This window comes from Actinomadura geliboluensis (assembly GCF_043197915.1).
GTDB classification, from domain to species: domain Bacteria; phylum Actinomycetota; class Actinomycetes; order Streptosporangiales; family Streptosporangiaceae; genus Spirillospora; species Spirillospora geliboluensis.
Genome location: NZ_JBICUA010000001.1, coordinates 399,741 through 457,411 on the forward strand (window position 1 = coordinate 399,741; position 57,671 = coordinate 457,411).

Here is a 57,671-nt window from a genome sequence, read left to right on the forward strand (position 1 = left end):
GTGATGGGCCCCGACTGCGGGACCGCGGTGGTCGGCGGCGCGGGGCTCGGGTTCGCGAACGCGGTCCGGCCGGGGCCGGTGGGCGTCGTCGCGGCGTCCGGGACGGGCGCGCAGCAGCTGATGTGCCTGCTGGACGCGGCGGGCACCGGCGTGAGCCACGTCCTCGGCGTCGGCGGCCGCGACCTGTCGCCCGAGGTGAGCGGCCGGTCGGCGCTGTCGGCGCTCGCGGCGCTGGACGCCGACCCGGGCACCGAGCTGATCGTGCTGGTGTCCAAGCCGCCCGCACCGCAGGTCCTCGACCTGATCCGGGAGGCGGCGCGGCGGCTGGACACCCCGGTGGTGTTCGCGCTGCCGGTGCCCGGCGAGGACGACCTGACCCGGGCCGCGGAGAAGGTGCTGACGGCCCTCGGCCGCGCCGTCCCGGAGTGGCCGCGCTGGACCGCGGCGCGGCGCCCCGCCGTGCCGCCCGGCCCGGCGGGCGCGCGGGCGCTGCGCGGGCTGTTCGCGGGCGGCACCCTGCGGGACGAGGCCGCGATGATCGCCGCGGCGGCGCTCGGCCGCGACCTGGAGGCGCGCGGCCACCGGTTCACCGACTTCGGCGACGACGCCTACACGCGGGGCCGCGCGCACCCGATGATCGACCCGGCGCTGCGGCTGGAGGCGCTGCGGGCCGAGGCCGCCGACCCGGCGTGCGGCGTCCTGCTGCTGGACGTGGTGCTCGGGTACGGCGCCGAGGCCGACCCGGCCGCCGCGCTCGCCCCGGCCGTCGCCGCCGCCGTCCGCGACCGGCCCGACCTCGCGGTCGTGGTGTCGCTGTGCGGGACGCCGGCCGACCCGCAGGGCCGCGACCGGCAGGCCGCGGCGCTGTGCGAGGCGGGCGCGGACGTGTTCGCCTCCAACGCGGCGGCCACCCGGCACGCCCTGCGCACCGTGGAAGGGGTTCCGGCATGACCGAGCAGCGGCTGGGCGGGCTGCTGACCCGCGAGCCGCGCGTCGTCACCGCCGGCGTGCGGGTGCTGGCGGACGCGCTCGCCGAGCAGGCCGTCCCGGTGCGGGCGGTCGACTGGCGGCCGCCGCCCGCCGGGACGGAGGCGGCGCTCGCCGCGGTGCTCGCCGACCCGGGCCACGCCGGCGCCAACGCCCGCGCCGTGCGGCGCATGGTGACGGCCCGCCCCCACCTGGTGGACGTGCGCCCGGCGCGGGAGGTCCTCGGCCTGGAGCCGGGCACGTTCCTGCACGCGGGCCCGCCGCTGGAGTGGGAGCGCGCGTCCGGCCCGATGCGGGGCGCGCTCATCGGCGCGATGCTCCTCGAAGGGCTCGCCGAGACGCCGCTCGGCGCGCGGCACGCGCTGGAGCGCGGCGCGGCCGTCCTCGAACCGTGCCACCACCACGCGACCGTCGGTCCGATGGCGGGCGTCGTCAGCCCGTCGATGTGGATGTTCGTGGTGGAGGACGCCGAGCACGGCGGCACCGCCTACTGCTCCCTCAACGAGGGGCTCGGGAAGGTGCTGCGGTACGGCGCGTACGGGCCGGAGGTGATCGAGCGGCTGACGTGGATGGGCGAGGTGCTCGGCCCGGCGCTGCGGGCGGCCGTCCGGCGGCACGGCCCCCTCGACCTGGTGTCGGTCATCGCGCAGGCGCTGCAGATGGGCGACGAGCTGCACAACCGCAACCGCGCGGCGACGTCGCTGCTGCTGCGGGAGCTGGCGCCCGACCTCATCGCCGCCGAGGAGGTGCCCCGCGACCGGGCCGCCGAGGCGCTGCGGTTCGCGGCGGGCAACGACCACTTCTTCCTGAACGCGGGGATGGCGGCGGCGAAGGCGTGCGCGGACGCGGCGCGCGGCGTCCCCGGGTCGAGCCTGGTCACGGCGATGGCCCGCAACGGCACCGACTTCGGCATCCAGGTGTCGGGCACCGGCGACCGCTGGTTCACCGGCCCGGCGGGCGTCCCGGACGGCCTGTACCTCGGCGACTACGGCCCGGACGACGCCAACCCCGACATCGGCGACTCGGCGATCACCGAGACGGCCGGGACGGGCGGGTTCGCGCTGGCCGCCGCGCCCGCGATCGTCCGGTTCGTCGGCGGCGAGGTCCCGGACGCGGTCGCCGCCACCCAGCGGATGTACGAGATCACGGCGGCCGAGCACCCGGCGCTGCAGATCCCGCTGCTGTCGTTCCGCGGCACCCCCGTCGGCATCGACGCCGCGCGCGTCGTCCGCACCGGGATCCTGCCCGTCATCGACACCGGGATCGCGGGCCGGGAGGCCGGCACCGGCCAGGTCGGAGCGGGGCTCGTCGAACCGCCGCCGAACGTGTTCGCGGACGCCCTGCACGCCCTCGCGGAGATCGCGTAGCGGCGGCCCCAGGGGGTAGCGTCCCGGTCATGAGCGAGTCGATCACCGGAGAGCAGTACGCCCTGAGCGCCGGGCCGTACCAGGCCGTCGTCACCGAGTCGGGCGCCAGCCTGCGGGAGCTGACCCACGAGGGGCGCCCGCTGGTGCTGTCGCACGGCGCCGACGAGCCCGCCCCGGCCGCGTTCGGGCACCTGCTGGTCCCGTGGCCGAACCGGATCGACCGCGGCCGCTACGCCTACGGCGGCGCCGAGCACCAGCTGGACGTGTCCGAGCCCGAACGCGACTGCGCGATCCACGGCCTGGTCCGGTGGGCGTCCTGGCGGGCCGCCGAGCACGAGCCGCACCGGGTGCGGCTGACCCACCGCCTGCTCGCGACGGGCGGCTACCCGTTCCGCCTCGACCTGGAGGCCGAGTACACCCTGGACGCCGCGACCGGGCTGCACGTGCGGATGTCCGCCCGCAACCCCGGGACGAGGACCGCGCCGTACGGGCACGGCGCGCACCCCTACCTGACGGTCGGCGAGCCGATCGACGCCTGCACCGTCCACCTGCTCGCCGACCGGTACGTGCCGGTGGACGACCGGATGATCCCGTCGGGGCCGTCCGAGGACGTCACCGGCACCCGGTACGACCTGCGGACCGGGCCGCTGCTGAGCGACCGGCGGATCGACAACGCGTTCGCCGACCTGAACCGCGACGGCGACGGCCGCGTCTGGGTGGTGCTGTCGGGCGGCGGCCGGACGGTCCGGCTGTGGGCCGACGAGGCGCACCCGTGGATGGAGATCTACACCGCCGACAACGCGCCGACGCCGCGCGGCGGCCTCGGCGTCGAGCCGATGACGTGCCCGCCGAACGCGTTCGCGTCCGGCGAGGGCCTCGTGCACCTGGAGCCGGGCGCGGAGTTCCACGGCACGTGGGGCATCATCGCGGGCGACTGATCGCGGCGGGACCGATCGCGGCGGGACCGATCCGCCGCGAGCGGTTCCCCGGCGGGCGGCCGTTGGGGGATCATGGCGGGGTGAACCTCAGTGTGTCCTCGTTCGACGACCTGTCCGCGCGCATCGCCGCCGCCCGCGACGCGCACGGCGAGCGCTTCCCCGGCGGCGCGGAGGGCCGGCAGCCGGTGCACACCGTGTACGTGCCGGCCGACCGGTTCTCCCGCTCGACGCCCGCCGACTTCGGCGCGGAGGCGCTGCGGCTGCTGAACACGCACACGCCCGGCGCCGGGTCGTTCGGCGCCGCGTTCGGCCTCGACCCGGAGCTGGCCGGTCCGGTGCGGGAGCGGGTCGCGGCCAAGCTCGCCGCCGAGCCGGTCGAGGACGTCCGGATCGACTTCGAGGACGGCTACGGCGTGCGCCCGGACGCCGAGGAGGACGCGCACGTCGACCAGGTCGTGGAGGCCGTCGCCGCCGCGTACCAGGTGAAGGGCCTCCCCCACTACTGGGGCCTGCGGGTGAAGTCGTTCGCCGACGGCGGCCATGAGCGGGCGATGCGGACGCTGGACGGGTTCCTCACGGCGCTGCGCGACCGGCTCGGCCGGCTGCCCGGCGGGTTCACGATCACCTTCCCGAAGGTGCTGAGCGTGGAGCAGGTCCGGCTGTTCACCGAGTTCCTCGACCGGCTGGAGGGCGCGCTCGGGCTGCCGCAGGGCATCCTGCGGTTCGAGCTCCAGGTCGAGACGCCGCAGTCGCTCATCGACCACGCGGAGGGGCGGGTCGGGCTCGGCGCGCTCGTCGAGGCGGCGCAGGGCCGCGTCACCGCCGCCCACTTCGGCGTGTTCGACTACACCGCCGCGCTGGGGCTGCCGCCGCACGAGCAGCGGCTCGACCATCCGGCCTGCGACTTCGCCCGCCACCTGATGCAGGTGTCGCTCGCCGGCACCGGGGTGCGGCTGTCGGACGGCTCCACCAACGTCGTCCCGCGCAACGACGGGCCGGACGAGGTCAACGCGGCGTGGGCGGCGCACGCGGCGCACGTCAGGCACTCGCTGGCGCACGGCTTCTACCAGGGCTGGGACCTGCACCCCGCGCACCTGCCGAGCCGGTACGCGGCCGTGTACGCGTTCCACCTGACCGGCGCCGACGAGGTCATCGGGCGGGTCCGGGCGTGGCACGAGCAGGCGGCGGCCGGCGCGAGCGGCTTCCTGGACGAGCCCGCCACGATCAAGGCGCTCACGGCCCGGCTGCGCCGCGCGGTCGACTGCGGCGCGCTGGACGAGAGCGTCCTCCCGGCGTCCTAGGGGCGCCTCCAGAGCGGGCCGACGGCGTTCATGAGGGCGCGGAGCTGCTCCTCCTCGTAGGCGAAGTGGGCGTCGAGTTCGGCGGTCATCCGGTCGAGCTCCGCGCGGACGCGGCCGGGGTCGCGGGAGCCGGGGTCGTCCAGCATGGCCTGGAGCCGCAGCCGGTTCGCAGTGACGGCGACGTGCTCGCGGCGCAGCCTGCCGATCACCGGGGCGAGGCCGGGGAACTCGGCCTCCAGGCGGGGGAAGGCGCGCCCCTCCTCGTTGTCGTGGTGCTCGCCGAGGACGCCGCAGACGGAGACGCAGTGCTCGCGGAGCTGCCGCCCCAGGTCGGGGACGTCGCGGGAGCCCGCGTAGAAGGCGTCCACGTCGGCGCGCAGGTCCGCCAGGCGGGCGCGCAGGTCGTCGTGGATCCTGATCAGCTCGTCGCCGATGGCGGCGCCCCGTCCTTCCAGGTGGCCGCGGTGGACGGCGACGACCGGGATGACGCGGCTCGTCTGCCGCTGGTACTCGGCGTAGGCGGGGACGCGCTCCCCCTGCAGCGCGTACAGCCGGTCGCGTTCCTCGCCTTCGACGGGAAGCGCGACGCCTTCGAAGGTCTCGGTGCCGACCTCGACGGTGACGCGGGGGTCGGCGCGGACGTTGTGGTACCAGGCCGGGTCGTGCGGCTGCCCCGCGTTGGAGGCGAACACGAGGAGCCGGTCGCCGTCCGCCATGTAGCCGAGCGGCGTGGTGCGGGGTTCGCCGGTCTTCCTGCCGGTGCTGGTGAGCAGGAGCAGGTCGGCACCCTCGAAGGGGCCGCCGACCCGCCCGCCGTTGCCCCGGAACTCCTCGATGACCTGCCGGTTCCAGTCGCTCATGGACGCGGCCTCCTATCCTGGACGCGATCAGCGCCTCATTTGCTTTGATAGCAAAGCTATTTTGGAAGCAGAGCCAATGTCAACCGAAGAGAGCGCCGGGCCGGACGTCGACGACGGCATCCGGACGATGCTGCTGCTGATGCCGCGGCTGGTCTCCGCGGCCAAGAAGATCAAGGTGCCGGCCGAGCTGGCCTCCTTCGACCTCGCGCCCCGGCACCTGTCGCTGCTCGCCTACCTGCTGTTCGACGGCCCGCTGACGGTGAACGCCCTCGCCGCGCGGCTGGAGGTGGCGCCCGCGACCGTGAGCCTGATGGTCGGCGACCTCAGCCGGCAGGGCATCCTGCTGCGCCGCGAGGACCCCGCCGACCGGCGCCGCACCATCGTCAGCGTCGCCGACGAGCACCTGCCCGCGATCAACGGGTGGCTCGGCCGGGGCGCCGGCGCCTGGCGCGCCGCCCTGGAGCCGCTCACGCCCGCGCAGCGCCGGCTGTTCATCGACACGCTGCTCGCCTACGAGCGCGCGGTCACCGAGGCTCGCGGCGGTTGAAGGCCGCCAGGTCCTCCGGCGTGTCGATGTCGTCGGGCGCGGCGACGTCGTCGCACGGCACCGGGGTGACCAGCTCCGGATGGGCGCGCAGGTAGCCGCGCGCGCCCCGGTCGCCGACCGCCGCCTCCGCGACGCCCGCGAAGTGCTCCGCGCTCAGCAGCGCCGGGTTGCGCGGCGCTCCCCCGTAGGTGGCGACCGCGATCCCGGCGCCCGCCTCGTACGCGGCGACCAGCCGCCGGACCGCGGCCGGGGTGACGAGCGGCTGGTCGACGAGCGCGACCACCACCGCCGGACAGCCGGGCGGCAGCGCGGCCAGGCCGGTGCGCAGCGACGAGCCCATGCCGTCGCGCCAGCCGGGGTTGGGGACGACCACGGCGCCGATCACCTCGATCTGCGCCGCGCCCGCCACCACCAGGACCGGGGTGCAGCCCCCGTCCCGCAGCGTGCGGACGCCGCGGTCGACGAGGCGCTCGCCGTCCAGCTCCAGGGTCGCCTTGGGGCGCCCGAGCCGGCTGCCCTCCCCCGCCGCGAGCAGCAGGCCCGCCGGGGACTCCGCGCGGTGCAACGTCATCCCGCGAGGGTAGTGCCGTCAGGGCGCGTCGGCGTGGATGCGGCCGCTGGTGTCGGTGAGCGGCCGCCCCGAGCCGCCCCAGCGGAGCTGGACCAGCTCCGCCGCGATCGACACCGCCGTCTCCTCCGGCGTCCGCGCGCCGAGGTCGAGGCCGATCGGCGAGCGCAGCCGCCCCAACTCGGCCTCGGTCAGCCCCGCCTCCCGCAGCCGGGCGAGCCGGTCGTCGTGGGTGCGGCGCGAGCCCATCGCGCCGATATAGCCGGCGTCCGTGCGCAGCGCCACCTCCAGGAGCGGCACGTCGAACTTGGGGTCGTGGGTCAGCACGCAGATCGCGGTGCGCTCGTCGATGGTGCCGCGCTCCTCCTCCAGGAACTTGTGCGGCCACTTCACCACGACCTCGTCGGCCTCGGGGAACCGCTTCGGCGTCGCGAACACCGGCCGCGCGTCGCAGACCGTCACCCGGTAGCCGAGGAACGCGCCGACCCGCGCGACGGCCGCCGCGAAGTCGATCGCGCCGAACACCAGCAGCCGCGGCGGCGGCGCGAACGAGTGGACGAAGACCGACAGGTCGTCCAGCCGCCGCTCCCCCTCCGGCCCGTAGTGCCGCTGCCCGGTGAGGCCCTGCGCGAGCATCCCGCGCGCGTCGTCGTCCACCGCCGCGTCCAGGCGCGCGGCGTGCGGCTCGCCCGGCGCGAGCGACCCGGAGGCGCGGTCGGCCCACACGACGCGGCGGGCGCCGATCCGGCCGGGGCCGGCGACGACGGTGGCGACCGCGACCGGCTCGTGCCGCTCGATCGCCGCCGCGACCTCGGCGAACTCGGGGAACGTGGCGGGGCCGACCGGCTCCACCAGCACGTCCAGGATGCCGCCGCAGGTCAGCCCGACGGCGAACGCGTCGTCGTCGCTCACCCCGTACCGCTGCACGACCGGCACGCCCGTCTCCAGCACCGACTGCGCCAGCTCGTAGACGGCGCCCTCCACGCAGCCGCCGGACACGCTGCCCGCCACCTCCCCGCCCGGCGACACCGCCATCGCGGCGCCCGGCGGGCGCGGCGCGCTGCGGAAGGTGTGCACGACGGTCGCGAGACCGAACGTCTCGCCGGACGCGTACCAGCCGGCGATGTCGCCGAGCACGTCACGCATGAGCGCTCCCCTTTCCCGCGGTGCCCGCGACGATGCGGGCCAGTTCCTCCAGCGCCGCCAGGCTGTGCCCGGAGGTGAAGTCGTCGACGTGCGGCAGCGCCGCCGCCATCCCCGCCGTCAGCGGCTCGTACCCGGGCCGCGCCTTGTGCGGGTTCGCCCACACGACCCGGTGCGCGAGCCGGCTCAGCCGCGCCATCTGGTCGCCGAGCAGCGCCGCGTCGCCGCGCTCCCAGCCGTCGGAGGCGATCACCACGACCGCGCCGCGGGCCAGGCCGCGCTGCCCGAACCGGTCGAGGAACTCCTTCAGCTCCTCGCCGAGCCGGGTGCCGCCGCTCCAGTCCGGGATGGCGGCGGACGCCGCCGCCATCGCCGCGTCCGCGTCGCGGTGCCGCAGCTCGCGGGTGAGGCGGGTGAGCCGCGTCCCGGCGCTGAACACCTCCACGCTCCGGCCGCCGGACCGCGCGGCGGCGTGCGCGAACCGCAGCAGCGCGTCCGCGTACGGGCTCATCGACCCGCTGACGTCCACGATCAGCACGACGCGGCGCGGCCGGGTGCGGTGCGTCCGGTGCCGCAGCAGGGACGTCTCGCCGCCGCGCCGCAGCGTCTCGCGGACCGTCCGGGCCGGGTCGAGCCGCCCCGAGGACGCGGGCGTGAACCGGCGCGACCTGCGCCGCTGGCCCCCCGCGTCCAGCAGCGCGATGAGCCGGGCGACCTCGGCGCGCTCGGCGGCGCTCAGCCGCGCCACGTCCCGGTCGCGGAGCACCTCCGCCTCGCTGGCCGTGGCCGTCGTCAGGTCGCCGTCCTCCTCCGCGCCGCCCCGCGCGCCCGCGTCCGGCACCGCCATCCGGCGGACGACCACGGGCGGCGGCGTCCTTCGGCCCGGCCGCGCCGTCGCGCCGGAGAAGTACGCGGCGAAGCACCGGTCGTAGCGGCGGAGGTCGTCGGGGTCGGCGCACAGCGTCAGCCGGCCCGCCCAGTACACGTCGTTCGGGTTCAGGACGTCGAGGTGGTCGAGCGCCGCCAGCATCGCCTGGACGCGCTCGGGGTCGGCGGCGCCGCCCGCCGCGCGCAGCGTCCGGGCGAACCCGACCAGGGTCTCGGTGACGTCCCGCCGCACGGCTCAGCCCCCGTTGAGCAGGGCCTCGAGCCCGCCGCCGAGGAGGCGCTGCTGGTCCTCGCGGTACTTGAGCACGGCGCCGAGCGTGACCGCCGCCGACGCCGGGTCGAGCTCGCGGACGCCGAGCGCCACCAGGGCCTCGGTCCAGTCGAGGGTCTCGGCGACGCCGGGCGGCTTCAGCAGCCCGGCCTCGCGCATCCGCTGCGCGGCGCGGGCGACCTGCCCGGCGAGCCGCTCGGCCGCGTCCGGCAGCCGCCGCCTGATGATCGCGACCTCGCGGTCGAACGACGGGTGCTCCAGCCAGTGGTACAGGCAGCGCCGCTTGAGCGCGTCGTGCACCTCGCGGGTGCGGTTGGAGGTGACCACGACGACCGGCGGGCGCTCGGCGCGGATCGTGCCGAGCTCCGGGACGGTGATCGTGAAGTCGCTGAGGACCTCCAGCAGGAACGCCTCGAACTCGTCGTCGGCGCGGTCGAGCTCGTCCACCAGCAGGACGCTCGGCGCGGTCTCCAGCGCCCGCAGCAGCGGCCTGGCCAGCAGGAACCGCCGGTCGTACAGCTCGCCCTCCAGCCGCGACACGTCGCTCACGCCCGCCGCCTCGGCGGCGCGCAGGTGCAGCAGCTGGCGCGGGAAGTCCCAGTCGTAGAGGGCCTGGGAGGCGTCCAGGCCCTCGTAGCACTGCAGCCGGATCAGCGGCGCGCCGAGGCCCCGCGCGAGCGTCTTGGCCAGCTCGGTCTTGCCGACGCCGGCCTCGCCCTCCAGGAACAGCGGCCGGCCCATCCGCAGCGCGAGGAAGCACGCCGTGGCGAGCCCCTCGTCGCACAGGTAGGCGTGCCGGTCGAGCAGGCCCGCGAGTTCCGCGGGCGATCCGACCCGGTCCATGGTCATCGACGCCGTCTCCCCCACGGCATCGAGGCTACTCGGCGGGAGACGCAAGTCACATGGCCCGCGCTCTTGCGTTTTCGCGGCCGTCTCCACCGCCGGACAATTCATATGAAATAGGTAGGGAAAGTTGACTTTGCGGGCGCCGCCCGCGAGCATCGGACCATGCGATCCGGTAACCGGAAGGAACCCGACCTCACCGACGAGGGGGCCTACGAGCACGTCCGCGCGCTGTCCCGGCGGGGCATGCTGCGCCTGTCGGCCGGCGCCGGCGCCGCGCTCGCCGTCCCCGCCGCCGTGGCGCCGCCCGCCGCCGCCGACGGCGCCACGGGAATCGTGAAACCGCTGCCCCCCGAGCTGTTCATCCCTCACGGCACCAACGCCGAGATGCGGTGGGACGCCATGCGCGGCCAGGGCCTGCTCACCCCCGCCGACCGGTTCTTCGTCCGCAACCACGTCGCGACGCCGCTCATCGACGCGCGCACCTGGCGGCTCAAGCTCTGGGGAACCGGGCTGCACGGCTCCCCCGCCGAGGACCGCCCCCGCGAGTTCTCCTACGGCGACCTGCTCCGGCTGCCCGCCGAGACCATCACGGCCTTCATCGAATGCACCGGCAACGCGCGCGGGTTCTACGCCTCCCAGCAGGGCCAGCAGGTCTCCGGGACGCCCTGGAAGCTCGGCGCGGTCGGCGTCGCGCGCTGGCGCGGAGTCCGGCTCTCGACCGTGCTGAGGCTCGCAGGTCTTACCCGTGAGGCCGTGGACATCCTGCCGCGCGGGTTGGACGCTGACTATGTGGACAAGGGCGAGAACCTCGGCCGCGTGCGGCGTCCCCTCCCCGTCGCCAAGGCGATGAAGGACGTCCTGCTCGCCTACGAGATGAACGGCGCCCCGCTGCCGCCCGACCACGGGTACCCCGTCCGGCTGGTCGTGCCGTCCTGGACGGGGATCGCGTCCATCAAGTGGCTCGGCGACGTCCAGGTGGCCGCCGAACCCCTGTTCTCCCCGTGGAACACCCGCTTCTACCGGCTCTTCGGGCCCGGCTACCCGGCGGAGGGGTCGCCGCCGCTGACCCGCATGAACGTCAAGTCGGCCTTCGAGCTGCCCTGGGAGGCGCCGCTTCCGTCCGGGCCGCAGGTCCTGCGCGGCCGGTCCTGGTCCGGCACCGGCCGGATCCGGCGCACCGAGGTCAGCGTGGACGGCGGCGCGACCTGGCGCCGCGCCCGCCTCCTCGACCGCCCCGACCCGCGCGGCTGGACGCGCTGGGAGTTCCCCTGGAGGCCGCACGCCTCCGGACGCCACGAACTGCTGGCCCGCGCCACCGACGAGACCGGCACGTCCCAGCCCTTCAACGCCCCCTACAACACCCTCGGCTACCTGTTCGGCGCCGTCGTACGGCACCCGGTCACCGTCTCCTGAACGACCCCCCCTGCAAGCCCCCGACCCCTGCAAGCCCCGACGCAGCCCGCACGAAAGGACGACCATGGCACTGTGGAAGCCGGATCCGACCTTCTACGCCTCCCCCCGCGACGCGGCCTCGGCCCCCGCCGAGAAGCTCGCCTACGTGGTCGCCTTCGACCGTGCCGCCGCGAAGCCCGACGCGGTCGCGGTGCTGGACGTCGACCCCGGCTCCTCGTCCTACGGGTCCGTGGTCGGCTGGACGGAACTGCCCTACCTCGGCGACGAGCTGCACCACTTCGGGTGGAACGCGTGCAGCAGCGCGCTGTGCCCCGGGTCGCCGCACCCGCACGTGGAGCGCCGGTACCTCATCGTGCCGGGGCTGCGGTCGTCGCGGGTGTACGTGATCGACACCAAGGACGACCCCACCGCCCCCAAGATCGTCAAGGTGCTGGAGGCGGACGAGCTGGCCAAGCGCGCCGGGTACTCGCGGCCCCACACCGTCCACTGCGGGCCCGAGGGCCTCTACCTGACGGCGCTCGGCGGCGCCAACGGCGAGGACGGGCCCGGCGGCATCGCGCTGCTCGACCACACCTCGTTCGACGTCCTCGGCCGCTGGGAGGTCGACCGGGGCCCGCAGTACCTCGCCTACGACGCGTGGTGGCACATCGCGCACGACGTCCTCGTCACGTCCGAGTGGGGCACCCCGTCCATGGTGGAGGACGGCGTCGTCGGCGAACTGCTGCTCGGCCGCAAGTACGGGCACGCGCTGAACTTCTTCGACCTGCGCAAGCGCAAGCACGTCCAGACCGTGGACCTCGGCGACGAGCACCAGATGGTGCTGGAGCTGCGCCCCGCGCACGACCCGACCAAGCTGTACGGCTTCGCGGGCGTGGTCGTCAACGTCGAGGACCTGTCGGCGTCCGTCTGGGTCTGGCACCGCGACGGCGACGCCTGGACCGCCACCAAGGTCATCACCATCCCCGCCGAACCCGCCGACCCCGCCGACCTCCCACCGGTCATCCAGCCGTTCGGCGCGGTGCCGCCGCTCGTCACCGACATCGACCTGTCCGTGGACGACCAGTGGCTGTACGTCTCCTGCTGGGGCACCGGCGAACTGAAGCGCTACAACGTCAGCGACCCGTTCAACCCCGTCGAGGCCGGCTCCGTCCGCATCGGCGGCATCGTCAACAGGACACCGCACCCGTCCGCACCGGACCGCCCCCTCGCCGGGGGCCCGCAGATGGTCGAGATCAGCCGCGACGGCCGGCGCGTCTACGTCACCAACTCGCTCTACGGCTCGTGGGACGACCAGTTCTACCCCGACGGCGTCGGCGCGTGGATGGCGAAACTCGACTCCACCCCGGACGGCTTCGCCTTCGACGAGCGCTTCTTCCCCAACGGCGACGCCTTCCGCGGCCGCCGCCCCCACCAGACCCGCCTCCAGGGCGGCGACGCCTCCTCAGACTCCTACTGCTACCCGTGAGCGACGGGTCGCTCGCCGCGCTCGTGGTGCTCGGGGCGTTCCACGGGCTCAATCCGGCGATGGGGTGGCTGTTCGCGGTGGCCCGCGGGCTCCAGGAGCGCAGCAGGGCGCTCGTCCTGCAGTCGCTCCCGGCGATCGCCGCGGGGCACGCCGCGTCCGTCGGCGCCGTCGCGGTCCTCATCGCGCTGACCCGGTCGGTCGTCGCGACGCAGGCGGTCGCGATCGGCGGCGGCGCGCTGCTGGTCGGCTTCGGGTTGTGGCGGCTGCTGTCGCGGCGCCACTTCCGCTGGGTCGGGATGCGGATCTCGCTGTGGCAGCTCGCCGGGTGGTCGTTCCTGATGTCGTCGGTGCACGGCGCGGGGCTGATGCTGCTGCCCGTGCTCACCGCGTCCGGGACGGCCCCGGCGGGCCACGACCACGGGCTGGCGTCGTCGTCCGGCAGCGCCCTGTCCACGGGGATCTTCGTGACGGCCGTGCACACGCTGTCGATGTTCGCCGTGGCGGGCGTCATCGCGGTGCTAGTCTACGAGATCGTCGGCCTGGCGGTGCTGCGGCGCGCCTGGTTCAACCTCGACCGCGTCTGGGCCGTCGCCCTCATCGGCGCCGGAACCGTCACCCTGTTCACCGCCCTGTGAGACCCCGGACACCGAACGCGGGGGCGCCGCCCGTGGTCACCGTGTGCGCTTGCCGACGGCGGTGAGGTCGATCTCGATGTCGAACGGCACGGTCAGCTTGAGCCGGTCGTGATGGATTCCGGTGAGGAGGTACGACCTTGTGGCGCGATCGAGTTCGTACACGTAGACGACAGTCCGTTCCTCCTCCAGCTCCACCCGCCAGAAATGCTTGATCCCGGCGGCCGCGTACCGGCGCGGCTTCGTGTCCCGGTCGAACTCCTCCGAACTCGGCGAGACGGCTTCCACCGCGAGCACGACCTCTTCCGCCTCGAAACAGGTGCGCAGGGGATCGACGGCTTCCGCCCTGACGACTGACACGTCGGGCTCGGGCACCTGGCGCTTCGCCAGCTTGACCGACATCTCCCGCACGGCCCGCAACTCCGACGGCGCCTGGTCGTCCAACTCGATGGACAGCAGGCTGAGGACCCAGGAGTGCCACATCCGCTGCGGGCTCACGAAGACCAGGCTCCCGTCGATCAGCTCGGTGTGCCGGGGCAGACCGCGCATGCGCAGGAAGTCGTCAGCGGTGAAACCGTCCGGCGGGGGGAACACCCAGTCTGGCAGCGGTGCGGCGTCCATGTGACCACTTTCTGCGATCGCTTCGACACTCTGAGCGCTCATGCGCTTACCCTTGCACACGAGCGTTGCCCTGGTCCTGGCAACAGCCTAGAACAAGGCCTGGATCGGGGACGGTCAGGCGGGGTCGGGGGCTTCGCCCCTGGCGCGCAGGAGAGACTGGAGTTCGGCGAGCTGGCGGGCGGCGAGGGCCTTCTCGGCGCCGTTGATGCCCATGGCGCCGATGGAGGTGCCGTCCGCCAGGTCGAGGGTGGGCCACGGGTCGCCGACGTTCATCGTGACGTCGAGGATCTGCGGCCACTCCAGGCGGCGGGTGTTGAAGGCGTTGACGACCGTCACACCGGACTCGTCGGCGGCGACGCGGCAGCGGGCCAGCATGTGCAGGATCCACGCGACGGCCGCGCCGAACGCGACCATCAGGACGCGGTCGAACAGCTTGTACTGCTCCGGCACCACCACGGCGAGCACGATCAGGCCGAGCACGATCACGCCCGCCGTGATGTAGGCGACGATCCGGGTGGTGCGGGGACGCCACACGGTCGGCAGTGCCGGAGTCTCAGTCAACGATCTTCGCGATGGGGATCTCGAGGATGTCGTGCGCGCCCGCCGCCTTCAGCGCCGGGATCAGCGTGTTGACGCCGCGCTTGGCGACCACCGACTCCACGGCGTTCGACTCGCCGCCGGCGAGGGAGGTCACCGTGGGCGACGACATCGCGGGCATGATGTCGAGGACGTTCCGCAGGTCGGCCTGCGCGACGTTCAGCTTCAGCAGCACCTTGCCGCGCGCGCGGATCACGCCCTGCAGCAGGAGGGCGATGTCCTCCATCGCGGCGCGCTTCTCGGCGTCCTCGTAGGCCTCGCGGTTGGCGACCAGCTCGGTGTAGCTGGTCAGCAGCGTGTCGAGGATGCGCAGGCCGTTCTTGCGCAGCGACGAGCCGGTCTCGGTGAGGTCGACGATCGCGTCCACGATGTCGGGCACCTTCGCCTCGGTCGCGCCGTAGGACGGGACGACCGTGGCCTTCACGCCGTGCTCCTCGAGGAACCGCTTGGTCATCGCCGGGAACTCGGTGGAGATCCGGACGCCCTCCGGCAGGTCGGCCACCGACTGCCAGGGCGCGCCGTCCGGCACCGCCATGATGACGCGGACCGGGTTGGCGGTCGCCTTGGAGTACTTCAGCTCGCCGAGGCTGACGACGTCGGCGTCGGTCTCGGTGATCCAGTCGCGGCCGGTGATGCCGAGGTCGAACAGCCCCTGCTCCAGGTAGGTCGGGATCTCCTGCGGGCGCAGGACCCGGACCCGGTCGATGCGGGGGTCGTCGATGGAGGCGCGGTAGTCGCGGTCCGACGTGCGCTGGACGGTGAGGTCGGCGGCGTCGAACAGCTGCATGGTCGCCTTCTCCAGCGACCCCTTGGGCAGGACGAGTGACAGCACGGAATTGCCTTTCGGATGAGGATGCGTACGGGATGCCGGGTCGATCAGGAGCCCAGATGCTCCAGGCCGTGCCCGGCGTGACCGTGATGCCGCAGACCTCGCAGGGTCAGTGCCGTGTCGAGTGCGGCCACAGTCGCCTCCCATCCCTTGTCCTCGGAGCTGCCCGGCAGCCCGCTGCGTTCCAGTGCCTGCTCAATGGTGTCACATGTGAGGACCCCGTTGCCCACCGGAGTCGACTCGTCGAGCGCGACGCGGGTCACACCCGCGGTCACCGAGTCGCAGACGTAGTCGAAATGGGCGGTGGCGCCCCGGATGACCGCGCCGAGGCAGACGACCGCGTCGAAGTCGCGGGCCATCTGCTGGGCGACCACGGCCAGTTCGAGCGCGCCGGCGACGCGCGCGACGACGGGCTGGTCGATCCCGCACTCCTTGGCCGCCGCGAGCGCGCGCTCCAGCAGCCGGTCGGTGATCTGCCCGTGCCAGCGGGTGCAGACGACGCCGAGCGTGAGCCCGGCGGCGTCGACGGTCCTGTCCTCGGGGCGTCCCGCTCCGCTCATCAGATTCCCTCGATCTGGTGTCCGAGACGGTCCCGCTTGACCGTCAGGTAACGCCGGTTGTGCTCGGTCACGACGACGGGCATGGCCTCGCGTCCGCGCACGTCCACGCCGAAGCCGTCCAGGCCCTTGAGCTTGTCGGGGTTGTTGGTCAGCACCCGGATGGAGCGTACGCCCAGGTCACGCAGCATATGCGCCGCGTTGGAGTACTCGCGCGCGTCGGCCGGGAGGCCCAGCTCGAGGTTCGCGTCCACGGTGTCGGAGCCGTTGTCCTGCAGCGCGTACGCCTGGAGCTTGGCGAGCAGGCCGATGCCGCGCCCCTCGTGCCCGCGCAGGTAGAGGACGATGCCGCGCCCCTCCTGCGCGATGCGCTCCATGGCGGCGTCCAGCTGGGTTCCGCAGTCGCAGCGCTCGGAGTGCAGGACGTCGCCGGTGAGGCATTCCGAATGGGCCCGGATCAGGACGTCCTCGCCGTCGCCGACCTCGCCGAGCACGAGCGCGATGTGCTCGCCGCCGTCGATGGCGCTGGAGAACCCGACGGCGCGCCACGTCCCGAACCGGTTGGGCAGGCGGGTCTCGACGACGCGGGTGACCATCGCCTCGGTGCGGCGGCGGTATTCGGCGAGTTGTTCGATGGAGACGAGCTTGAGCCCGTGCTCCTTTGCGAAGACCTGGAGTTCGGGAAGGCGCGCCATGGTGCCGTCCTCGTTCACCACTTCGGCGAGGACGCCGGCGGGGGCGAGCCCGGCGAGCCGGGCGAGGTCGACGGCGGCCTCGGTGTGGCCGCGCCGCCGCAGGACGCCGCCCTCCCGGTAGCGCAGCGGGAAGATGTGGCCGGGGCGGACGAGGTCGCCCGGCTCGGACGCCGAGTCGCACAGCGTGCGGATCGTCTTCGCCCGGTCGGCGGCGGAGATGCCGGTGGTGACGCCGAGGCGCGCGTCCACGCTGACGGTGTAGGCGGTGCGCATCCGCTCGGTGTTCTGCGCCGTCATCAGCGGGATCTGCAGCCGGTCGAGGTCGGCGCCCTCCATCGGGACGCAGATGACGCCGCTGGTGTAGCGGATCGTGAACGTGAGCAGCTCGGGCGTCGCCTTGGCCGCCGCGAAGATGATGTCGCCCTCGTTCTCGCGGTCCTCGTCGTCGACGACCACGACGGGGCGTCCCGCCGCGATGTCGGCGACCGCCGCCTCGATGGAGTCGAAAATTCCCGTGTCGTTGCCGCTGCTCATGCGGTCACCGCCTTCTGCCTGGGGGTTTGCGTGCTCCGGGACTCCCGGAGCCAGTTCCTGAACCCGACCATCACCATCACGAAGAAGATCCCGTAGACCGCGCCGGAGACGTACAGCCCGGACTTGAGCGCCAGCGGCACCCCGACCAGGTCGACGAGCACCCACACGATCCAGAAGTCGACCAGCGCGCGGCTCTGCGCGAACGTCGCGACGGCGCTGCCGACGAAGATGTAGGCGTTGGCCCACGGCGACCAGGCGACCTGCAGCCAGTCGAGGTGGACGAACAGCTGGGCGACCACGGCCGTGCCGACGACCAGGACGCCGAGCAGGACGGCGCGCTCCCTCGCGGTCGCCCGCCGGACGACGATGACGTCGGTCTCCCGCCGCCCGCGCGTCCACATGACCCACCCGTAAAGGGCGAGGCCGCAGAACAGCACCTGCTTGAGGGCGTTGCCGGGGACGCTCGCGTGCAGGGACGCGGCGAGCAGCAGCAGTGCGCCGACGAGCTGCACCGGCCACGTCCACAGGGTCTTGCGCATGGCGAGCCAGACGACGGCGAGCGAGAGCACGTTCCCGACGAGGTCGGTCCAGAGGATGTGCTCGCCGAAGACCTCGAAGCCCGCGTCGAGCCAGTTCACGACCGGTCGCCCATCATGCGTTCGACGTACTTGGCGACGACGTCCACCTCGAGGTTCACGGGGTCGCCGGGCTTCTTGTGGCCGAGCGTGGTGAGGGCGAGGGTCGTCGGGATGAGGGCGACGCTGAACCGGTCGGCGCCGGCCTCCACGACGGTGAGGCTGATGCCGTCGACGGTGATGGAGCCCTTGTTCACGAGGTAGCGGCTCAGGTCGGCGGGCAGGGAGACCGTCACGACGTCCCAGCGCTCCCCGGGCTCGCGGGAGATGATCGCGCCGACGCCGTCGACGTGGCCCTGCACGAGGTGGCCGCCGAGCCGGTCGGACAGCCGGACGGGACGTTCCAGGTTGACCTTGGAGCCCGGTTCCAGCGCGCCGAGGCTGGACTTGTCGAGGGTCTCCTTGATGGCGTCGGCGGTGAAGACCCCGTCCCGGACGTCCACCACGGTGAGACAGACGCCGTTGACGGCGATCGACGCGCCGTGGACGGCGTCCTCGGTGACGAGCGGGCCGCGGATCGCGAGGGTGACCGAGTCCCCCTGGGGGTCGATCGCGACGATCTCGCCGAGCTCCTCGACGATGCCGGTGAACATCTCCCGGGCCTCCTAGTTCAGGGCTCCGGGGACGCTCATACATCGTCGTACGCCCCTGGGACAGGGACGTACCGCGCGCTGCCTCCCATCCGGACTTTCACCGTCGGTCCCGGAATTCCACCGGGTCAACCGGCCGATGGCTTCGGCCGGGTCGCGGACTGTCACCGCCGGTTCGGAATTTCACCGACCCCGGAGCACGCGTTCATGCTTTGCCAACCAGTGTGCCATGCATTCCATTCCGCGTCCCCTGTGACCATCGCCACTGACCGTCCTGGATTGAACGTTCAACGATCTTGGAGTCGGGGTACACCCTGCGCCACAAGTGACGCATGACGGACTTTTCCCCCAGGAGGCAGTCATGGACGTCGTCGCCCTCATCGCCCGCATCGCCTTCACGGCGATCTTCATCGGCGCCGCCGCCGGCCACTTCACCGCGACCGACGCGATGGCCGGCTACGCGGCCGCGAAGAAGCTGCCGATGGCCAAGCTCGCCGTGCAGGTCTCCGGCGCCTACATCCTCGTGGCGTCGGTCCTGCTCGTCCTCGGCATCTGGCCGGACCTCGCCGCCATCGTCCTCGTCCCATTCCTGCTCATCACGGCCTTCGTCTTCCACGACTTCTGGACGCAGGAGTCCCCCGAGGCGCGTCAACTGGAGCAGCAGCAGTTCCTAAAGGACCTCTCCCTGGCCGGCGGCGCCCTCGCCCTGTTCGTCCTGTACGCCTCGGACAACCACCCCGGCCTGAACCTGGTAGGCCCCCTCTTCACCTGACCCCGCAGGCCGCGCCGCCGAGCGGCCCCGGCGGCGCGGCTCCGGTACCTCGTCCACGTCCAGCGCACGGCCCGACGATGCCGCAGCCACGGCCCGCCTCACGGAATCGGGGAACTGCGGATCGTCCAAGCGCCCCTCTGGAGAAGCCGGGGACGAAAAGGCCGCTCGCCGGTCGGCCGCCCGCCGAGGATCATCGGTTCGCCGCGCAGGTAGCGCCGGTACTGGCCGATCAGGTCGGCGTCCGGAAGCAGGGCCACCGACTCATCCGGCCACTCCCCTTATCGAGGACCAGCACAGTCTCCCCGCCGGGCACCGGAACCTGCGGCGGCTCGGGCAGCACCGCCGACACGCCCCTGGCGACATAGACAACGCCGAGGTCGCTGAGCAAGACGAGCCGACGCGCGCCGCCCGTGGACGGGCGGTTGAAGTGCGCGTCCGCACACGCCCACGCAGCACCGCGGTCAAGCAGAGCGCCCTGGCGGGCCCCGTGCGAGACGAGCGCAGCAGCGACGCGGCGCATGGTCGGGCAGGGCGCCGCCGTCTCGCACGCCGGACACGTCGCCGCCCCCGTGGGACGATGCGCGTCCAGGACGTCGGCAAGCACGGCCACCGCACCGGCCAAAATCCGGCTCGCTTCGGCAGCCGAGTCGCCCCGCGCGAGGACGGAGAGGGCCGCGTCCCGTGCTTCCCGGACGAGCGACTCTTCGGGACGAGCCGTCATCGGACACCGTCTCCGGCAACGACACCGCGCTCGTGGTGGCAGACGACCTCGTCGGCGACATCGTGCAGATCCGCGAACGGCCTGCACGCGTAGGCGTTCCGCGTTCCCGGCCGGACGCGCCACCGGAAAACGCCCGGCGGTTCGGACCAGACCGCCAGGCCCCGCACCGCGACCACCGAACGGTCGGACCCATGGTGGCAGCGCGTACCGTGCAGCCCCCTGGCGATCAGCAGCCGGCGCAGCACCACGGCCGCCTCCCACGGGAGCGGGGGCACCGGGGGCGCGCACGTCCGGGCTGCCGGGACGCAGAACCAGGTCGCCTTGCCCGGTACCGGCAGCGGCCCCAGCCTGGACCGCGTCCGGTGCCAGCCCCACGCCGACGAGAGCGCGTCGACGACCGCCATTCCCCGGCCGTTCTCCGCCCACGCGCCGTCCGTCCTCCCGGGACGCGTCCACTCGGGCTTCGGGTCGAACACCTTGAACACGAGCTGGCTCTCCGGCGTGACCCGGTGGTAGGCCCACAGTTCGAGGACGCGCCGCCCCGGCGCCGCCTCCGCGCGGCCCAACGCGCCGCCGATGCCGTGCCTGAGGCCGTTCGTCACCAGCTCGGACGCCGCGAGCGTGACGTCCTCGACGAGTTCGCCCGGCACCTTCGCCGCCGTCAGCGCCACCCGAAGGTGCGCGCGGGCTACACCGGCGCAGGTCTCGTCGGCGGGCAGCGGCCACGCCGAACACCCGCCGAGCACCAGATCGGGGAGATGGCCGTGAACCATGGGGGTCTCCTCTACGCGAGGGGTCTATGTCCGAAGCAGCAAGATCGTTTCCGTAATCGGCTGCGAACGCTGCGTTACGGGCTAGATACTGCTCTCAAGAACTCGAAGCATCAAGGGATTCAAGTTAGATTCTCGAAAATCCATGATTCGATCTTGTGGAGATCTGGACAAATGCCTTCGATACAGGCAAGCGGCTACAGCCCGACGATCAAGAAGCGCGCTTTGAGCCGCAAACTCGTCGAGTTGCGCGAGCAGTGCGGGATGACCACCAGCGAGGTCTGCAAGCGCCTCCGCTGGAGCCCGTCCAAGCTCAACTACATCGAGAAGGCGAAGTGGGTCGACCCCAACAGCGACTCGGTCGCCGATCTCTGCGAGCTGTACGGTGTGGGCCCCTCGGACACCGAAGCCCTGATCAAGCTCACCCGGGAGGCCCGCCAGCGCGGCTGGTGGCGCAAGTACAACGACGTGTTCCGCGACGACTACGTGGGTCTGGAAGCGGGCGCCTCCGAGATCTTCACGTTCCAGACCACGCTCATACCCGGCCTCTTGCAAACACCCGGGTATATCGAGGCGGTGACACGCCTGGCAGGCATACAGGACGATGCTGAGATCAGACGCCATGTCGCCGCCCGGACACAGCGTCAGGAGATCATTTCGCGGAAGTCGGCCCCATGCCGCTTCCACGCGCTGATCGACGAGAATGCGTTGGTCCGGATCAAGGACACAGCAGTCCGATCAGAACAGATCCGTCACCTCATCAACGCCTCGACCAGGCCCAATGTCGACATCCAACTTCTCCTCCTAGTTGATGGCCTCTATCCAGGGACAAGCGAACCCTTCTCGTACTTGAAGTTCCCAGAGCCCTCAGAACGCGACATCGTGTTCCTCGAAACCACGATCGACGACCGCATGATGGAGGAAGAGGATGAGCTTGAACGATATCTGACCAGGTTTCACCGGTTGCGCGATGCAGCCCAGAGCACAGTCGCAACTGGCGCATACCTCGCAAGATTGATTGAGTGAGACACATGGAGCCATCTAGGTTGATCTGGCGCAAGAGCAGCAAGTCGAGCGGCGGCGGCCAGGAGTGTGTCGAGGTGGCGAGCGCCACTGAGACCGTGCTGATCCGTGACAGCAAGGACGTTGGTGGTCCGATGCACTTGGTGACGCCAGCGGCGTTCCGCGACCTGATCGGCCGGATCAAGAGCGGCGGGCTCGACCTGTAGTACGGGAAGCGCACCCTACGTTGACCTGCGGAGTGTTGCCCTTATCCGCAGGTCGTTAAGGGCAACACTCCGCAAGTCATCCTTGGAGGGACGGGGGTCGGGGCCGGAGGACGCCTGCGGCCGGCGCGGGGCGGCCTCCTCGCGGGGTTCGTCAGGACTCGGCATCGCACGCGAGCACGGCCGCCGGCTGCTCAGGCACCGCCAGCGCGTTCACGGACACACGGCGCGTTCCCGGATCCCGGGTGACCTGGCGGTCGGCGTCTTCGTCCGGCAGCGACAGAGCCGCATGGACGAACCCGACCGCCTCACCATCTTGGTCTGCGACGAAGGCCAGCCTGTCCGCTCCGCCGCCCACCAGCTTGCCCTCCAGCCAGCGAGCGAGGCCGTCACTGCGCGGCGGCCGAAAACCAGTCCGGCGCGATCTGCCGGTAGAACTCCGCCGAGTCCTGCCAAGCCTTCGCCACACCGCTGCCGTCCCCTGAACGCGCCGCACGAATCTCGAAGGTGGTCACCCCGGCAGTCTCTCCAGTTCCCCACGCGAAGGGAAGCCCCATCCTCCTTAGGCGCGGTTCAGAAACCGCGCGGATACCACCCCGGCCACGCAGTCACTCCAGTCACATCCCCCAATTCGTTCAACTCGACCAAGCCGGCAGGCTCGCCCGGCGGGACGCGCCAAGGAACCGTTTGCCGTCCACATCAACGTCCAGGCCGAGTTCGTCCTCGGCGATACGGGCGATGACGTCGTCGATGCTCTCTGGCTTGAACATGCGCATGTCGGAGACCGCCCACTTGTCTGTAGCGCGTGATGCTGCGTCGGTTCGAGCGGGACTTCTTTCACGTCCCGTGTCCCTCCGCCACACTCGTCCGGGACGTGTTGGCCTACAGGTGCGGTCAATCGGAATAGCGTTCCTCTGGGCTCTCCCAGAGTGCCCTGATCACCCCGTCCGAGTCCGGCATCACGGCGCACCAATCGCCCATCACCCTGTCCGCCAGCATGAGTGAGAAGCCCTCACTCGTGACCTCGGAGAGCGTATCAGCGCCACCGGGGTAGGCCCGGTAGACCAACTCACCGGGCATCAGAGGAGCTACGAAAGCGGTGAAGTCGTCCTCCAATAGCACCGGACTGAGTTGCAGCTCCGGATCGCTAGCCAAGCAAACCAGTGAACATGGTCACATGAGTCGGGCCAACTCGGCTACGTTCTCCCGAGTCACGACGAACCATCGGCACCCGTAGGCGCCGTACGCCCAGCGTTCGCACAACAAGGTGAAGCGCTCGGAGGCCTTCGCCACCGCCTCCCAGAAACTCTCGTCCGCTACGACACCAACGGGCTTCGAGATCGTTGTGGGTTCAGGAGTTGCGTCGCGCCACTGGAGAATCGCGTCCCGGCAATGGAATCTTGCCAGATCAGCGGCTACCGCTTGCGTCGTGTGGAGATGCACAGCCCCGTCCCATCCCGACTCGATCTGGAGCCATCCCGGAATGGAGAGCTGACAATACGGCCCACGCCCGGCTGCCATTCCTTCAACAAGGTCAATCGCCTGCGAGAGCTGAATTTCCGCCCCACTGCTAAGGCCGAGGTGCCTGTCGGGAAGGGGTTCACTCACCAATAGCTCGCCGACCTCAAAGAGGTCAAACACCACTCTTCGCGATCACCGCTCCAAGCACCTGACGCAGTTCCGCCACATACGAACTCCACACACCTGCGTCCGCCAACTCCTCTCGCACGCACTTCCCGCGAGGGCTAATGATCAGCTCCTTGCTCATTTCGTCAGCCATTTCAACCCTCACAGCTGGATCAACGAGTGGAACAAGAATCCCAAGCCGTTCGTATGAACCAAGCTTGCCGACGAAACCTCGAAATCCTCGCCGCATATTGCCAACGAATTAACGACTCACGACACTAGACAAGGTGCTAGAGACGTACGAGCAGGCTCGACATGCTGGCCCTCCTCAGGAGGATTTTCCACTGATAACCGTTGTCGTTCGCCGCCGAAATCGAAACCCTAGGAAGGACCATCGGGAAACGAATAATGCTCGTGATAGCGGTGCAAGAACCGCCATTCTTCGACTCTCATAGAACTCACTGGAAGCACGTCGATCGAAATGGCATGCGCCAAGCAAAGTCGCAATTCACCGCAATCAATAACTTCAACAGATTCGACCGTCGGACACACTCTCGCGAGGTATTCTTGCAGAGATTCAGCACCTTTGTCATATGGCATTACTTTGTATTTATCATCCAGATCTCCGGTGCCGAGAACGATTCTTCCCGCCTGCCTTATACGCATCGGGCACTGGATATGTAGGGCAAATTCCCCACCCTTCACCTCCATATCACTGGACACCTGAAGCCAGGATACTGAGCGACCGAAGCCGAGAATGACAGTGAGCCCTATCCGCCCTATTTCAGAAAGCGGAACGCCGAGCAAGTGTCTCCGGAGAAGACGCTCCGCTTCGCCTTTATCGAAGGTCATTCACAGGTTCCAAACAGATGCATGGTCTCGTCCACGACACCATGATACCCCTTGCCCTGCTTAGTGATGGCGTCGTGAACCTTACGCTTCTCTGCTCGATTCAAGCGACGACCCAACTTTCTCTCCGCTTCACGAATGGCATCCCGTGCCTGCTTGTTCTGACGCTCGTGATCCTTGGTCGTCTCGTTTCCGTCATCGTCACCATCACCAGGATCCCACTCAGGGATGCGGAAGCGCGGGTCGATATCATCATCGTAATTGTGAGTGAGGACCGAGGCGGAGCCGACCTTCACATAGTACGTATGGAGGTCTTGGATGGTGAGGTTGTATACACGCTGGTTGTGGCTGATCCAATGCTTGGTGGCAGTGATCTGGACGTAGGTTCCGGCGCTGGTACGGAGCCACATGCCGGGTTTGAGGTCAGCGGCCTTGACCCAGGCATTAATGTCACCCGCTACCCAGAACGGGTGGCTGTTGGTGGCTATGACCATGCCGCTCTTGGACCGCTCGGGGCTCTGAAATGGGGAGACTGAGCGGTTGGGCTGCTTTCCTGCCAGCCAGGCCAGGGCAGGGACGCGAGTGTCGACGGTGATCTGGACGAGCTTCTTATTGCCTTCCCCCGTGATGGTGGCGATCACGGGCTCAGCAGTGGTCTTCCCTGTCTTCGGGTCGGTAGCAATGACTTTGTCTCCGACCCCGATATCCTCGATCTTCTTCCGGCTCCCGTCGGCCATTAGCACGTCGGTTCCCGGCATGAAACTATTGCCGCCTTTGCAAGCAGCGTTTGCCAAATTTTTCCGGATACCCGCCGCCGTCGGCTTCCCACCGACTCGAACCCGCGGGGATTTGCGTAGGCCGTTTCCTGGTCCGCCCTCGAAGGCAAAGGTCCCGCCCTGTGATCCCATCCATTCGAGGTGCAACTGGACCTGCCAGGCAGTGTAATTTCCACTGCAGTCCTTCATTTCGCCGCAAACAAGGTAGGCGATGCGCAATTCCCAACTCGCTTGCATCTCAGGAGAGAAGGATGAATAGCCGTACTCCTCGAAGTACAGCTTCCAGAACTTGGCCCGGAAGCGGACAACATCAACCTTCTTCGGCACGACGATGATGTCCGTGGAGCCGACCGTGCGGGCGTTGCGGGAGTCTCTGCCGTAACTGTCACCGCTTCTTGCGACTCTACGACCACTGGGGTTGTAAACGTCGTAGCCGCCCTTGTCGTTGGGGCGGCGGTCCACGCCATCGCCGTTGAAGCATTCCAGGCCGTCTCGGGTTCTGCGGCACATGTTGCCGTCCGGGTCGGCGTTGGTGACGGGGCTGTTGTTGGCGTAGGTGTAGCCGTTCATCTGCTGGGGGTCGGCCTGGTCCATGAGGGGGTCGACGGAGATGAAGCGGCCCGTGTCAGGGTCGTACTCGCGGGCGCCGAGGTGGGTGAGACCGGTGGGGTCCTGGGTACCGCCGACGAATCCCTTGTCGCCCGGCCAGGTGGCATCGTCGTCCATGCCGCGAATGGAGCCGAAGGGTGTGAAGCGGCGGACGGTGGTCTGCTGGGTGGTGCTGTTGACGGCGATCTGGGCAGTGCCTTGGTGGTCGGCGGCCAGGTAGGTGATGGTGCCATCGGAGGTGCGCATCGCGATGGTCTGGCCGGCGAAGGTGTAGTAGCGGGTTGCGGTGGCGGTGGTGGCGCCGTTGAGAGCGCGGAGTTCGGTGCCGTCCGGGAGGTACAACGTCGCGCCGGATGCGTCCTTGCGGATCAGGCGGTTGCCGTCGGCGTCGTAGGCGAAGGTGAGGTCGTTGCCGTTGTCGGTGACCTTGGTCAGTTCGCCTTCGGTGTTCCATTCCAGGGTCTGGCCGGTGTTGGTGGGCCCGGCGTCGATGGCGCGTTTGGTGGTGTTGCCGACGGCGTCGTAGGTGTACGTGTCGCTGCGTTGGCCGGTGGGGCCGGTCTGGGTGACCTGGTTGAGGCGGTTGCCTTGGCCTGCGGGGGCGTAGGTGTAGGTGCGGGTGGTGTCGGTGGTGCCGCCGATTCCGTGCCGGGTCTCGCCTGTACGGTTTCCGGCCTTGTCGTAGGTGAAGGACTGCCAGTACGGGGCCGGGCCGCCGATCAGCGAGGCAGAGGGTTGGGTGGCGCAGGCGTCAGTGGTGCTCTGCGTCCAGGCCTGGGTAAGGCGTTGCAGGTGGTCGTAGGTGAAGCACTGGTTGTCGACGCCGTCGCGGGAGACGTCGGTGATCGAGGTGATGGTGCCGGCGTCGGTGTAGTGGTAGGTGGCGTAGCGGTCGTCGCCTTGGACGCCTTCGTGCAGGGTGCGGGCGGTGGCCGGGCGCTGGGTGCCGTACTGGTAGGTGAAGGTCTGCCAGGTGTGTTTGCCGTCGGGCCCGAGTTCGAGCAGGTTGGGCTTGTTGGTGGGGGTGTAGAGGGCGTCGTTGACGTAAGGCGTCTGATCGGTGGGGCTTGTCCCGCCGGTCATGCCCGTGGGGCGCAGGAGGTCGTCGTACTGGTATGTGACGCTCTCGGCGGGAAGGCCACCGGCGGCGGGGCGCGCCTGTCCGAGGATGGTTTCGTCCAGGCCGTACTGGGTGGAGAACTGGTACTGGCCGGCCAGTGCACCTTGTGATGCGGGGATGGTGAGGGCGGTCTTGTCAGCGCGGCCCAGCTGGTCGTAGTGGCGGACAGTGCTGGTGTAGTTGCCGTCGGCGGTGTGTCTGGTTGCGGTGGCCAGCTTGCCCTTGCCGAAAGGTGCGGTGTCGTAGGTCCAGGAGGCCAGGAGCGGTCCGTCGGCTGCCCCATCGTGGGTGGCGGTCTTGCGGCTCAGCCCGTCATAGTCGACGAAGATCTTCTTGCCGCGGGCGTCGGTGGTGGAGACCAGGCGATCCAGGTCGTCGTAGGTGAAGGTGCTGGTGCCCTTGTCGGGGTCGGTGGTCCGGATCTTGCGACCGCGCAGGTCGTAGCTGGTGGTGAAGGTGTTCCCCGACGGGTCGGTGACCGTGGCGACCTCCCCGGCAGGGGTATAGGTGTAGCGAGTCGCGTCGTACTCCCCGGTCGGAGTCGCGGCTTTGTACTGCCGACGTTCGATCACCTGCCCGCGGGCGTCAGTGATCTGCGCGTTGGCGATGCCGCCGGACGGCGGGGTGACCGAGACGCGGTTGCCGCCTCCGTAGCTGTAGGTGGTGCGCCACAGTTCGGAGTCGGGCTGGGAGCCGTTGCCGGAAGTGAGTTTCTCGACGGTCTTGCGGCCCAGGCCGTCGTACTCGGTGTGGGCCTGGGTCTCGATGTTGCCGGGGGTCCCGATACCGAACAGCTCGGTGGCTGGGGCGCCCTCGGCCGCGTAGGCGGCATAGGTTTTGACGACTTGTCCGCGGTTGTCGTAGAAGGTGTCGCTGATCAGCCGTCCGGTCTGGCCGGGGACTTGGACTTGGCGGGGCCGCAGCCATCCGTCCAGCAGTTCAATCCCGGCTAGCCGCTGTCCGCCGGTCGCGGTCAGCGTCTGGGTGGTGACGGCGACGATCTGGCCTTCGGTGACGCGGTAGCTGTATTCGTAGTTGGGTTCACGGCCGTTGGCCTTGGACTGGTTGGGCAGCCACACCTTGGTCAGCCGGCCGAGCGGATCGTAGGCGTAGTCGGTACGCAGCCCCATGTTGGACTGGTCAATGGTGGTGACCGGAACACCCCATGCCGGATCGAGGTATTTCACCGTGGTCAATGCCGTTGAGGAGACATCCGGCTTGGCCGGCGGTGTCGTGGTGGTGACCTGGGTATTCAGTCCCTGGGTGTCGGTGTAGGACGTCGTCGTGGTCTGGTTCGCGGCATTGGTGACCTTGGTCGGACGACCGTAGCCGTCGTAGGTGGACTGAGCTTCCACCACATACGTCGGCGAATTACCGTCATGAGAAGCGATGGTCTCGACCTTGGTGACGTTTCCCACAGGCGGGCCTTCGTCGAAACCGAGTCCGTCGTAGAAGGTGCGGATGTCGGAGACGACCTGCGTGGAGCGGTCGGGACTGACGCTGCAGGCCACCGAAACTGTCTCGACCCGTGACGGGGAGTCCACTATCCAGGCGCCTGTGTTGTCGGCGTAGTCGGTTCGGGTGCACCTGTCGTCATCGTTGGAGTCGACGTCGCCCAGGTCGCTGACCGAGGTGACACGTCCGACGCCAGGGCCCGAGCTCGCATAGGAGTTGTCGGTCTTGGTCTGGAGCCAGCCGCCGCCGTCCTTGACGGTCCAGGTCCGCGTATCGTCGATCGCGGTCACGTTCGCCGTGGTCGTTCCCCAGGGACGGGTGCGTGAGGCGGTTTGGACGCGCCAGGGGGTGTTGACCGTCTTGGAGTGGATGCTGCCGCCCGGCCCGGTGTATTGGGCGGTCTTGAGCGTGAATCCGGCCAGTGCGTCGTGGTCGGTGTAGGTGCCGCCTTCTCCGTCGGAGACGGTCACCGATTTGGTGCCTCCGTCGCGTGTCTTGCGGTCGCCGTCCATGCCGCGCAGGTAGTAGGTGTCGGACTGCGCGGACGGGGTGTTGTAGGAGCCGGTGAGGGTGCGGACGTGGCCGTACCCGCGCCACTGCGACCAAGTCTTCTTCTTATCCTTGGTCAGCCCGTCATCGTCGTCGAAATGCCAGGCAGCGCCTCCCAGGTACTCGTACTTGGTAGCCATGTCCGGCGACAGTCCGGTCCGGTCGGTCTGGATCACCGAGGTCACCACGTACTTGTGGAACCAGTCGGTAATGGGGCCTTCCCGTCCTGGCGGTGTCCAGATGACCGGCATGCAGCGGGTGGTGTTGGTCTCCGGAGTCGGCCGGTCGCTCAGAGAGCAGTCGGGGTCGGAGTAGGTGATGTCGATCTGTCCACCGGACTCGTCCCAGATCGTGCCGACCCGGTAGCGGACATAGGCCAGGATGTCGTCGCCGACCTCATCGAGCCGGTTGTCCGCCTGGCCAGCTTGGAAGGTGACTTTCGGCAGAGTCGTCTTCTTGCCATCGGCGGCATAGCCGGAATGCTGGATCTCCTCCAGCAGCAGGTCGCGTTCAACATCGGCCAAGCCCCAGTCGTGGTTCATCGACCAGGAGTCGACTGGCCGGTAATCCGATCCGTCGCTCTTGAGGATCTGGGTGGTGACCTGGGTGAGTCGTTTACGGGACCAGAACGTCGGCGACAAGGTGCCGTGGGTGTCCTTGCACTCCTGTCCGGAATCGCAGTGCAAGTCCCAGGGGACGTCCCACCACTGGTCGGGATTGTCGGCGATCTTGGACGGGTCGCAGTCGAAGGACGCGGTGGGGATGCAGCGCTCAGAGGTGGCGAAGGTGACCTGCGCGGGTGCCTTGGCGAACAGCGCGTCCTTGCGCAGACCATAGGAGATCGTCTTCAGGTAGCCGCCGCGTACGTACGGGGTCTCGTCGGCGGCCTTGAGGTTGCGACCGTAGTGGTTTGTCTCCTGGCCATAGGTGTAGAGGATCGCGTTGCCGTTGGGGTCGACGACATAGTCCAGGTTCCAGCGGTAGGCCTGCTGACACCAGGACGTGGCGAACGACGACCCGTGGCACGGTTCACCGGCGTCGTCACCGAACACCGGTGAGGTCCATGTCGAACCTGTCTCGGGCTTCCCGCTTACCCAGCCGGGCGCCCGGTTAACGCCAAAGAAGTACTGGGTGCCGTCGGTGGTGGTGACCTTCCAGTACTCCCCGTTGTCGTCACCGTTCTCGACGGAGGAGCTGGTCAGTTTCTCGTACTTGGTGCCGTCGTCGGACTTGGCCCGCCAGGTCCCGTCCGAGGTCTTGATCAGCTCCCCGCCCTTGCCGTTCCAGGTGACGGTCGCGTTGTCATAGCCCCAGCACTGATCGCCTGGCGAGTTGCCCCACTCGTCTTTGGGCGCGCCGTCGTCCTCACACGACTTGTAACGGCGTTCGATGTATCCCGGCCACATTTCGAAGCCTTCACCGACCCAGGAGGGCTGCGAGTTGGAGTTGGCTGTCCGGCCATCCACGCTGCCCGATGAGTAGGAAATCGTGACGTTGGGCGTCAGCCCACCAGGAACGGGTGGAACTCGCATCGGGTACGACCAAGTGAAGTCACCGGTGCTCCCGCCGCCCTGCCAGGTCGCCGATGCCTCTAGCGAGGTGGCCTTGTAATCGCCTTGTGAGCTGTCAGAGCCGGCGGCGGCGACCAGCAGCGTCCCGCTCTGGTCTGCTTCGGCTGCCGCCTGGGATCCGGAGGTGGCAGCGGGGGCCGCCTCGACCTCGGCGGTCAGTGTCTTTCTCACGCCGTCGTTGTCGGTTGCCACTGGTTTGGGGGTGCGGCATTGCGGCTGGTCCGGCGTCGTCAGCGCGCACGCCGGCATCTGCATCAGCCGCAGCCTGGGCCCGTAGGCACCGCCGAACGCCTGCGCGAACGCCGAGTAGTCCAGCCGGAGTTTGACCCGGCCCGGTGCGGCGGCATCGGTGCGGGCGACTGTGAACGCCAATCCGTCCACGCCTGCGGTGTTGGCCGCTTGCCGGTCCAGCACCTGGACCCGTACCTGTTCCGCGGGCGGCGCTGTTCGTGCGGTGGGGCTTCCGGCGGGCGCCAAGATCTCCACGGGGAGTGCGCCCGCCTTGGCGGCGGTGCCCGCGGCGCGTGCAGTGCGGCCTGCGTCCGAGCCGGACGGCACCTTCACTTCCGCAGTGCCGGGCGCGGGCCACGCCGCCTTGGCCGCCGGACCCGGCTTGGGCGTATCGGTCTTGCGGGGCCGCGCCTTCAGGGGCCGGCCGTCCACCACCCGTTCGTGGTCCTCGACCTTGGGCCGGTGGGAGTTCGGCGGCTCGGCCAATGCCGGAGGGACCGACAGCAGCCCTGCGGCCAGCGCCATCGCGGTCACGATCGCAGTGGCCCGCGCCGACCGGCGCGGTTCCAGCACCAGCGTCCGGCGACGGAGCTTCACTCGGCCTGCCTTCACGACATCCTCCACAGGGCGGTCCTCAACGGGCACGCTCGGCTTGCATCAAGTTCAAGAGGGGGGCTCTTTCCGGCCGTCGCCCGGCTGGCGGCCGGGCGTGGTCAGGGCCTGGATCCGGAAGGGAGTTCCACGTCGACGGCGAGGCTGGCGAGCTGGGGTTGTGTGAGCGCGGCTTGGTAGACCCACAGGTCGTCCACCGCGTCCGGCCAAAACTCGGTGCCATCGGCGGCACCGAATTTGTTGCGGCCCACTTGCAGGCCGCCGTTATTCTTCGCTTCAAAGGGGATCGCGCCGTCCTCCTGCGAGACCCCGCCGGCGGTTTCATCGAGTTGCCCGTTGACGTAAAGGCTGACCCGGTCCCGCAGCGCGTCGTACACCACTGCCAGGTGCACCCAGTCGCCCGGACTGAAATTGGAATGCGAAACCACGATCGGTGCTGCGGCCGCATCGTCCGATCCGCGCAGCGCGACCTGCCAACTGCCTTGATCGACCGGATCCTCGCCGGGCACGTACCGCAACACGAACGCGTTCGCCTGGGCACCGGGCTGGGAGAACACCGTGGCCGCCTGCTGTGGACGCCCCATATTGCGCACCCACCCGGCGATGGTGAAGCTCTCGTTCGTCCACACCGGTGGGGCCAGCGTCTCGGCGAACGTACCCGCCCCGAGCATCAGCCCCGCCATCGAGGTTCCCCACCCGAACCCCGCTCCCGGATCAATGGCCGCGCCATTGTGGAACAGCAGGTCGGGTGCTCCGGGCGGGAATGAGTCCGCCTCGCCGGTCTCGTTCAGCATCCACCGGGCTTTGAGCACTGGATGGTCGGTGACCATCTTCTTGATTTCCTCGTCCCCGACGATGCGGTCGTAGATCCGCACGTCGTCGAGTTGACCGGGCCAGTGGTCGAGTTGGACGTCCTTGTACTTGGAACGCCCGATCTGCAGGCCGCCTGTGGCCTTCCACATCGCCGGTATCACCGGGCTGTCGTTGCCGCGGTCACCGTTGACGTATATCTGCATCGTGTTGGCCAGCGCGTCCCAGACACCCACCAGGTGCGTCCATTCTCCGGTCCGGGCCGGCGCCGCGGAGGACGCCTGGTACCACCCGGGCGCGTCAGTGGTGTCGGTCGCTGTCCGGCCGAACACCCACTTGCGGGTGTCCTTGACGTACTTCAGATAGAAGGCGCTCTCGTGGACGCCCTCCATCGACAGTGCTGCGAAGTCGTTGTCGGGGTCGGACGCGTCCACCTTGGCCCAGACCGAAACGGCGAAGCTCTGGCTGGTGTCGACCAGCGGGGCGCTGGTCGAGGCATAGCCGGTCGAGCCGTCCAACTGCACGGCCTGGTCGATATGGCCGACCGTGCCCAGGGTGGCGCCGCCGTGCACGGTCGCCGAGACGGCCGGTTCACCGTCACGGGTCACGGCCTGCACCGCCGTGGCACCCGCCGGCTCGTCCAGAGCGAAACTGGCCACCGGAGCCGACCCCTTGTTCGCACGGAACTCATAGGAGACGACCGGGCCGTTCTGGTTGGAGGGCGCCAGCGCCTGCACCGTCAGCACGTTGGGGCCGAACCGGGTCGGGGCGATCTGCACCTGCTGCGCCGCGCCGGCGGTGGTGGCCACCGTGCGCGAGGGCCCCCCATTCAACGTGATGAGGTACCGGTCGGCGACACCAGCGGAATCGGCGATGGTGAAGGTGCCGGGCTGGCCGACTCCGCCGTGCTCGGCGCCGTCCTGTGGATAGTCCGTCGAGGTGATGGTCGGCTTACCGGGTTTGGCGGGGTCGTAGTAGAAGTAGCAGGCTATCTGCGCCCCATCCGAGGCCCACGGACCGTATTGCTCACCGTCGTAGGCCCGGACATTCCATCCGATCAGCTTCCCCGGCGGGATGTTGGAGGGCAGCGGTGTGTCGAACTTGCTGTTCGAGGCCTTCGGAGCCGTCAGATCCGAGAACCACCGGGCGATGAAGCCTTTGCCGTCGCCGGCGTCCCAGTTCAAGGCGAACTGGCCCCGCACCTTGTTCCTGTCCTCGGTGTCGGGGTCCTTGAGGTAGGCGTACACCGTGGGGATGCGGTTGACCGTCTGCGCCTCCCAACTGGGCAGGCACTTGGTGCCGGGGTCGGCGAACATGGTGTCGTTATCGGGCTGCAGCGGCGGGTTGTTGTACTGCACCTTCAGGTAGGCGTCCTCGGCGAACCGCTTCCACCAGTCCATCGTCGTCTCGTTGTAGGCCTTCAACCCGAAGGTGATCGTGCCGTAGCCCTTGCCGATCGCGTCCTGCACATGCTCGCGCAGCTTCGCACCGCCGAACTCCACCGGTGCCCTGGAGCAGTACGCCACATCCCGGGTGTCCAGAACCTCACCCCACGCGCCGCCATTGGGCCAGGTCCTCTTGGTGTTGTTCCACGTCGCCGACGAGGTGTACGCCGAGGTCCGCCACAACTCCACCACAGTCGAATTGCTGCAGTTGTAGGCGCTGGTCTCATAGGCGATGAACTCCGCGCTCTGGATATAGCGGCCTTTCAGCGGCGGCAGTTCCATCCGGTAGAACAGGCGCTTGGTCTGGTCCTTGACGCAGCGGGAATCCTTGCCGACCTCACACCGCCCCACACCCTCGGTGGACCGGCCATCGAAAAGAGGGTAGTTCTCATCGGGATACCCCGACGACACCATGCCCCACGACGACGCCAGCAGCGTCCGGTACATCGGATCGATGTACACCGGGAACGTGGTGTCCGGCGCCGTCAGCAGCCCCTGATCCGGCGTCAACGTGAGCGCGCCATCCCCGACAGCGACGTCGACAACAGCCGTCTTGGCCCCGACTCCCGGCTCCTCGGCCGCGTCCACAGTCGTCCGCGTGCGGGTCTGCGGTGCCGGGGCAGCCGGCTGGGAAGAATCCCACATCAACGGCGACGGCGCCTGGAACACCACCGCGCCCGAACTGGGATCGGTGGCCTTCAGCATTCCGCTGCCCTGCTCCTCAGCCACCGTCAGGCGCGTGGCCGACAGCGCCAGCGACAACGAGGCCACCCGCGGATCCTTGGCGGCGTCCGCAGTCTTGATCACCAGCACGTGGGCGAACCCGTCCGGCATCGCCCGCAGCCGCAGATCGACATCCGGACCGGCCACGCCCGCATAGACGGCGGTGTCCCCGTCCAGAGCCGGTTCGGGCAGCGGCTGAGGCCAGGTCAGGGCGAGCTTGCGGCCGGCCCGCGTCATCTCGACCATCGGACCGTTCCCGCCGGCGGAGAACCGGAGCCCGACAGTGGTCGCGGCCGGAACGATCGCGTCACCCGAACGGCGCAGGGTAGCGTCAATGCCGACCCATTCACCGCCCTGACGTGCGCGAATCGGCTGGAGATGCTGCTCGACCTCGATCCGACCATTCGGCAGCGCCCTCACCGTGCGCCTTTCCCCACGCCGAGAGGTGACCTCGACCGGTTCACCTGTCCGCTCCGCGGCCGCGACCGCCTCCTGCTCGGTCTCGGCTCCTTGAGCCGCCGTCACCTTCGGTTCATCGGCGTGACCCGCGGATTCAAGCGCAACAACGGCGATCGGCACTTGCAGCAAACCGGCCACCATGAGCAACGCCACCAGGTGGGCCATTCGGCCGGGACTCCGCCACAACAACGAACGGAGAACCGCCGCACAACGGCATGCCACACCGCGAACCATATGTGAACCCCAAGGCATAAAGGGTCGTTGAAGTCGCTTTAAGTTAACTCCACAGTCAAGCTGGGGGAAGACACCCAGACGATCTTGCTTTGTGATCTAGATCACAAGAAAACTCTGTAGACCTGAGCCACGTCCTAGGCGTCCTAATTTGTTCCATCGCCAACCGATACACCTGGTCATCAAAAGGCGACGAAGTGCAATCTGCGCAGGAGCCGCCCTTTGAGGACTGGATGAACGCCGGCCACCGCTCCGCCTCCAGCGCCTGTGCTCGGGCCCCAAGATCTTCCCGCCCGCGAGCATGTCTTGGGCGGCCAGCGCTCGGCCGGGCGAGGGCGGCTCCATGTCGGGCCTATCAGCCGGGGGCGATCAGGTGGAGGGCGGTATGGGTTGCCTTCACATGGGTCAGGGTCTGGACGGTGTGGCGCACCGCCGTCAGAGACTCCGCCGGGTGGCTGGTCAGGACGGCCAGGACGGCATCGCCGACGGCGCGGCCCCCGGCGATGCCGGGGGGCGTCCTCAATGACCGTGCAGGTGGACGGGCCAACGCCAAGGTGCGGGGCTGCCCGGAGGTAGCCGGACGGGTCGGGTTTGCGGGTCGGCACGTACTCGATCGAGGGTCTGCGCCGTTGTGTGCCAGAGCTGGCCACACGCTGGCACTGACACGTATCGCGGTGGCCCTGGTTATGGCTGGGGCTCTGCTCCTGGACTGGCCTTGGTCGGGTCGTCCTTTGTCTGGGTGTTGTGTTCGTTGGGTTCTTGGGTGGTGCGGGCGCAGGTTAGGGCGAGGAGGGGGAGGACGGTGATGAGTCCGTAGGTGATGAGGCGGATGCCGTAGTCGTTGACCACGGCGCCGATGGTGCAGGTGGTCAGGACGGCGGCGAGGGTGGGGCGGAGGGTCGGCCATTGGTGCAGGGCGGCGTCGAGGTAGGCGGGTGAGAACCGGTGCGGCCAGGCGAGTGCCAGCACCAGGAGGACGAGGACGAGGGCCGTGCCCCAGGCCAGTGGGCCGCCTGCCAGGGAGGAGAGTGCGTAGCCCGCCTTGCGGTCGATGAGCTGCCACGCCTCGCCGTCGAGGACGTCCTGCACGAAGCGTCCGGCGTGGGTGCGTGAGGTGGCGGGACGCAGCCAGTCCAGCAGCGCCACGGCCGCGACCACCGCCACCGAGGCCGCGCCGACGGCGAACAGCCGCGCCGGGGTCAGCCGCACCCCGGCCACGGCGAAGGCCAGCACCGCCGCCCCTGGGATCAGGGCGAGACCGCCGCCCACGTCGGCGCCCCAGGCCGGCCAGGTGTCGACCGCCACCGCGATGGCCCCGATCGCGGTCACGGCGGCCGCGGCCGTCCGGCGGCGGCCGCGGCCGGTCAGTTCGGCGGCGGCGGCCCCTGCGAGCACCAGCGCGGCGACGGCGAAGACGGCGAAGGTGGAGTTGCCGAATCCGTAGTAGCGCCCGCCGTACAGCGCCGAGGGGCCGAACGGGCTGGCGCGGTGCAGGAGCGTGCCGGTCGCCGCGTCCACGACCAGCACGCTGAAGGTGAGCAGCGCCACGGCGAGCGGCACCCGCCATGGCGGACGCGCGGGCAGGAGCCGGGCCGGCACGGCGGCGAGCACGACGGTGACCGCCAGGGCGCCCCACAGGGCCGCGTCCGGGGACGGCGCGTGCCACCAGCGCGTCAGCGACACCAGGTACACCGATACCGGCAGCACCGAGAACGCGAGCACCGCGTGGATGAAGAGGCGCTTCAGCCGCCGGCGGGCAGGGCCCGGGGGCGGGCGGCGCCGGACGATCACCGCCGCGGCGTACAGGGCGAGTTGCGTCGCGGCCGCCATGAGCAGCAGCAGGGCCGACCAGCGGCGCAGTGTCCGGTCCGTGGTGGGGACGGCGCCGAGTTCGTGGACGGTCGTCGTCGGGTCGGTGGGACGCGCGCGGCCCAGGGAGATCGGCGCGCCGCTGAACTCCGCGGGCTCGGGGGCGCCGACCGCCGCGAGCAGGGTGCTCGGCACGTCCAGCAGCCGCACGACCCCGCCCCAGCGGGTCGAGGAGACCGTCAGCAGGGCGGGACGGGCGCCCGTCGCCGGGCCGTCGACCATGCTCACCGCGAGGTACGGCGTCCCGCCGGGCGGTTCGGAGACGCCCTGGACGAGCACGGTGGCCCGATCGCCGAGGCGCTCCAGTACGCCGCCCGCGAACGCGTCGATGCGGGCCAGCGAGTTCAGCCGGCCGGAGCCGGACTCCACGACCTGGCCGCCGTCGATCACCGTGACCGGGCAGCCGAGCGCGGCGTCCGCCACGGTGGCGCTGTAGCGGTCGACGGTCCCGTCCGGCCGTGCCAACGCGATCGCGGCGCCGGGGCCGATGGCCGTCGCGCAGCCCTCCTGCTCGGCCAGGGCCATGCCCAGTGCGCCGGGACGGGGTGAGAACTCGGACCGGCGCTGGGCGTCGACGAGCCGGTCCCACCGCTGCACCCGGGCGCCGCCGCCCGTCCCCCGCACCGGCGGGAGCGGCGCGCACTCGCCGCCGTCCGTGCGCGGCCCCACGCTCGCCTGCCCCGCCGACAGCGACAGCCAGCCGTCGGACGCGCAGGCCGGGCCGCCGGTCGTGCGGACCGTCGCGGCCCCGGCGGCGGCGCCCCTGGCGAGCAGGCGCCCCAGGTTCGGGGTCTGGTCGGCGCGGATGTCGCCCCAGGCCAGTCCGGCGACGCCGATGACCACGACGGGGGCGCGCACCGGCCGGGCCTCGCCGTCCGAGCGCCCCGCGAGCTGCACCGCCGCCGAGGCGATCACCAGGCACAGGAGCACGGCCGACCAGGCGACCGCGATCCGGACGGAGCCCCGCACCTCGTTGATCACGGCGCCAGACTTCAGGAGTCCCGGCCGCCGCCGCAACCGGAATGCACCGGTTCGGGCGAGCGTGTCACACCGTGAGGCGGACGCCCTCTGGCGTCGCGACCACGGTGGTCAGGTCGGCGACGATGTGGTGGGCCGCGGTGAGGACGGAGCGGTCGTGGCTCGTGGTCACCGCCAGGACGGTGGCGCCGGCGGCGCGGCCCGCGGCTATGCCGGCCGGGGCGTCCTCGATGACCACGCAGGTGGACGGGTCGACGCCCAGGTGCGCGGCTGCCTGGAGGTAGCCGGACGGGTCGGGTTTGCCGGACGGGACGTCTTCGGCGGTGACGATTATGGGTGGGACTGGGATGCCTGCCACGGTCGTGCGGAGTTTCAACTGGGCCCTGTCCATCGAGGTGACGAAGGCGTGGGGCAGGCCGTTCATGGCGGTCAGGAGGTCCACCGCGCCCGGCAGGGCGGTGATGCCGTCGGTGCCGGTTGATTCCAGGGCGTCCAGGCGGGCGGTGGCGTCGGCGACCTGGTCGGGTGGGAGGAAGTCGGCGACGCGGTCGCTCGTGCGGCGGCCGTGGGCGTCGGACAGGAACTCCTCCGGGTCGATGCCGTACTCGGCGGCCCAGGCGCGGGCCGCGCGCTCGACGAGGGGCGTGGAGTCGACCAGGGTGCCGTCCACGTCGAACAGCACGGCCGCGCAGGGGACGATCACCAGTCCGCCTTGGCGGTGGCCTCCTCCGCCTGGGCGCGGAGGCCGCGGATCGCCTCGGCCGGGTCGTCGGCGCCGTAGACGGCGCTGCCCGCGACGAAGACGTCCGCGCCGGCCTCGGCGCAGCGCTCGATCGTCTCGGCGCTGACGCCGCCGTCGACCTGGAGCCAGACGGGCAGGTCGCGGCCCTTGATCAGCTCGCGGGCCCGGCGGACCTTCGGCAGGACGACGTCCAGGAACTTCTGGCCGCCGAAGCCCGGCTCGACGGTCATCAGCAGGAGCATGTCGATCTCGCCGAGGAGGTCTTCGAAGCCGTCCACGGGAGTGGCCGGGTTGACGCCGAGGCCCGCGCGCGCGCCGGCGGCGCGGATGGTGCGCAGGGTGCGGATGGGGGCCTTCGCCGCCTCGGCGTGGATGGTGACGCTCTTCGCGCCCGCCTCGGCGTACTCCGGCGCCCACCGGTCGGGGTCCTCGATCATCAGGTGGCAGTCGAGCGGCAGCGGGCTGTGGTCCAGCAGTGCCTGGACGACCGGCAGCCCGAGGGTGAGGTTCGGGACGAAGTGGTTGTCCATGACGTCGACGTGGACCCAGTCGGCCGAACCGGAGATGCGCGCGATCTCCTCGGCCAGGCGGGCGAAGTCGGCGGACAGGATGCTGGGTGAGATCTGTGGAGCCATGATGCCCCGAGTCTATTGGCGCAGTTCGGCCGGATCCTCACCCGCCCGGGTGATGCCGGGGGTGGGGCGGGCGGCCAGCCGCAGCCGGACGAACGCCTCCGGCGCGCCGGCGGTGACCCACAGGGCGAGGAGCGCCTGCACGGCGAACGCCTGGGCGATGTTCGCCGCGTCCGGCAGCACGTCCAGCGCGGCGATGAGGGCGGCGCCGGCGAAGCCGACCGGGAGGCGCGCCAGCCGCTGCCAGGGGTTCCCGCCGGGGTCGAACCAGCCGCGCGCGGCGAGGACGGACAGGCCCGCGATCGCGCCGCCGAGCCCGCCGGACGCCCGCGCCGAGTCGGTCAGGGTGACGGGTTCGGTCCGCCCTCCGGCCGCCCTGATGGCGTCCGCCCAGGCTTGGGGCCAGTGCCAGTTCTCCAGCGGCTGCCACGCGCCCCAGGCCGCGGCCAGCAGCAGCAGGGCTATCGCCAGTGAGAGCGCCAACTGCACGGCCAGGTGGCGGCTGGTCCACCACGGGACGACGATGGGTTCAAGCGCGAGGAAGGCCACCAGGAGGGTCAGGCCGATGGCCCATCCCGCAAGGACCTGACTGGTCGAGTGGACGCCCAGGTAGACGCGGGACACCCCGATCAAGGCGATGATGACGGCGGCGCCCACCCACAGGAGCCTGCGACTGCTCTGCGCGGCGAAGAAGCCCCACGCCACGATGCCGTTCTGGGCGTGGCCGGACGGCATCCCGAAGGAGGACAGCGACTGCCTGCCCTTGATGGCGGGGTCCGTCCAGTAGGGGCGGGGCTGGTGGAACACCAGCTTCAGGAGCGTGTTGAGGAGCGCCCCGGACAGCAGCAGGACCGCGGCCCGCGCCGCGAGGCGCGGTGCGACGCACCAGAACAGCGCCAGCAGCAGCGGGACGTAGAAGGCCGAGCTGCCCAGGTACGACATGAAGAGCATGAAGCTGGTCAGCACGGGTCCCCCCTCAGTCGCTCAGGTGCGGCGCAGTAGGGCCAGGAACATCGCGTCGGTGCCGTGGCGGTGCGGCCAGAACTGCGCGTAGGGGCCGTCTCCCAGCCCGGAGAGGCCGGAGCTGAGCGACGTCAGCACCGACGGCGCGTCGAGCCGTTCCACGTCGTCGCGCTTGCGCAGGACGTCGTCGACCACGACGCGGGTCTCGGCCAGGTGCGGGGAGCAGGTGACGTAGGCGATCACACCGCCGGGGCGGACGGAGTCCAGTGCCGTGGCGAGGAGTCCGCGCTGCAGGGTGCCGAGTTCGGCGACCGCTTCGGGGCCTCGCCTCCAGCGGGCCTCGGGGCGGCGGCGGAGCGCCCCCAGGCCGGTGCAGGGCGCGTCCACCATGACCCGGTCGAAGGCACCGGGACGCCAGGCGGGTGCGGTGCCGTCGGCCGCGACCACGCCCGCGCGCGCGTCGACCGCACGCTGCACGAGCGCCGCGCGGTGCGGTTGGACGTCGGCTGCCAGGAGACGTGCGTCGCGCTGGGTGGCGAGGCCGGAGAGGATCCCCGCCTTGCCTCCGGGGCCGGCGCAGAGGTCGGCCCAGCGGGTGTCACGGCCGTCCACAGGGGCTTCGGCCAGTGCCAGGGCGACCATCTGGCTCGCCTCGTCCTGGACGGCTGCGCGCCCCTCCCGGACGGCGGCGATACCCGCGGGGTCACCTTCGGGCAGCACGGCGGCGTAGGGCGAGTACGGGGCGGGCTCAGCGCCGGCCTCGTAAAGCTCCTGCAGTGTGGCCCGGCCGGGGCGGGCGACCAGCGTCACCCTGGGGCGGGCGTTGTCGGCCGCGAGGAGTTCGTCGATCTCGCCGGGCCCGACGGCGTCGCGCAGCGCGGACACGATCCACTTGGGGTGGCTGTGCGCGATCGAGAGCCGGGTCGTCGGGTCGGCGTCGGCGGGCGCCACGATCTCCAGCCAGGCGTCCATGTCGCGGGTCGCGACCTTGCGCAGCACCGCGTTGGCGAACTTCGCCTGGCCGGGGCCCGCCACCGACCGGGCCAGCTCCACGGCCGTCCCCACGGCCGCGTGCGGCGGGATGCGGGTGGCGAGGATCTGGTGGGCGCCGAGGCGCAGGACGTCCAGCAGCGGGGCGTCGACGCGGCGCAGCTCCCGGTCGCTGCACAGCGCGAGGATCGCGTCGTAGGTGCCGCGGCCGCGCAGGGTGCCGTAGGTCAGTTCGGTGGCGAGGGCGGCGTCGCGTCCGGTCAGGGCGCGGTCGTGCAGGCGCTTGGGCAGCAGCAGGTTCGCGTACGCGTCGCGGGTCTCGACCGCGCGGATCACGTCGAACGCCGTGCGGCGGACCAGGTCCTGCGGACGGCCCGTCCTGCGGGGACCGCCGGGCCTGCGGTTCGGAGCGTGGCGGCGGTTGCGGGCGGGTGGCATCAGTGCAGTGCGTCCTTGGCAGAGAGGTTGAGGCCGCGGGCCCAGTCGGCGGCGGCCATGGGGCGCTTGCCCTGCGGCTGGACGTCGCCGAGCGCGACGGGGTGCGTGGCCGTCCCCACCAGCACCTCGTTCTTCCCCGGACGGATCTCGCCGGGCGCGAGCTTGTCGGCGTCCGGCGCGAGGCGGACCGGCCCCAGCTTGAGGCGCGCGTCGCGGAAGCTCGTCCACGCGCCGGGGGCGGGCGTGCAGGCGCGCACGAGGCGGTCGATGTGCAGGGCGGGGCTCCCCCAGTCGACGCGGCCGTCCTCGGCGGTGAGCTTCGCCGCGTGGGACACGCCCTCGGTCGGCTGCGGACGCGGTTCGAGGACGCCGGCCTCGATGCCGTTCATGGTGTCCAGCAGCAGGCTCGCCCCGGCGACGGCGAGCCGCCCCAGGAGCTCGCCGGAGGTGTCGGTCGGCCGGATCGGCTCGGTGAGCACGCCGAAGACGGGGCCGGTGTCGAGGCCCTCCTCGATCTGGAACGTGGCCGCGCCGGTCATGTCGTCGCCGTGCAGGATCGCGCGCTGGACCGGTGCCGCGCCGCGCCAGGCGGGCAGCAGCGAGAAGTGCAGGTTCACCCAGCCGTGCCGCGGGATGCCCAGGGCCTCGCGGGGCAGCAGCGCCCCGTAGGCGACGACCGGGCAGCAGTCGGGCGCGATCTCGCGGAGCCGGTCGAGGAACTCGGGGTCGCGGGCCTTGGCGGGCTTGAGCACCTCCACGCCGGCCTCGGCGGCGAGCTCCGCCACCGGGGAGGCGCTGAGCCGCCGCCCACGGCCCGACGGGCGGTCGGGCCGGGTCACGACCGCGGCCACCTCGTGCGAGGAGCCCAGCAGCGCCGTGAGCGCCGGGAGCGCGGTGTCCGGGGTGCCCGCGAAGACCAGCCGCACCTAGATCGCCTGCCCGAGGGTCCGGTGCGGCGACTCCTTGACGACGGGCACCGGGTCGCCGAACCACTCGGCCTCCCGGATCGCCTTCATCGCCGCCTTGCGCTGCTCGGGGTCCATCCGGTCGATGAAGATGATCCCGTCGAGGTGGTCGGTCTCGTGCTGGACGCAGCGCGCCAGCAGGTGCGTGCCCTCCAGCGTGATGGGCTCGCCGTGCATGTTGAAGCCCTTCGCCACCACCCCGAGCGACCGCGGCGTGGGGAACGCGAGGCCGGGCAGGGACAGGCAGCCCTCGTCGTCGGTCTCCTGCTCGTCGGTCAGGTCGAGCGTGGGGTTGACCAGGTGCCCGAGACGGTCGTCGACGTAGTAGGTGAACACGCGCAGGCCCACGCCGAGCTGCGGCGCGGCCAGGCCCGCGCCCGGAGCGTCGATCATCGTGTCGGTGAGGTCCTTGACGAGCTGGCGCAGCTCCTTGTCGAAGTCCTTCACCGGCTCCGCGGGCGTGCGCAGCACGGGGTCGCCGAAGAGGCGGATGGGCTTGACGGCCAACGGGGACTCCGTTCCCTGCAAGGTCTTCTGACGTTCTGGCGATGTATCCGTCCAGTCTACGGAGACATCCGACGGTGATTCACACGCCGCGGTGCGCCCCTTGGCGGGCCGAGCGCGCCTTGTAGGCGGCGGTACGCGCGGCCTTGGCGGTCGCCTTGTCGGGGTGGTGCGCGCCCAACGCCTCCAGGACGTCGGCCGCACCCGGATGCTCAGTGCGCCACAGGTCGTCGACCATGTCCTTCATCTCCGCCTCAGGCGGCGCGTCGATGAGGGCCGCCTCGACCGCCTCCGACGGTTCGGCGGTCTCCAGCATCCCGGCGACAGTGTCGACGAACACCCACAGGTACTCCTCGCGGGCCAGCTCCCGCCCGGCCGGGTCGCCCACGGCGTTCAGCCAGAGCGCGGCATAGGGCGACACCAGCGGATGCTCCTGCGCGGCGCGCACCACGCCCGCGGCCTCCGGCCCGATCCGGTGCAGGACGGCCGCGGCGAGGTTGCGGGCGCCCGGTCCGCCGGTGCGCATGACGTCCAGCAGGTCGGCGGCGGCGTCCTTCGGGTCGTGGGCGGCCAGCCAGCCGTCGATCTCCTCGTCGGCGGCGTCGGGCCGGTACCAGGTGAGCCCGGCGATCAGCTCGGACGCGCGGGCACCGGCCAGCTCGCCGATGACGGGGGCGGTGAACCCGTCCGCCAGCAGCAGCTCCCGGACGGCCCACACGCCGAGCGGCGTCAGCGCCCGCCCCTCGCCGGACGGCTCGACGATCCCCCAGTCCCGCAGGGTCGCCAGCTCCAGGTGGACCGCGTCCCGGACGAGGGCGCCCATGGCCTCGGCGTCGGAGAGGTCGTACGCCTCCTCGACATGGCCGAGCAGCGCCCCGGCCAGGATCTCCGGCTCCGTCGGCCCCTCCTGCTCGTACAGATGGATGAGGACGCCGGTCATCTCGTTCTGGACGAGCTCCACCGCGTCCAGGCCGTCCGCGTAGTCGTGGCCGGGCACCACCATCGACTCGAACAGCGGCAGCCAGGCGGCGAGGAACTCCTCGTCGTCCTCGGACCTGAGGCGGGCGAGCGCCGGGCCTGGGGCGGCGCGGCCGTTCTCGGCCGTGATGACGTCGGCCTCGACGGCGGCCCACCACAGGCGCTCCAGCTCGCCCTCGTCCTCCATCTGCCCGTGGCGGCGCGGGACCTCCAGCCCCAAGGCCGCCTCGGCGGCCTCGATGTCCTCGTCGGTGAGCGTGTCGTGCTCGGTGAGAGCGCGCTCGCCCGTCCAGTCGGCCAGGGCCAGGACCGCCCCGGTCAGGCGGGAGGCGCGCGCGGCGGCGGCCACCGCGTCCCGGGGCGCCTGCCGCACCGGCGGGACGACCAGCTCGCCCGCCAGCCGCAGGTACTCCTCGGTGCGGGCGTAGCGCTCGGACTCCGGCAGCTCCTCGAACGCGCGCACCCACGCGTCGACGGCCTCCTGGTCGTCCAGCGAGACCCCGTCGGCCTGCATCAGCCCGCCGATCACCTCGGCGGCGGCCTGCCGCTCCTCGCTGTCGACGGCGGCCACGACCTCGGCGAACTCGGGCCCCGTCCGGTCGATCTCCGCGGCCAGCGCGGCGGCGTCCGGCGCGGCGACCGCGCCGGTGTCGCCCAGATGGCCGACGATCTTGCGGAAGGCGTCCAGGACGGTGGGGACGTCATCGCTCCCGGCGACCACGTTCTCGGGGAAGACCTCCAGCAGCAGCGTGCGGACCCCCTCCGGGGTCAGCTCGCCGGGCCCCGCGAGGCCCATCTCCTCGCGCGCCAGGCCGAGCAGGATACGGACCCCCTGCTCGTCCAGCGCCTCGCCGCGTTCGTCCGCCCACCGCCGCAGGTCGCCGGCGGTGCTCTCCACCCAGTTGTCGCCCACCCGAGAACCCTATTGGTCAGATCAGCTCCAGGGGGTCGATCTGCACGCGTACGGTCTCCGTGGCTTTACGTGCACTGCGCACACCCTGGGCTTCCTTCAGCGCGCGCGCCAGGGCGTGTCCTGCGGGACGGGACACGCGTATCAGCGCGCGCTCCTTCTCCTGGACGCCTGTTCCCGCCTGCGCCGCGGGGACGGGCACCGGCACCGGCCCGAGCACCTCCGCCCCCTCCGGCAGCCTGGCATCGCCCAGAAGCTCCCGGATCGCGGCCGGGGAGCCGGTGAGCGACGCCATCCGCGCGGCGGGCGGGAACCCCGCCTCCCTCCGCTCGGCCAGCTCGCGCTCCGCGTACGTCGCCGGATCCCAGCGGACGAGCGCCTGCACGGCCGGCAGCGACCCTTCGGCGGCCACAATGACCGGACCCTGCGGGCGGACCAGCGACGCCGCGTTCATCCAGCGGCGCAGCGCCTCCTCACCGGCGCGCAGGTCGGGACGGCCCAGCAGGACCCAGCCGTCCAGCAGCAGCGCGGCCCGGTAGCCCTCGTCCGCAGGCGGTTCCGCCCCCGGCGTGGACACCACCAGAGCACGCTCCGGGCCGACCCGTTCGAGTATCGCGTCGCGCCCGGACGTGCGTACGGGGACGCCGGGGAACGCCCTGCCGAGTTCCTCCGCCGTGCGTTTCGCGCCCACCACGACGGCCCGCACCTGGAAGAAGCCGCATTCGGGGCAGTGCCAGTCGCCCGCGATGCGCCCGCACCACCGGCAGTAGGGAGCGGCATGGGACGACGCCAGCGCCAGCGGCCCCTGGCACGCCTGGCACCGGGCCGGCTCCCGGCAGCGTCCGCACGCGATGCCGGGGACGTAGCCGCGCCTCGGCACCTGCACGAGGACAGGCCCGTCCTCAAGGGCGCTGCGGGCGGCCTCGAACGCGACGTTCGGCAGGCGCGCCGTGCGGGCGGCGGCGTCGCGCGCAAGCTGCGCGTCCTCCCCCACGTAGCGGACGCGGGGCATCGCCGCCCGGACGCCGTCACGGCTGGCGGCAAGTGCGTGCGCCCACCCGGTCTCCACCAGCTGGGTGGCGTCGGTGGTCCGGGTGAACCCGCCGATGAGCGCGCCCGCGTTCGCCCTGTGCGCGCGCAGCGCGAGGACGTCGCGGGGGTGCGGGTAGGGAGCGTGGGGTTCGGCGTGGACGTCGTCACCGTCGTCCCACAGCACGACGAGGCCGAGGTCGGCGACGGGCGCGAACATGGCCGCGCGAGTGCCGACGACCGCCCGCGCCCTGCCGCGCAGGACGGCGAGCCACCTGCGGTACCGCTCGGCAGGGCCGAGTTCAGCCGTTAGTGCGACGTGCAGGCCCTCCCCCAGCTCCGCCTTTAGGGCGGTGTCCACGCCTGCCACATCGCGCCCATCAGCCACCACGACGATCGCACCGCGCCCACTGCTCAATGTGGCCGCGACGGCGCGCGCTATTGCGGCTGCCCAACCGGGCCCCGGCAGGGCCGTCCAGACTGCACGCGGCGCCCTGCCGTCGGCGAGCGCGCCCAAGAACGACGGGCCGGCCGGATAGTCCCCCCATACGCCGGGGTCATCGGAGCCGGCCTCCACTTCGGAGCCGGGCTCCTCCGGCTCGGGCACGGGCTCGGCTTCCACCCGGGCGTGCCGGGGCGGGACCGCCAGCCGCAGGACGTCCGCGAACGTGCCCGCGTACCGGTCGGCAACCTCACGGGCCAGCGCGGCGATCTCCGGCGTCAGGACGGCCTCGGACGAGGTCACTCGCTCCAGGAACAGCAGCGTGCCGTCGTGGCCGCTCTCGGCGGCGCGCTCCAGCAGGAACCCGTCGACGAGCTGACCGGCGAACCTGACCCGCACCCGGCACCCCGGCACCGCCCGGGCGTCCAGCTCGGCGGGCACGAGGTAGTCGAACGGCCGGTCGAGGTGCGGCAGCGACATGTCGACCGCGATCCGCGCCACGGGCAGCTCGCCGGCCGGGCTGCGCGCCCCCTTCCGCCCGCCTGACCTGCCCGTCTTCTTAGGCTTGCCGGGCTTGTCGGGCTTGCCGGCAGGAGCCCGGGGAAGGTCGTCCAGCCCCGGGATCAGGTCCGTCCCCCCGCCGTCCTTCGTCACGCTCCCCGTCCTACCAGATCGACCCGACAGCCGGACGGGCACGCTAGGGTTGACCCGTTTGAACGGGCGCGCGCCCGCCGGCCCATTGCCCGCCGCCCCCTCCGCGCCCCCGCCGTCCGACGAGCCCGTGCAGGCGAAGTGACCACAGCGCATACTCGAGAGCGGGCGGACGCCCCGGTCCCGCCTGGATCGCCGCGCCGTCCCGCACTTTCCCGGCCCGACTGGAAGAAGTGGAAGAGGCGGGCACGCCACCCGGTGGTGGCGGCCACGGCCGCCGCCGCGGTCCTCCACCTGGTCTGGGCGCTCGCCCTGGCGACCGAGGGGGGCGACCTCGCGGCCCAGGCAGCGTGGACCGACTTCGCCTGGAAGCACCCCGGCGCCGCCTACAGCTTCGCCTGGTACGGCGGGATGCACCCGGTGTCCTACAGCGTCCTGTCGCCGTACCTGATGGCGCTGTTCGGCATCCGCACGGTCGCGGTGTTGACGGGCACGCTGTCGGCGACCCTGACCGCGTACCTGCTCAAGAAGTTCCGGGCCCCGGTGGCACTGCCCGCGTCGCTGTGGGCCGCGTTCGCGCTCTCGTGCAACACCGCCTCTGGGCGCGTCACCTTCAGCCTGGGGCTGCTGTTCGCGCTCATGGCGACGATCGTGGCGTTCACCCCGCGCGGCACGCCCGCGCTGCGCGCCGCGGGCATGGTGGGTCTCGGCGTCCTCGCCTCGCTCGCGAGCCCCGTCGCCGGGCTGTTCCTGCTGGTGCTGGCCGCAGCGCTGTTCCTGACCGGGCGCCGCCGCGCGGGCGTCTGCCTCGCCGTCGGCCTCCCCGTCGTGGTGGGGACGACGAGCCTGCTGTTCCCCTTCAGCGGCGTCCAGCCGATCTCGCTCACCGCCATCGTGCTGCCCGCCATCACCAGCGTCATCGCGATCCTGCTCTGCGCCCCGAAGAGCTGGACGTTCGTGCGCGTCGGAGCGGGCGTCTACCTGGCCGGGATCCTGCTGACCTGGCTGATCCCCTCCCCCGTCGGCAGCAACGTCGAGCGCCTGGCGCTGCTGTTCGGCGGCATGTTCCTGCTGTCGGCGGTGGCGCGCGCGCACGGCCGGGTCCGGATCGCGGTGCTGTCACTGGCGTTCATCGTCACGGCGTCCTGGCAGGTCGTGAAGCCCGTCGACGACCTGATCCACACCGAGCCCGCGGCGGCCGCCGCCGCGCACGCGCGCGGCCTCGTCGCCGAACTCGACGCCCTCGGCGCCGGCAAGGCCCGCATCGAGGTCGTGCCACTGCGCTCCCACTGGGAGTCGGCCGGCCTCAGCCGCCACTTCGTGCTGGCGCGCGGCTGGAACCGCCAGGTCGACGCCGAGCGCCACAAGCTGTTCTACGAGGACGGCGCGCTGACGGCCGACTCCTACCGCGACTGGCTGCACGAGTGGTCCGTGCAGTACGTCGTCCTGCCCGAGCAGGAGGTCGACTGGTCCGCGCAGGAAGAGGCCGCCCTGGTGGAGAAGGGCCAGCCGTACCTCACGGAGGTCTGGCGGGACGAGCACTGGCGCCTGTTCCGCGTCGCCGCCCCGACACCGCTGGTCGACCGCCCCGCGTCCGTCCACGAACTCACCGCGGGCGAACTCGTCGTCGACATGCCGTCCAAGGGGTCCGTGCTCATGCGGGTCTCCTGGTCGCCCTGGCTGAGCGCCACGGGCGGGGACGCCTGCCTGGCCCGCGAGGGCGACTTCGTGCGGCTGACGGCCCGGGAGCCCGGCCGCTACACCGTCGCGGCCCGCTACGGCCTGCACCGCGGCAACCACTGCCCCTCCTGACCGAGCACGCGAAGAGGGCCCCGGGGCGACCCCGGGGCCCTCTTCGCGTGCCGGATCAGAGACCCGCGGCGGAGGCCAGGTCCTTGGCGCGGTCGGTCGACTCCCAGGAGAAGTCGGGCTCCGACCGGCCGAAGTGGCCGTAGGCGGCGGTCTGCGAGTAGATCGGGCGGAGCAGGTCCAGGTCGCGGACGATCGCGGCCGGACGCAGGTCGAACACCTCGTCGACGGCCTTCTCGATCTTCTCGGGGGCGACCTTCTCGGTGCCGAACGTCTCCACGAACACCCCGACCGGGTGCGCCTTGCCGATCGCGTACGCGACCTGCACCTCGGCGCGGTCGGCGAGCTGCGCGGCGACGATGTTCTTGGCGACCCAGCGCATCGCGTACGCGGCGGACCGGTCGACCTTGGACGGGTCCTTGCCGGAGAACGCGCCGCCGCCGTGCCGGGCCATGCCGCCGTAGGTGTCGACGATGATCTTGCGGCCGGTGAGGCCGGCGTCGCCCATCGGGCCGCCGATCTCGAAGCGGCCGGTCGGGTTGACCAGCAGCCGGTACCCGTCGGTGTCGAGGTCGAACTGGGCGAGCACCGGGTCGACCACGTGCTCCTTCACGTCCGGGGCGAGCAGCTCCTTCAGGTCGATGTCGGGAGCGTGCTGGCTGGACACCACGACGGTGTCGAGGCGGACGCCGCGGTCGCCGTCGTACTCGATGGTCACCTGGGTCTTGCCGTCCGGGCGCAGGTAGGGGACGTCGCCGCTCTTGCGGACCGCCGACAGCCGCTGCGCGAGCCGGTGCGCCAGCGTGATCGGCAGCGGCATCAGCTCGGGCGTCTCGCTGGTGGCGTAGCCGAACATCAGGCCCTGGTCGCCGGCGCCCTGCCGGTCCAGGTCGTCGACGCCCTCCCCCTCGCGGGTCTCGTAGGCGTCGTCGACGCCCTGCGCGATGTCGGGCGACTGCGCGCCGATGGACACCGACACGCCGCAGGAGTGCCCGTCGAAGCCCTTCTTGGACGAGTCGTAGCCGATCTCGAGGATCTTCTCCCGGATCACGCCGGGGATGTCCACATAGGTCTCGGTGGTGACCTCACCGGCCACGTGCACCTGGCCGGTCGTGATCAACGTCTCGACGGCGACCCGGCTCTTCGGGTCGTCCTTGAGCATCGAGTCGAGGATCGCGTCGCTGATCTGGTCCGCGATCTTGTCCGGGTGTCCTTCGGTCACTGACTCGGAGGTGAACAGGCGGCGAGACACGTACGTGAACTCCTTGCAGCGGCTGCTGACTGACGTCGCAGGACGGATAGGTCATCGAGTTCGGCGGGGACGTCCCCCGCGCGTTGTCCAAGTGGGCGGTGTCCAAGTGGTAGGCCCGCAGTCTAGCCGGATCACCCTCGGGCGCCGGTAGTGACTCGGTCGAGCCGGGCGGCCTCCGATCAATCCGCGGGCAGCGGGTCCAGGCGGGCGGCGACGAGGTCCCAGACGACCTCGGCGAGGGCGTCCTTCGCACCGCGCGGCACCTCGGTGTGCGAGCCGTCCGCGCCGAGGATCACCGCCTCGTTGTCGGGGCGCCCGAAGGTCAGGTTCTCGCCGACCTGGTTGACGACGAGCAGGTCGCTGCCCTTGCGGGCGAGCTTGGCGCGGCCGTTGGCGAGGACGTCGTCGGTCTCGGCGGCGAAGCCCACGATCACCTGCCCGGGCCGGCGCTCGCGCCCGAGCTCGGCCAGGATGTCGGGGTTCTTGGCGAGCCGGATCGGCTCCGGCTCCGCGCCCTCCGCCTTCTTGATCTTCGAGCCCCGGTAGCCGGCCGGCCGGAAGTCGGCGACGGCGGCGGCCATCACGACCGCGTCCGCGTCGGAGGCGGCCGCCGTGACGGCCTTGTGCATCTCCTCCGCCGTTCCGACCGCGACGACCTCGGCGCCCGCGGGGTCGGGCAGGGCGACGTTCGCCGCGACGAGCGTCACGCGGGCTCCGCGCGCCACGGCGGTGCGGGCGAGCGCGTAGCCCTGCAGGCCGGACGAGCGGTTCCCGATGAAGCGGACGGGGTCGATCGGCTCCCGGGTGCCGCCCGCGGAGACCACGATGCGCCGCCCGGCCAGGTCGCGGCCGCCGGCGCCGCGGGCCAGCACGTGCCGCGCGACCTCGAACAGCTCGGCCGGGTCGGGCAGCCGGCCGGGGCCGGTGTCCTTGCCGGTGAGCCGCCCGGACGCGGGCTCCACCACGATCGCGCCCCGGGACCGCAGCGTCGCCACGTTGGCGCGGGTCGCGGGGTGCTCCCACATCTCGGTGTGCATCGCGGGTGCGAACACGACCGGGCAGCGGGCGGTGAGCAGGGTGTTGGTGAGCAGGTCGTCGGCCAGGCCCTGCGCGGCCCGCGCGAGCAGGTCGGCGGTGGCGGGCGCGACGAACACCAGGTCGGCGCCCTGGCCGAGCCGGACGTGCGGCACCTCGGCGACGCCGTCCCAGACCTGCGGGGACACCGGGTTGCCCGACAGGGCGGCCCAGGTGGGCTCGCCGACGAACCGCAGGGCGTCGGCGGTCGGGACCACGGTGACGTCGTGGCCGGACTCGGTGAGCCGCCGCAGCAGCTCGCACACCTTGTACGCGGCGATGCCCGCGCTCACGCCGAGGACGACGCGCGGCTTTCGGGAGGTCATGCAGTCACGATCCCATCGCGCGCCCGGAGCGCCTGCGGCGGGGGTCCGGTGCCCCCCGGCGGGCCCTGCGGGCGGCGGCGGAGGCGGCCGCGCCGCGACGCCGACGGGCGGCATCGGCGGCCACGGGTCCGCTAGCCCTCGATGGGCTCGGCGTTCAGGAGGCCCTCGCGCGTCTCGCGGAGCGCGATCGACAGCGGCTTCTCCTGCACCTGGGTCTCGACGAGCGGGCCGACGTACTCCAGCAGGCCCTCGCCCAGCTGGGCGTAGTAGGCGTTGATCTGCCGGGCGCGCTTGGCCGCGATGCTCACGAGGCCGTACTTGGTGTCGACGACCTCCAAGAGCTCGTCGATCGACGGGTTGGTGATGCCCTCGTTGCTGGCTGCCACTCGGTGGCCTTCCACTGGTAGGTCGCTTACCGAACAGCCATCAAGGTTAGCAGCTCATCGCACACGTCCTGGACGGACGTGTTGACGAGCGTCACATCGAACTCCTTCTCGGCGGCGAGCTCCACGCGGGCCGCGTCGAGGCGGCGCTCGATGACGTCCGGCGGCTCGGTGCCGCGGCCGGTGAGCCGGCGGACCAGCTCCTCCCAGCTCGGCGGCGCGAGGAAGACCAGCCGCGCCTGCGCCATGGACCGGCGGACCTGCCGGGCGCCCTGCAGGTCGATCTCCAGGAGCACCGGTTCGCCGCGTGCGAGGCGCTCCTCGACGGGCCGGCGCGGGGTGCCGTAGCGGTTCCCCGCGAACTCGGCCCATTCGAGGAGCTCCCCCTCGGCGACGAGCCGGTCGAAACCGGCGTCGTCGACGAAGAAGTACTGCACACCATCGGTCTCACCCGGGCGGGGGGCCCGGGTGGTCACCGAGACCGACAGCCACACCTGCGGGTGCGAGCGCCGGATCTCGGCGACGACCGTGCTCTTGCCGACGCCCGACGGCCCGGACAGGACCGTCAGCCGCCGCGCGAGCGGGCCATGCGTGCTGGAGCCTTCCGGCGCAGGAATGGGTGCGCCGGAGCCGGACGGGATGGAGCCGGCGCCGGGTCGCCCCGGGCCGGCCGCGGCGGCCTGACCGCCGCGCCCGCCCGTGAGTCGCGCGTCAGCGGTTCGCACTTCCGCCGAACTCACGCTCCAGGGAGGCACGCTGGTTGGCGCCGAGGCCCCGCACACGGCGGGACTCGGCGATGCCCAGGCGCTCCATGATCTGCTTCGCACGGACCTTGCCCACACCGGGCAGTGATTCCAGGAGGGCCGACACCTTCATCTTTCCGATGACGTCGTCGGACTGACCCTCTTTGAGAACCTCGGCGAGCGAGGTTCCCCCGTGCTTGAGCCGGTTCTTAACCTCGGCCCGCTCCTTGCGAGCCTTGGCAGCCTTCTCCAGGGCTGCGGCGCGCTGTTCGGGGGTTAGGGGCGGAAGAGCCACGCCGGGTCACCTCAGGTTTCCACTCGACGGAGTCGGACGGGTTGGGAAACTAGCGAGTTCACCGCCCATAAGGCAACGTGAAGTGCCGTTTAGCCCACCACAAATTCACGAAAATCACTCCCCGGAGTGTCCTGAATACAGAGTGTACCCAATCTGGAGGGGTCCGCGGCCCATCCCCGCGCCTTGCTGGGACTTTCGCATGATCGTGAAAATCCCCCCAATCTGACCCCAAATGCGGCACTCGGTACCCTTATGTCGCAGCGGTTCGAGCCCCCTCGGGGCCGTTCCGCCGCGCTCCGCCGGCCCGCCCGGCGGGCGTCCGCGACCGCCCTCCGCCGCCCCCTGTGAGGTCTCCCACAACCGATCCCGACCGAGTGACTCTCGTCACGCCGGGACGTTCCGCACGTCGCGGCGGCACCGTTACTGTCATCCTCGACAACACCCGACCCCGCCAAGATCGTCTCCCGCTCGGAGGGCCGCGCCACCCCACTCAGCTCCCCGCCCGCCGCCAGGGCGCCCACATGGACGCGGAACGACCGGACGACCCGCCGGGGGCTTCCCGCCCGGTGAATCGCCACTCCGCGTGAACGAGTTCCTCGTTCGGCACGTACTCGCAATGCGAACACTCCGTCCCCGCCATTCGCATGCGACTAAAACCACAATGCGCGATCCCACCCGGCTGAGAACGCCTCGAAACTTTCGCGGAATGCAGTTCCGCGCATGCGTCCGCGGTCACCGCAATCCGCGCGGCGCGCCGTATCGGCGGACGTCAGCGGACGTCGGCGGAGGTGCGCCGCAGCGCGGCCGCGATGGCCGCCGCGGCGGCGCCGGGGTCGGGGGCGCCGGTGATGGGGCGGCCGATGACCAGCAGGTCGGCGCCCGCGGCCAGGGCCTCCTCCGGGGTCGCCACGCGGGCCTGGTCCTGGGTGGCGGCGCCGGCCGGGCGGACACCCGGAGTGATCAGCGTGATGCCGGGGCCGACCTCGGCGCGGACCGCCGCGGCCTCCTGCGGGGAGCAGACCAGGGCCTGCGCGCCCGCCTCGACCGCGAGCGCGGCGAGCCGGCGGACGGCGTCCGGCGCGGGCCCGGACAGACCCAGCGCGGCGAGGTCGGCGTCGCCCAGCGACGTCAGGACCGTCACCGCGGCGATCGACGTGCTGGGGGCGGCCTCGACCGCCGCCCGGATCATCGCGGGCCCGCCGGCGGCGTGCACGGTCAGGTAGGACGGCTTGAGCCGCGCCACGGCGCGGGCGGCGCCGCGGACCGTCGCGGGGATGTCGTGGAGCTTGAGGTCGAGGAAGACCTGCACGCGGCTCGCGCCGCGGACGCTGGCGATGACGTCCGGCCCGTACCGCAGGTAGAGCTCCAGGCCCACCTTGACGGTGGAGACGTGCGGCGTGACCAGGGTGGCCCAGCGCGCGGCCGTCTCCAGATCGGGCGCGTCCAGCGCGACGGCGATGGGGGCGGTCACAGTTTCTCCTTCTCGGGCTCTTGCGGGCGCACCTGGGGCGGCACGTACCCGGCGGGCTTGTGCGCGAGACCGACGGCGTCGGCGAGGCGGCCGATGCGGCGGGCCGCGAGCGCCTCCTCCAGCTCGCGCAGGACGCGGGGGCCGGCCAGGGGGTCGTGGAACACGGCGGTGCCGACGGCCACGGCGGAGGCGCCGGCGAGGATGAACTCCAGCGCGTCCAGGCCGGTGGCGATGCCGCCGACGCCGATGATGGGGGTGCTGGGCAGCGCGGCGTGCACCTGGTAGACGCAGCGGACCGCGATGGGCCGGACCGCGGGCCCGGACAGGCCGCCCGACACGCCGGTGAGGGCGGGCCGGAGCGTCCCGGTGTCGATCGCCATGGCGTCCATGGTGTTGATCAGGGTGAGGCCGTCGGCGCCCGCGTCCGCGCAGGCGAGCGCGATCGTGACGATGTCGGTGACGTCCGGGGCGAGCTTGGCGAAGACCGGGACGCCGGGCCGGGCGTGGTCGCGGACGGCCCGGACGACGGACGCCGCGGCGGCCGGGTGCCAGCCGAACACGCGCCCGCGGTCCTCGGCGTTGCGGCAGGCGACGTTGACCTCGATCGCGGCGACGCCGGGGACGCCCCGCAGGCGGCGGGCCATCTCGCCGTACTCCTCGACGCTGTTGCCCGCCACGGAGACGATCGTGCGGGCGTCCTGCTCGATGAGCCACGGGAGGTCGCGTTCGAGGAACGTCTCCACGCCGGGGCCGGGGAGGCCCATGGCGGTGAGGAGGCCGCTGGGCGTCTCGGTCACACGCGGCGTGGGACGTCCCGCGCGCGCTTGCGGCATGACGGACGTGGTGACGAACGCGCCAAGGCGGGAGATGTCGAAGAACTGGGCGAGCTCCCGCCCCGTCCCGCCGCACCCGGCGGCCGTCATGACGGGGTTGGGCAGCTCCAGGGGCCCGAGCGCGGTCCTGACCCTGTCGCTCATTGCGAGCCTCCCTCGGTGACGTTCAGGACGCGCGGCGCGCCGAGCGCGTCGAACGGGATGGTGCCGAGGTCGCCCCACCGGACCCGGTCGCCGCGCAGGACGGGCCCGTCGGCGCAGGCGCGGACCATGCGGGTCACGCCGTCGTCGCCGTGGACGGGGAGCATGCACGTCATGCACACGCCGATGCCGCACGCGCCCGTCTGCTGCAGGAACTCCTCGACCGACACCTGGGAGGGGAGGCCGAAGTCGCCGGCCACCTGGGTGACCGAGCGCAGCAGGCTCGTCGGGCCGCAGCCGTAGACGACGTCCGCGCCGGTCTCCTCGATGACGCGGGGCAGCACGTCGCGGACGGTGCCCTTCTCCCCCATCGAGCCGTCCTCGGTGGCGACGGTGGAGCTGTCGCCGATCCGCTGCGCCATCCGGGAGCCGAACACCTGCCGGGCGGACGGCCCGCCGAGCACGAAGTGCACCTGGCAGCCGCGCCGCAGCAGGGTGTCGGCGAGCGCGAACACGGCCGCGCCGCCCGGCCCGCCGGCGACCAGCAGGCAGGTCACGGGGTCGCGGGGCAGCCGGAACGGGCGGCCGAGCGGGCCGACGAGGTCGATCTGGTCGCGGGAGCGGCGGCCGGCGAGCCAGCCGGTGCCGGGCTCGGTGTCGGCGAACACCAGCTCGACGGTGCCGCCGTAGTCGGACTTGACCTCGTGGACGCCGAAGCAGCGGCGAACCAGGCGGGACGTGTGCTCGCCGCCGACGGCGAGCGCCACGAACTGGCCGGGCCGGAACCGCTCGGCGATGGCCGGGGCCACCAGCGTCATCGCGTGGTAGTCCTGCACCTGGCGGACCGTCAGCACCGTCGCCGACGTCTGCACCGGCGTGTCGGACACCCGTCTCCCTCTTCTCGTCGTGCGCCGGCCGGGCCGGGGCCGTCGCTGTGCTTGCGCACGATCTTGGCACGCACGCCGTTGCGGCGCAGGACCTCCGCGGTCCCCTCCGTGGCAAGAATCTCAAAGCCCAGGTCAGCGAGCCGCTTCACCGGGAACACCATGTGCCGTTTGTCGCGGTTGGCCACGGACACGAACGCGCGGCCCTTGGTCGGCAGCGATCCGTAGGCGGCCTGCTGCGACTTGGCGAACGCGGTGCCGAACACCTCGTCGATGCCCATGACCTCGCCGGTCGAGCGCATCTCGGGGCCGAGCACGGTGTCGACGCCCTGCCCGCTGGCGTTGCGGAACCGGTCGAACGGCAGGACGGCCTCCTTCACCGCGATCGGCGCGTCCAGCGGCAGGGTCCCGCCGTCGCCGCTCTCCGGCAGCATGCCCTCGGCGCGCAGCTCGGCGATGGTGGCGCCCATCATGACGCGCGCCGCCGCCTTGGCGAGCGGCACGGCCGTCGCCTTGGAGACGAACGGGACGGTCCGGGACGCGCGGGGGTTGGCCTCCAGCACGTACAGGACGCCCGCGGAGAGCGCGTACTGGACGTTCATGAGCCCGCGGACGCCGACGCCGCGCGCGAGCGCCTCCGTCGACTCCCGGATGCGGCGGATGTCCTCGTGCCCCAGCGTGATGGGCGGCAGCGCGCACGCCGAGTCGCCCGAGTGGATCCCGGCCTCCTCGATGTGCTCCATCACGCCGCCGAGGTAGAGCTCCTCGCCGTCGAACAGGGCGTCCACGTCGATCTCGATGGCCTCGTCCAGGAAGCGGTCGACCAGGACGGGGTGCTCCGGGCTCGCCTCGGTGGCGCGGGCCATGTACGACTCCAGCGTGGCGTCGTCGTACACGATCTCCATGCCGCGCCCGCCGAGCACGTAGGACGGGCGCACGAGGACCGGGTAGCCGATCTCGGCGGCGATCTCGCGCGCCTCCTCGTAGGAGGTGGCGGTGCCGTGCTTGGGCGCGAGCAGCCCCGCCCTGTGCAGGACCCGTCCGAACGCGCCGCGCTCCTCGGCGAGGTGGATGCTCTCCGGGGAGGTGCCCACGATCGGCACTCCGGCGTTCTTCAGCTTCTGGGCCAGGCCCAGGGGCGTCTGGCCGCCGAGCTGGACGATGACGCCCGCGACCTCACCGGACTGCTGCTCGGCGTAGACGACCTCCAGGACGTCCTCCAGCGTGAGTGGCTCGAAGTACAGCCGGTCGGAGGTGTCGTAGTCGGTGGAGACCGTCTCGGGGTTGCAGTTGACCATCACGGTCTCGTAGCCGGCCTCGGCCAGCGTGAAGGACGCGTGGACGCAGGAGTAGTCGAACTCGACGCCCTGGCCGATGCGGTTCGGCCCGCTGCCCAGGATGAGGACCTTGGGCTTGGTGCCCGGCGGGACCTCGGTCTCCTCGTCGTAGGCCGAGTACAGGTACGGGGTCTGCGCCTCGAACTCGGCGGCGCACGTGTCGACCGTCAGGTAGACGGGGCGGATGCCGAGC

At 71.4% G+C, this 57,671-nt stretch carries 50 protein-coding genes and 1 riboswitch (2 of these 51 cut by a window edge); of the genes, 12 read left to right on the plus strand and 38 right to left on the minus strand.

The annotated features are described in order from the left end of the window. The 4 genes from ACGFI1_RS01905 to ACGFI1_RS01920 all read left to right on the plus strand — a co-directional run. Positions 1 to 951, plus strand: the 3' portion of a protein-coding gene (locus ACGFI1_RS01905; protein WP_392782016.1) for an FdrA family protein. Its footprint begins 501 nt before the window's first position; only the last 951 of its 1,452 coding nucleotides appear in the window; the start codon falls outside the window, past its left edge; it ends in the stop codon at positions 949 to 951. After that, positions 948 to 2,354 carry a YlbE family protein gene (locus ACGFI1_RS01910; protein WP_392782019.1) on the plus strand — a complete coding sequence of 469 codons (1,407 nt, stop codon included), beginning with the start codon at positions 948 to 950 and terminating at the stop codon, positions 2,352 to 2,354. The genes ACGFI1_RS01905 and ACGFI1_RS01910 overlap by 4 nt, the downstream gene beginning before the upstream one ends. Positions 2,355 to 2,383: 29 nt before the next feature. After that, positions 2,384 to 3,292, plus strand: a complete 909-nt coding sequence (locus tag ACGFI1_RS01915; protein ID WP_301178019.1) for an aldose 1-epimerase family protein — start codon at positions 2,384 to 2,386, stop codon at positions 3,290 to 3,292. Positions 3,293 to 3,372: 80 nt separating this feature from the next. Then, positions 3,373 to 4,593, plus strand: a complete 1,221-nt coding sequence (locus tag ACGFI1_RS01920) for a DUF6986 family protein (protein ID WP_364552348.1) — start codon at positions 3,373 to 3,375, stop codon at positions 4,591 to 4,593. On the opposite strand, the gene ACGFI1_RS01925 is transcribed toward ACGFI1_RS01920, so the two are convergent. Then, positions 4,590 to 5,453: a nitroreductase/quinone reductase family protein gene (locus ACGFI1_RS01925; protein ID WP_392782022.1), complete on the minus strand. Its 864-nt coding sequence runs from the start codon at positions 5,451 to 5,453 to the stop codon at positions 4,590 to 4,592. The two genes, ACGFI1_RS01920 and ACGFI1_RS01925, sit on opposite strands and share 4 nt — an antisense overlap. Before the next feature lie 76 nt (positions 5,454 to 5,529). On the opposite strand from ACGFI1_RS01925, the gene ACGFI1_RS01930 reads away from it, so the two are divergent. After that, positions 5,530 to 6,000, plus strand: coding sequence for a MarR family winged helix-turn-helix transcriptional regulator (locus ACGFI1_RS01930; protein WP_138637575.1), 471 nt, complete (start codon positions 5,530 to 5,532; stop codon positions 5,998 to 6,000). Here ACGFI1_RS01930 and ACGFI1_RS01935 read toward each other — a convergent pair. From ACGFI1_RS01935 to ACGFI1_RS01950, 4 genes are read right to left on the minus strand one after another with little or no spacing between them, the layout of a single operon-like run. Beyond that, positions 5,978 to 6,571 (minus strand): nucleotidyltransferase family protein, encoded by a 594-nt coding sequence (locus ACGFI1_RS01935; RefSeq protein WP_392782025.1) that lies wholly within the window; start codon positions 6,569 to 6,571, stop codon positions 5,978 to 5,980. The genes ACGFI1_RS01930 and ACGFI1_RS01935 overlap by 23 nt on opposite strands. Positions 6,572 to 6,589: 18 nt before the next feature. Further along, a complete protein-coding gene (locus tag ACGFI1_RS01940) occupies positions 6,590 to 7,714 on the minus strand; it encodes an XdhC family protein (RefSeq protein WP_301178015.1) in 1,125 nt (374 codons plus the stop codon). Next, positions 7,707 to 8,831, minus strand: coding sequence for a vWA domain-containing protein (locus tag ACGFI1_RS01945; protein ID WP_386868855.1), 1,125 nt, complete (start codon positions 8,829 to 8,831; stop codon positions 7,707 to 7,709). The genes ACGFI1_RS01940 and ACGFI1_RS01945 overlap by 8 nt, the downstream gene beginning before the upstream one ends. A 3-nt stretch (positions 8,832 to 8,834) precedes the next feature. Then, positions 8,835 to 9,737, minus strand: coding sequence for an AAA family ATPase (locus ACGFI1_RS01950; RefSeq protein WP_435818088.1), 903 nt, complete (start codon positions 9,735 to 9,737; stop codon positions 8,835 to 8,837). Between the two features lie 141 nt (positions 9,738 to 9,878). Between ACGFI1_RS01950 and ACGFI1_RS01955 the strand changes: the two genes are divergently transcribed. The 3 genes from ACGFI1_RS01955 (at position 9,879) to ACGFI1_RS01965 (ending at position 13,229) form a co-directional block, all read left to right on the plus strand. After that, complete coding sequence (locus ACGFI1_RS01955) at positions 9,879 to 11,129, plus strand: sulfite oxidase (RefSeq protein ID WP_392782028.1); 1,251 nt, start codon at positions 9,879 to 9,881, stop codon at positions 11,127 to 11,129. A gap of 64 nt (positions 11,130 to 11,193) precedes the next feature. Beyond that, entirely contained in the window at positions 11,194 to 12,594 is a 1,401-nt protein-coding gene (locus ACGFI1_RS01960) for a selenium-binding protein SBP56-related protein (RefSeq protein WP_138639873.1), read from the plus strand. After that, positions 12,591 to 13,229: a hypothetical protein gene (locus ACGFI1_RS01965; RefSeq protein WP_138639872.1), complete on the plus strand. Its 639-nt coding sequence runs from the start codon at positions 12,591 to 12,593 to the stop codon at positions 13,227 to 13,229. The genes ACGFI1_RS01960 and ACGFI1_RS01965 overlap by 4 nt, the downstream gene beginning before the upstream one ends. Before the next feature lie 36 nt (positions 13,230 to 13,265). On the opposite strand, the gene ACGFI1_RS01970 is transcribed toward ACGFI1_RS01965, so the two are convergent. The 7 genes from ACGFI1_RS01970 to ACGFI1_RS02000 form a co-directional block, all read right to left on the minus strand. Continuing rightward, positions 13,266 to 13,847 (minus strand): Uma2 family endonuclease, encoded by a 582-nt coding sequence (locus tag ACGFI1_RS01970; RefSeq protein ID WP_386868861.1) that lies wholly within the window; start codon positions 13,845 to 13,847, stop codon positions 13,266 to 13,268. A gap of 114 nt (positions 13,848 to 13,961) precedes the next feature. Next, entirely contained in the window at positions 13,962 to 14,408 is a 447-nt protein-coding gene (locus ACGFI1_RS01975) for a PH domain-containing protein (RefSeq protein WP_392740713.1), read from the minus strand. Next, a complete protein-coding gene (gene hisG / locus ACGFI1_RS01980) occupies positions 14,401 to 15,276 on the minus strand; it encodes an ATP phosphoribosyltransferase (RefSeq protein ID WP_392782031.1) in 876 nt (291 codons plus the stop codon). Before hisG ends, ACGFI1_RS01975 begins: the two co-directional genes overlap by 8 nt. Positions 15,277 to 15,320: 44 nt before the next feature. Further along, positions 15,321 to 15,833, minus strand: a complete 513-nt coding sequence (gene ribH, locus ACGFI1_RS01985; protein WP_392782034.1) for a 6,7-dimethyl-8-ribityllumazine synthase — start codon at positions 15,831 to 15,833, stop codon at positions 15,321 to 15,323. Continuing rightward, a complete protein-coding gene (locus tag ACGFI1_RS01990; protein WP_392782037.1) occupies positions 15,833 to 17,059 on the minus strand; it encodes a bifunctional 3,4-dihydroxy-2-butanone-4-phosphate synthase/GTP cyclohydrolase II in 1,227 nt (408 codons plus the stop codon). Before ACGFI1_RS01990 ends, ribH begins: the two co-directional genes overlap by 1 nt. Next, positions 17,056 to 17,697: a nicotinamide riboside transporter PnuC gene (gene pnuC, locus ACGFI1_RS01995; protein ID WP_301176935.1), complete on the minus strand. Its 642-nt coding sequence runs from the start codon at positions 17,695 to 17,697 to the stop codon at positions 17,056 to 17,058. Before pnuC ends, ACGFI1_RS01990 begins: the two co-directional genes overlap by 4 nt. Then, the gene (locus ACGFI1_RS02000) at positions 17,694 to 18,287 is read right to left on the minus strand and encodes a riboflavin synthase (RefSeq protein WP_301176936.1); all 594 of its coding nucleotides are present in this window, start codon (positions 18,285 to 18,287) and stop codon (positions 17,694 to 17,696) included. The genes pnuC and ACGFI1_RS02000 overlap by 4 nt, the downstream gene beginning before the upstream one ends. Before the next feature lie 71 nt (positions 18,288 to 18,358). Then, positions 18,359 to 18,489: riboswitch (FMN riboswitch) on the minus strand. Between the two features lie 156 nt (positions 18,490 to 18,645). Between ACGFI1_RS02000 and ACGFI1_RS02005 the strand changes: the two genes are divergently transcribed. Further along, positions 18,646 to 19,056 (plus strand): DoxX family protein, encoded by a 411-nt coding sequence (locus ACGFI1_RS02005; RefSeq protein WP_392782041.1) that lies wholly within the window; start codon positions 18,646 to 18,648, stop codon positions 19,054 to 19,056. Positions 19,057 to 19,773: 717 nt separating this feature from the next. On the opposite strand, the gene ACGFI1_RS02010 is transcribed toward ACGFI1_RS02005, so the two are convergent. Further along, positions 19,774 to 20,550 carry an ATP-binding protein gene (locus ACGFI1_RS02010; protein WP_392782045.1) on the minus strand — a complete coding sequence of 259 codons (777 nt, stop codon included), beginning with the start codon at positions 20,548 to 20,550 and terminating at the stop codon, positions 19,774 to 19,776. A gap of 171 nt (positions 20,551 to 20,721) precedes the next feature. Between ACGFI1_RS02010 and ACGFI1_RS02015 the strand changes: the two genes are divergently transcribed. Then, entirely contained in the window at positions 20,722 to 21,573 is an 852-nt protein-coding gene (locus tag ACGFI1_RS02015; protein ID WP_392782049.1) for a helix-turn-helix domain-containing protein, read from the plus strand. Positions 21,574 to 21,593: 20 nt separating this feature from the next. After that, positions 21,594 to 21,776, plus strand: coding sequence for a DUF397 domain-containing protein (locus ACGFI1_RS02020; RefSeq protein WP_392782051.1), 183 nt, complete (start codon positions 21,594 to 21,596; stop codon positions 21,774 to 21,776). Between the two features lie 151 nt (positions 21,777 to 21,927). Here ACGFI1_RS02020 and ACGFI1_RS02025 read toward each other — a convergent pair whose 3' ends face one another. From ACGFI1_RS02025 to ACGFI1_RS02100, 16 genes are all read right to left on the minus strand, one after another. Next, a complete protein-coding gene (locus ACGFI1_RS02025; protein WP_392782053.1) occupies positions 21,928 to 22,131 on the minus strand; it encodes a hypothetical protein in 204 nt (67 codons plus the stop codon). A gap of 31 nt (positions 22,132 to 22,162) precedes the next feature. Then, positions 22,163 to 22,288 carry a hypothetical protein gene (locus ACGFI1_RS02030; RefSeq protein ID WP_392782055.1) on the minus strand — a complete coding sequence of 42 codons (126 nt, stop codon included), beginning with the start codon at positions 22,286 to 22,288 and terminating at the stop codon, positions 22,163 to 22,165. Positions 22,289 to 22,408: 120 nt separating this feature from the next. Next, positions 22,409 to 22,549: a hypothetical protein gene (locus tag ACGFI1_RS02035; protein ID WP_392782057.1), complete on the minus strand. Its 141-nt coding sequence runs from the start codon at positions 22,547 to 22,549 to the stop codon at positions 22,409 to 22,411. A gap of 1,231 nt (positions 22,550 to 23,780) precedes the next feature. Continuing rightward, a complete protein-coding gene (locus tag ACGFI1_RS02040) occupies positions 23,781 to 24,251 on the minus strand; it encodes a hypothetical protein (RefSeq protein ID WP_392782059.1) in 471 nt (156 codons plus the stop codon). Next, on the minus strand, positions 24,248 to 31,183 hold the full coding sequence (locus ACGFI1_RS02045; protein ID WP_392782062.1) for an RHS repeat-associated core domain-containing protein: 6,936 nt from the start codon (positions 31,181 to 31,183) through the stop codon (positions 24,248 to 24,250). The genes ACGFI1_RS02040 and ACGFI1_RS02045 overlap by 4 nt, the downstream gene beginning before the upstream one ends. A gap of 89 nt (positions 31,184 to 31,272) precedes the next feature. After that, positions 31,273 to 34,773, minus strand: a complete 3,501-nt coding sequence (locus ACGFI1_RS02050; RefSeq protein WP_392782065.1) for a LamG-like jellyroll fold domain-containing protein — start codon at positions 34,771 to 34,773, stop codon at positions 31,273 to 31,275. Positions 34,774 to 35,194: 421 nt separating this feature from the next. Beyond that, positions 35,195 to 35,362 carry a hypothetical protein gene (locus tag ACGFI1_RS02055; RefSeq protein WP_392782067.1) on the minus strand — a complete coding sequence of 56 codons (168 nt, stop codon included), beginning with the start codon at positions 35,360 to 35,362 and terminating at the stop codon, positions 35,195 to 35,197. 161 nt (positions 35,363 to 35,523) lie between these two features. Beyond that, positions 35,524 to 37,689 carry a hypothetical protein gene (locus tag ACGFI1_RS02060; RefSeq protein WP_392782068.1) on the minus strand — a complete coding sequence of 722 codons (2,166 nt, stop codon included), beginning with the start codon at positions 37,687 to 37,689 and terminating at the stop codon, positions 35,524 to 35,526. A 64-nt stretch (positions 37,690 to 37,753) separates the two neighbouring features. Then, on the minus strand, positions 37,754 to 38,389 hold the full coding sequence (locus tag ACGFI1_RS02065) for an HAD-IA family hydrolase (RefSeq protein ID WP_392782071.1): 636 nt from the start codon (positions 38,387 to 38,389) through the stop codon (positions 37,754 to 37,756). Then, positions 38,386 to 39,063, minus strand: a complete 678-nt coding sequence (gene rpe, locus ACGFI1_RS02070; RefSeq protein ID WP_364552327.1) for a ribulose-phosphate 3-epimerase — start codon at positions 39,061 to 39,063, stop codon at positions 38,386 to 38,388. Before rpe ends, ACGFI1_RS02065 begins: the two co-directional genes overlap by 4 nt. Positions 39,064 to 39,075: 12 nt before the next feature. Beyond that, entirely contained in the window at positions 39,076 to 40,026 is a 951-nt protein-coding gene (locus tag ACGFI1_RS02075) for a phosphatase PAP2 family protein (RefSeq protein WP_138636909.1), read from the minus strand. Positions 40,027 to 40,044: 18 nt separating this feature from the next. Next, entirely contained in the window at positions 40,045 to 41,451 is a 1,407-nt protein-coding gene (locus ACGFI1_RS02080) for an RsmB/NOP family class I SAM-dependent RNA methyltransferase (RefSeq protein ID WP_392782076.1), read from the minus strand. Further along, entirely contained in the window at positions 41,451 to 42,377 is a 927-nt protein-coding gene (fmt, locus tag ACGFI1_RS02085) for a methionyl-tRNA formyltransferase (RefSeq protein WP_392782079.1), read from the minus strand. The genes ACGFI1_RS02080 and fmt overlap by 1 nt, the downstream gene beginning before the upstream one ends. Continuing rightward, positions 42,378 to 42,923, minus strand: a complete 546-nt coding sequence (gene def, locus ACGFI1_RS02090; RefSeq protein ID WP_138636912.1) for a peptide deformylase — start codon at positions 42,921 to 42,923, stop codon at positions 42,378 to 42,380. Between the two features lie 79 nt (positions 42,924 to 43,002). Continuing rightward, entirely contained in the window at positions 43,003 to 44,811 is a 1,809-nt protein-coding gene (locus ACGFI1_RS02095; RefSeq protein WP_392782083.1) for a hypothetical protein, read from the minus strand. A gap of 16 nt (positions 44,812 to 44,827) precedes the next feature. Beyond that, positions 44,828 to 46,933, minus strand: a complete 2,106-nt coding sequence (locus tag ACGFI1_RS02100; protein ID WP_392782086.1) for a primosomal protein N' — start codon at positions 46,931 to 46,933, stop codon at positions 44,828 to 44,830. Between the two features lie 258 nt (positions 46,934 to 47,191). On the opposite strand from ACGFI1_RS02100, the gene ACGFI1_RS02105 reads away from it, so the two are divergent. Beyond that, positions 47,192 to 48,742, plus strand: coding sequence for an MFS transporter (locus tag ACGFI1_RS02105; protein ID WP_392782089.1), 1,551 nt, complete (start codon positions 47,192 to 47,194; stop codon positions 48,740 to 48,742). Between the two features lie 55 nt (positions 48,743 to 48,797). On the opposite strand, the gene metK is transcribed toward ACGFI1_RS02105, so the two are convergent. The 9 genes from metK to carB form a co-directional block, all read right to left on the minus strand. Further along, positions 48,798 to 49,991 (minus strand): methionine adenosyltransferase, encoded by a 1,194-nt coding sequence (gene metK / locus ACGFI1_RS02110; protein ID WP_138637539.1) that lies wholly within the window; start codon positions 49,989 to 49,991, stop codon positions 48,798 to 48,800. Positions 49,992 to 50,170: 179 nt separating this feature from the next. Further along, positions 50,171 to 51,391 carry a bifunctional phosphopantothenoylcysteine decarboxylase/phosphopantothenate--cysteine ligase CoaBC gene (gene coaBC, locus ACGFI1_RS02115; RefSeq protein ID WP_392782092.1) on the minus strand — a complete coding sequence of 407 codons (1,221 nt, stop codon included), beginning with the start codon at positions 51,389 to 51,391 and terminating at the stop codon, positions 50,171 to 50,173. A 131-nt stretch (positions 51,392 to 51,522) separates the two neighbouring features. Beyond that, the gene (gene rpoZ, locus ACGFI1_RS02120; RefSeq protein ID WP_021597645.1) at positions 51,523 to 51,777 is read right to left on the minus strand and encodes a DNA-directed RNA polymerase subunit omega; all 255 of its coding nucleotides are present in this window, start codon (positions 51,775 to 51,777) and stop codon (positions 51,523 to 51,525) included. A 26-nt stretch (positions 51,778 to 51,803) separates the two neighbouring features. After that, positions 51,804 to 52,391, minus strand: coding sequence for a guanylate kinase (gene gmk, locus ACGFI1_RS02125; protein WP_138637552.1), 588 nt, complete (start codon positions 52,389 to 52,391; stop codon positions 51,804 to 51,806). 94 nt (positions 52,392 to 52,485) lie between these two features. Further along, positions 52,486 to 52,812, minus strand: a complete 327-nt coding sequence (gene mihF / locus ACGFI1_RS02130; protein ID WP_026405770.1) for an integration host factor, actinobacterial type — start codon at positions 52,810 to 52,812, stop codon at positions 52,486 to 52,488. Between the two features lie 769 nt (positions 52,813 to 53,581). Further along, on the minus strand, positions 53,582 to 54,283 hold the full coding sequence (gene pyrF / locus ACGFI1_RS02135) for an orotidine-5'-phosphate decarboxylase (protein ID WP_138637541.1): 702 nt from the start codon (positions 54,281 to 54,283) through the stop codon (positions 53,582 to 53,584). Next, positions 54,280 to 55,260: a dihydroorotate dehydrogenase gene (locus tag ACGFI1_RS02140; RefSeq protein WP_138637542.1), complete on the minus strand. Its 981-nt coding sequence runs from the start codon at positions 55,258 to 55,260 to the stop codon at positions 54,280 to 54,282. Before ACGFI1_RS02140 ends, pyrF begins: the two co-directional genes overlap by 4 nt. Further along, positions 55,257 to 56,144 carry a dihydroorotate dehydrogenase electron transfer subunit gene (locus tag ACGFI1_RS02145; RefSeq protein ID WP_138637543.1) on the minus strand — a complete coding sequence of 296 codons (888 nt, stop codon included), beginning with the start codon at positions 56,142 to 56,144 and terminating at the stop codon, positions 55,257 to 55,259. Before ACGFI1_RS02145 ends, ACGFI1_RS02140 begins: the two co-directional genes overlap by 4 nt. Continuing rightward, positions 56,105 to 57,671 carry the 3' portion of a carbamoyl-phosphate synthase large subunit gene (gene carB, locus ACGFI1_RS02150; RefSeq protein WP_392782097.1) on the minus strand. The gene runs 1,556 nt beyond the window's last position, so the window shows 1,567 of its 3,123 coding nt (coding positions 1,557–3,123); the start codon falls outside the window, past its right edge — the gene reads right to left on this strand; it ends in the stop codon at positions 56,105 to 56,107. The genes ACGFI1_RS02145 and carB overlap by 40 nt, the downstream gene beginning before the upstream one ends.

Bases quoted from the DNA above. Each gene is read 5' to 3' on its own strand.
- ACGFI1_RS02035 (WP_392782057.1), bottom strand. From the start codon at position 22,549: ATGCGCATGTTCAAGCCAGAGAGCATCGACGACGTCATCGCCCGTATC.
- ACGFI1_RS02015 (WP_392782049.1), top strand. From the start codon at position 20,722: ATGCCTTCGATACAGGCAAGCGGCTACAGCCCGACGATCAAGAAGCGC.
- ACGFI1_RS02000 (WP_301176936.1), bottom strand. From the start codon at position 18,287: ATGTTCACCGGCATCGTCGAGGAGCTCGGCGAGATCGTCGCGATCGAC.
- ACGFI1_RS02050 (WP_392782065.1), bottom strand. From the start codon at position 34,773: ATGGCCCACCTGGTGGCGTTGCTCATGGTGGCCGGTTTGCTGCAAGTG.
- ACGFI1_RS01925 (WP_392782022.1), bottom strand. From the start codon at position 5,453: ATGAGCGACTGGAACCGGCAGGTCATCGAGGAGTTCCGGGGCAACGGC.
- ACGFI1_RS01915 (WP_301178019.1), top strand. From the start codon at position 2,384: ATGAGCGAGTCGATCACCGGAGAGCAGTACGCCCTGAGCGCCGGGCCG.
- ACGFI1_RS01970 (WP_386868861.1), bottom strand. From the start codon at position 13,847: ATGGACGCCGCACCGCTGCCAGACTGGGTGTTCCCCCCGCCGGACGGT.
- ACGFI1_RS02040 (WP_392782059.1), bottom strand. From the start codon at position 24,251: ATGACCTTCGATAAAGGCGAAGCGGAGCGTCTTCTCCGGAGACACTTG.
- ACGFI1_RS01990 (WP_392782037.1), bottom strand. From the start codon at position 17,059: ATGAGCAGCGGCAACGACACGGGAATTTTCGACTCCATCGAGGCGGCG.
- ACGFI1_RS01935 (WP_392782025.1), bottom strand. From the start codon at position 6,571: ATGACGTTGCACCGCGCGGAGTCCCCGGCGGGCCTGCTGCTCGCGGCG.
- ACGFI1_RS01910 (WP_392782019.1), top strand. From the start codon at position 948: ATGACCGAGCAGCGGCTGGGCGGGCTGCTGACCCGCGAGCCGCGCGTC.
- ACGFI1_RS02005 (WP_392782041.1), top strand. From the start codon at position 18,646: ATGGACGTCGTCGCCCTCATCGCCCGCATCGCCTTCACGGCGATCTTC.
- coaBC (WP_392782092.1), bottom strand. From the start codon at position 51,391: ATGACCTCCCGAAAGCCGCGCGTCGTCCTCGGCGTGAGCGCGGGCATC.
- ACGFI1_RS01940 (WP_301178015.1), bottom strand. From the start codon at position 7,714: ATGCGTGACGTGCTCGGCGACATCGCCGGCTGGTACGCGTCCGGCGAG.
- ACGFI1_RS02140 (WP_138637542.1), bottom strand. From the start codon at position 55,260: ATGAGCGACAGGGTCAGGACCGCGCTCGGGCCCCTGGAGCTGCCCAAC.
- ACGFI1_RS02010 (WP_392782045.1), bottom strand. From the start codon at position 20,550: ATGGTTCACGGCCATCTCCCCGATCTGGTGCTCGGCGGGTGTTCGGCG.
- ribH (WP_392782034.1), bottom strand. From the start codon at position 15,833: ATGAGCGGAGCGGGACGCCCCGAGGACAGGACCGTCGACGCCGCCGGG.
- rpe (WP_364552327.1), bottom strand. From the start codon at position 39,063: ATGGCTCCACAGATCTCACCCAGCATCCTGTCCGCCGACTTCGCCCGC.
- ACGFI1_RS01955 (WP_392782028.1), top strand. From the start codon at position 9,879: ATGCGATCCGGTAACCGGAAGGAACCCGACCTCACCGACGAGGGGGCC.
- ACGFI1_RS01930 (WP_138637575.1), top strand. From the start codon at position 5,530: ATGTCAACCGAAGAGAGCGCCGGGCCGGACGTCGACGACGGCATCCGG.
- ACGFI1_RS01960 (WP_138639873.1), top strand. From the start codon at position 11,194: ATGGCACTGTGGAAGCCGGATCCGACCTTCTACGCCTCCCCCCGCGAC.
- ACGFI1_RS02080 (WP_392782076.1), bottom strand. From the start codon at position 41,451: ATGCCACCCGCCCGCAACCGCCGCCACGCTCCGAACCGCAGGCCCGGC.